Origin of the sequence: Actinosynnema sp. ALI-1.44 (assembly GCF_001984155.1) — a bacterium.
GTDB lineage: Bacteria > Actinomycetota > Actinomycetes > Mycobacteriales > Pseudonocardiaceae > Kibdelosporangium.
Genome location: NZ_MTQO01000018.1, coordinates 1 through 46,069 on the forward strand (window position 1 = coordinate 1; position 46,069 = coordinate 46,069).

Annotated in this window: 33 protein-coding genes; 20 read left to right on the plus strand and 13 right to left on the minus strand. The window is 68.4% G+C overall.

What is annotated here, in order from left to right; genetic code table 11:
- Positions 1–135 precede the first annotated feature (135 nt).
- Complete coding sequence (locus ALI144C_RS00555) at positions 136–360, minus strand: hypothetical protein (RefSeq protein ID WP_076984992.1); 225 nt, start codon at positions 358–360, stop codon at positions 136–138.
- 215 nt (positions 361–575) lie between these two features.
- On the opposite strand from ALI144C_RS00555, the gene ALI144C_RS00560 reads away from it, so the two are divergent.
- Positions 576–2,762: a tetratricopeptide repeat protein gene (locus ALI144C_RS00560; RefSeq protein ID WP_143230302.1), complete on the plus strand. Its 2,187-nt coding sequence runs from the start codon at positions 576–578 to the stop codon at positions 2,760–2,762.
- Here the strand turns inward: ALI144C_RS00560 and ALI144C_RS00565 are convergent.
- Positions 2,752–4,755: an MMPL family transporter gene (locus tag ALI144C_RS00565; RefSeq protein ID WP_076985015.1), complete on the minus strand. Its 2,004-nt coding sequence runs from the start codon at positions 4,753–4,755 to the stop codon at positions 2,752–2,754. The two genes, ALI144C_RS00560 and ALI144C_RS00565, sit on opposite strands and share 11 nt — an antisense overlap.
- A 69-nt stretch (positions 4,756–4,824) precedes the next feature.
- Between ALI144C_RS00565 and ALI144C_RS00570 the strand changes: the two genes are divergently transcribed.
- Positions 4,825–5,331: a MarR family winged helix-turn-helix transcriptional regulator gene (locus tag ALI144C_RS00570; RefSeq protein WP_076984994.1), complete on the plus strand. Its 507-nt coding sequence runs from the start codon at positions 4,825–4,827 to the stop codon at positions 5,329–5,331.
- Here the strand turns inward: ALI144C_RS00570 and ALI144C_RS00575 are convergent.
- The 3 genes from ALI144C_RS00575 to ALI144C_RS00585 are packed head-to-tail and all read right to left on the minus strand — an operon-like array spanning position 5,295 to position 8,663.
- On the minus strand, positions 5,295–6,197 hold the full coding sequence (locus tag ALI144C_RS00575; RefSeq protein ID WP_076984995.1) for a TolB family protein: 903 nt from the start codon (positions 6,195–6,197) through the stop codon (positions 5,295–5,297). The genes ALI144C_RS00570 and ALI144C_RS00575 overlap by 37 nt on opposite strands.
- Positions 6,194–7,390, minus strand: coding sequence for an MFS transporter (locus ALI144C_RS00580; protein ID WP_076984996.1), 1,197 nt, complete (start codon positions 7,388–7,390; stop codon positions 6,194–6,196). Before ALI144C_RS00580 ends, ALI144C_RS00575 begins: the two co-directional genes overlap by 4 nt.
- A gap of 55 nt (positions 7,391–7,445) precedes the next feature.
- Positions 7,446–8,663, minus strand: coding sequence for a metallophosphoesterase family protein (locus tag ALI144C_RS00585; protein ID WP_083752581.1), 1,218 nt, complete (start codon positions 8,661–8,663; stop codon positions 7,446–7,448).
- A 205-nt stretch (positions 8,664–8,868) separates the two neighbouring features.
- Between ALI144C_RS00585 and ALI144C_RS00590 the strand changes: the two genes are divergently transcribed.
- From ALI144C_RS00590 to ALI144C_RS00600, 3 genes are all read left to right on the plus strand, one after another.
- Positions 8,869–9,786, plus strand: coding sequence for a helix-turn-helix transcriptional regulator (locus tag ALI144C_RS00590; RefSeq protein ID WP_076984997.1), 918 nt, complete (start codon positions 8,869–8,871; stop codon positions 9,784–9,786).
- Positions 9,787–9,853: 67 nt separating this feature from the next.
- Entirely contained in the window at positions 9,854–10,420 is a 567-nt protein-coding gene (locus ALI144C_RS00595) for a TetR/AcrR family transcriptional regulator (RefSeq protein WP_076984998.1), read from the plus strand.
- A 339-nt stretch (positions 10,421–10,759) separates the two neighbouring features.
- Positions 10,760–14,374 carry a S8 family peptidase gene (locus ALI144C_RS00600; protein WP_076984999.1) on the plus strand — a complete coding sequence of 1,205 codons (3,615 nt, stop codon included), beginning with the start codon at positions 10,760–10,762 and terminating at the stop codon, positions 14,372–14,374.
- Here ALI144C_RS00600 and ALI144C_RS00605 read toward each other — a convergent pair.
- Complete coding sequence (locus tag ALI144C_RS00605; RefSeq protein WP_076985000.1) at positions 14,371–15,396, minus strand: helix-turn-helix transcriptional regulator; 1,026 nt, start codon at positions 15,394–15,396, stop codon at positions 14,371–14,373. The two genes, ALI144C_RS00600 and ALI144C_RS00605, sit on opposite strands and share 4 nt — an antisense overlap.
- Before the next feature lie 151 nt (positions 15,397–15,547).
- Between ALI144C_RS00605 and ALI144C_RS00610 the strand changes: the two genes are divergently transcribed.
- The 4 genes from ALI144C_RS00610 (at position 15,548) to ALI144C_RS00620 (ending at position 22,310) form a co-directional block, all read left to right on the plus strand.
- Positions 15,548–18,685 carry a S8 family peptidase gene (locus ALI144C_RS00610; protein ID WP_076985001.1) on the plus strand — a complete coding sequence of 1,046 codons (3,138 nt, stop codon included), beginning with the start codon at positions 15,548–15,550 and terminating at the stop codon, positions 18,683–18,685.
- 171 nt (positions 18,686–18,856) lie between these two features.
- Entirely contained in the window at positions 18,857–19,525 is a 669-nt protein-coding gene (locus tag ALI144C_RS57105) for an AfsR/SARP family transcriptional regulator (RefSeq protein ID WP_237773880.1), read from the plus strand.
- Positions 19,507–21,603 (plus strand): ATP-binding protein, encoded by a 2,097-nt coding sequence (locus tag ALI144C_RS00615; RefSeq protein ID WP_237773881.1) that lies wholly within the window; start codon positions 19,507–19,509, stop codon positions 21,601–21,603. The genes ALI144C_RS57105 and ALI144C_RS00615 overlap by 19 nt, the downstream gene beginning before the upstream one ends.
- Positions 21,604–21,803: 200 nt before the next feature.
- A complete protein-coding gene (locus tag ALI144C_RS00620) occupies positions 21,804–22,310 on the plus strand; it encodes a hypothetical protein (RefSeq protein WP_076985002.1) in 507 nt (168 codons plus the stop codon).
- Positions 22,311–22,322: 12 nt separating this feature from the next.
- Here the strand turns inward: ALI144C_RS00620 and ALI144C_RS00625 are convergent, their stop codons facing one another.
- Positions 22,323–23,804, minus strand: coding sequence for an aromatic amino acid ammonia-lyase (locus ALI144C_RS00625; RefSeq protein WP_076985003.1), 1,482 nt, complete (start codon positions 23,802–23,804; stop codon positions 22,323–22,325).
- 112 nt (positions 23,805–23,916) lie between these two features.
- Between ALI144C_RS00625 and ALI144C_RS00630 the strand changes: the two genes are divergently transcribed.
- The 4 genes from ALI144C_RS00630 to ALI144C_RS00645 all read left to right on the plus strand — a co-directional run bounded on the left by ALI144C_RS00630 (position 23,917) and on the right by ALI144C_RS00645 (position 27,882).
- A complete protein-coding gene (locus tag ALI144C_RS00630) occupies positions 23,917–25,362 on the plus strand; it encodes a class I adenylate-forming enzyme family protein (protein WP_076985004.1) in 1,446 nt (481 codons plus the stop codon).
- Between the two features lie 37 nt (positions 25,363–25,399).
- Positions 25,400–25,843 carry a VOC family protein gene (locus ALI144C_RS00635; protein WP_076985005.1) on the plus strand — a complete coding sequence of 148 codons (444 nt, stop codon included), beginning with the start codon at positions 25,400–25,402 and terminating at the stop codon, positions 25,841–25,843.
- A gap of 858 nt (positions 25,844–26,701) precedes the next feature.
- Positions 26,702–27,454 (plus strand): DddA-like double-stranded DNA deaminase toxin, encoded by a 753-nt coding sequence (locus tag ALI144C_RS52910; protein ID WP_168211132.1) that lies wholly within the window; start codon positions 26,702–26,704, stop codon positions 27,452–27,454.
- The gene (locus tag ALI144C_RS00645) at positions 27,451–27,882 is read left to right on the plus strand and encodes an Imm1 family immunity protein (RefSeq protein ID WP_168211133.1); all 432 of its coding nucleotides are present in this window, start codon (positions 27,451–27,453) and stop codon (positions 27,880–27,882) included. Before ALI144C_RS52910 ends, ALI144C_RS00645 begins: the two co-directional genes overlap by 4 nt.
- A 239-nt stretch (positions 27,883–28,121) precedes the next feature.
- On the opposite strand, the gene ALI144C_RS00650 is transcribed toward ALI144C_RS00645, so the two are convergent.
- Positions 28,122–29,231 carry a serine hydrolase domain-containing protein gene (locus ALI144C_RS00650; protein WP_237773882.1) on the minus strand — a complete coding sequence of 370 codons (1,110 nt, stop codon included), beginning with the start codon at positions 29,229–29,231 and terminating at the stop codon, positions 28,122–28,124.
- Positions 29,232–29,314: 83 nt separating this feature from the next.
- Positions 29,315–30,133: a hypothetical protein gene (locus ALI144C_RS00655; protein ID WP_083752584.1), complete on the minus strand. Its 819-nt coding sequence runs from the start codon at positions 30,131–30,133 to the stop codon at positions 29,315–29,317.
- A gap of 103 nt (positions 30,134–30,236) precedes the next feature.
- On the opposite strand from ALI144C_RS00655, the gene ALI144C_RS58300 reads away from it, so the two are divergent.
- Entirely contained in the window at positions 30,237–31,775 is a 1,539-nt protein-coding gene (locus ALI144C_RS58300) for a PucR family transcriptional regulator (RefSeq protein ID WP_076985008.1), read from the plus strand.
- A gap of 156 nt (positions 31,776–31,931) precedes the next feature.
- Positions 31,932–32,780 (plus strand): tetratricopeptide repeat protein, encoded by an 849-nt coding sequence (locus ALI144C_RS00665; protein WP_076985009.1) that lies wholly within the window; start codon positions 31,932–31,934, stop codon positions 32,778–32,780.
- An 80-nt stretch (positions 32,781–32,860) separates the two neighbouring features.
- On the opposite strand, the gene ALI144C_RS00670 is transcribed toward ALI144C_RS00665, so the two are convergent.
- Positions 32,861–34,087: a Fic family protein gene (locus tag ALI144C_RS00670; RefSeq protein ID WP_076985010.1), complete on the minus strand. Its 1,227-nt coding sequence runs from the start codon at positions 34,085–34,087 to the stop codon at positions 32,861–32,863.
- Between the two features lie 548 nt (positions 34,088–34,635).
- On the opposite strand from ALI144C_RS00670, the gene ALI144C_RS53930 reads away from it, so the two are divergent.
- Positions 34,636–35,001 (plus strand): winged helix-turn-helix transcriptional regulator, encoded by a 366-nt coding sequence (locus ALI144C_RS53930; protein WP_237773883.1) that lies wholly within the window; start codon positions 34,636–34,638, stop codon positions 34,999–35,001.
- On the opposite strand, the gene ALI144C_RS00680 is transcribed toward ALI144C_RS53930, so the two are convergent.
- Entirely contained in the window at positions 34,991–35,737 is a 747-nt protein-coding gene (locus ALI144C_RS00680) for a hypothetical protein (protein WP_076985011.1), read from the minus strand. The two genes, ALI144C_RS53930 and ALI144C_RS00680, sit on opposite strands and share 11 nt — an antisense overlap.
- A gap of 205 nt (positions 35,738–35,942) precedes the next feature.
- On the opposite strand from ALI144C_RS00680, the gene ALI144C_RS00685 reads away from it, so the two are divergent.
- The 3 genes from ALI144C_RS00685 to ALI144C_RS00695 all read left to right on the plus strand — a co-directional run bounded on the left by ALI144C_RS00685 (position 35,943) and on the right by ALI144C_RS00695 (position 43,790).
- Entirely contained in the window at positions 35,943–36,344 is a 402-nt protein-coding gene (locus ALI144C_RS00685; RefSeq protein ID WP_076985012.1) for a hypothetical protein, read from the plus strand.
- A gap of 344 nt (positions 36,345–36,688) precedes the next feature.
- Positions 36,689–40,255, plus strand: a complete 3,567-nt coding sequence (locus ALI144C_RS00690) for a BTAD domain-containing putative transcriptional regulator (protein ID WP_076985013.1) — start codon at positions 36,689–36,691, stop codon at positions 40,253–40,255.
- 22 nt (positions 40,256–40,277) lie between these two features.
- Positions 40,278–43,790 carry a BTAD domain-containing putative transcriptional regulator gene (locus ALI144C_RS00695; RefSeq protein WP_168211134.1) on the plus strand — a complete coding sequence of 1,171 codons (3,513 nt, stop codon included), beginning with the start codon at positions 40,278–40,280 and terminating at the stop codon, positions 43,788–43,790.
- Here the strand turns inward: ALI144C_RS00695 and ALI144C_RS55175 are convergent.
- Positions 43,747–43,914 carry a hypothetical protein gene (locus ALI144C_RS55175; protein WP_168211135.1) on the minus strand — a complete coding sequence of 56 codons (168 nt, stop codon included), beginning with the start codon at positions 43,912–43,914 and terminating at the stop codon, positions 43,747–43,749. The genes ALI144C_RS00695 and ALI144C_RS55175 overlap by 44 nt on opposite strands.
- 17 nt (positions 43,915–43,931) lie before the next feature.
- A complete protein-coding gene (locus tag ALI144C_RS00700) occupies positions 43,932–44,600 on the minus strand; it encodes a helix-turn-helix transcriptional regulator (RefSeq protein WP_237773884.1) in 669 nt (222 codons plus the stop codon).
- 180 nt (positions 44,601–44,780) lie between these two features.
- Between ALI144C_RS00700 and ALI144C_RS00705 the strand changes: the two genes are divergently transcribed.
- Positions 44,781–45,128 carry a beta/gamma crystallin domain-containing protein gene (locus ALI144C_RS00705; protein ID WP_076985014.1) on the plus strand — a complete coding sequence of 116 codons (348 nt, stop codon included), beginning with the start codon at positions 44,781–44,783 and terminating at the stop codon, positions 45,126–45,128.
- Positions 45,129–46,069: the final 941 nt, after the last annotated feature.

A 46,069-nucleotide genomic window follows, 5' to 3' on the forward strand; every position in this document is an offset into this window, starting at 1 on the left:
CCACGCCCCAACGGAACACGACCCACCATCACAACCTCCGATCACCGGTGTTGCGACGACCCTCTGAACTCAAGTGGCCTTCGTTGCCAAAAACGCAACCAATGTGGCATTCGTTGCGTCCCGCGTACCCCTCGGTCACCGGAACAGGGTGTCCATCCGGCCCGGGAAGTCGGGGCCCTCGCCGCTCTGGGGTTTGCCGAGCGCGAGGAACGCGTCGCCGATGGCGCCTTTCGGGATCTCCAGGCCGGACGCGGGCAGGGACGCGGCCGCCGAGCGTTCCCCGGCCAGCAACGGCGGCAGCACGGGCTCGAACCGGTCCAGTAGGCGGCGCGTGCTGGCGCGATCCCCGAGTGCGGCCATGCGGCCAGTCTCGGTGCGCCGGCCGGACACCGGCAACGGGTTGGCGGGTGCCCGTACGGAACTCTTACAAACGGTCTTACAAAGGACGTGCATGAACGAGGCCGAGCACATCTCAATCAACACCGAACGGGTGGTCGTGATCCGAACCGCTAACGGGTGGCACGACCCCGGCGATCCCCGGAGTGGCACGGCCAAGTCGGCCGAAGGGGTGGCGTGTGCGGCGATTCTGGACCATTGTGTTGGCGGCGGTCGGCGCGGGTATCGCGGTGATACCCGCGGTGCTGAAGCCCGCCAGTGCGGCCTCGCCGTGGCTCGCGGTCGGCGCGGTCGTCGTATGCGCTGGTCTGGGCGCTTTCATCGATCACGCCCGGCGTCGCGGTGAATCCGGGCTTGAGCAGCGGGACCAGTCGCACAAGGCAGTCCTGAACGGGTGTTTCTCGGTGGACGGGCGGCGTTTGCCGCGGGTTCGGGATGTCACTGATCCGACGCTGCTCGGCGTGCACCAGACCGCTGTCGCGATCGAGGACGGAAACGTTTCCGCATCGGTTCCTCCTTATGTGGCCAGAGACATCGACGAGGAATTCCGCCAGGCGGTTTCGCAGGGCGGCTTCGTCGTGCTGGTCGGCGACTCCACGGCAGGCAAAAGCCGGACCGCCCACGAGGCCGTGCGGGCCGTGCGCCCGGCGGACACGCTGCTGATCCCCCGGTCGCGCAACGACGTCCCGGCCGCTGTCCAGCATGTGCGGCAGTCGGGCAAGCCCTGCGTGCTGTGGTTGGACGACCTGGAGCGGTATCTCGGTGCCGTCGACGGGTTGACCGCCAACCACGTGGCCGCGCTGCGAGGCCTTGGCCGCCAGGTCCTGGTGTGCGCGACGTTGCGGGCCGAGGAACGCAGCAGGCTGCTCGACCTCGGCCGAAGCGGGGACGAGTCCAACCGGACGAGCGAGCGCGAAGTGCGTCAGGTGTTGTCGTTGGCGGTGACGCTCCGTATCGAGCGGCGATTCTCCCCTGCCGAGATCGTGAGCGCGACGGCAATAGCCGGTGAAGACCCCCGAATCGCCACAGCGGTCACCCGGGCGAGCGAATACGGCATAGCCGAATATCTCGCCGCCGGCCCACAACTGCTGTCACGGTGGCAGGACGCGCACGCACCAGGGCAGAATCCGCGTGGCGCGGCACTTGTCACGGCGGCTGTGGATTGCAGGCGAACCGGGTTGGTGCGACCGTTGAGCCGCGAACTGCTCACCCGGTTGCATGAGCACTATCTGGCGGCTCATGGCGGAAGCAAACTGGCCCCGGAATCGCTGGACGACGCGTTTGAGTGGGCAACCGAGAAACAACAAGCAACGACCGCGCTCCTGCACGGCGACGACGCGAACGGCTACACCGTGTTCGACTATCTCGTCGACAGCGTGCAGCGCAGGACGACTCCGGCCGACCGGGTACCGGAGGAATGCCTGCGGGTGATGCTCGAATACGCCGACCGCACGGACTTGTTCGCCATCACCAATCTGGCGGTCGACTACGGTTGGTACTCGCTCGCGACCGTCTCCAGTCAGGCGGCGCACAAGCTCGCCAAGGAGCTGGCCGAGGACCACCCGGACGTGCTGAAGGCGGAACACAATCTGGGGCGCGTCGCGATGTGGACCGGCGACTACCGGCGAGCGCTCGACAGCTACCGGAAAGTCCTGACCATGCGGACGACGGCGTTGGGCGCGGAACACATGGACACGCTCGCCACCCGCCATGACTACGCGTGGACGTTGTCGGCCTGTGGCGAGTACGAGCAGTCCGAGGCCGAATACCGTGACGTGATCGCGTTGCGCACGAAAACCCTTGGCGAGCTGCACCCGTTGACGCTGAGCGCACAGCACAACCATGCGTGGGCCGTCTTCCAGGGCGGCGACCCGCACCGGGCCCGCAAGGAGTACCAGGCGGTGCTGGCCATCCGTGAGAAAGTCCTGGGAGTGGGTCACTACAACACCATCACCACCCGGCACGACCTCGCGCGGATCGCGGCCTCATTGGGCGAGTACAGCCAGGCGCACAACGCGTACAAGGCCGTGCTGGCACAGCGGCTACGCACGCTCGGCGAGAAGCACCCGTACGTGTTGACTGTTCGGCACAACATCGCGGAACTGCATGAGGCGCAAGGGAATCTGGAACTCGCCGACGAGCAGTTCCGGGCTGTGCTGGCCGACCGGACCAGTGTCCTGGGCGCCGACCACCCCCACACCTTGGCGACACGGATCGAGCTCGGCAACGTCCTCGCCGCGCGCGGGCGACGGGCGGAGTCCATCGAGGTCCTCGAGTCCGCACTCGCGGCGTGCGAAGTCGTCCACGGCGGCACTCACCCGAAGACGACGCGTGCCCGTGACGCGTTGGCCACCCTCAGTGCTTAGCGAGCTTCGACGGCCACCAGATGCGTCCGCCGATGTCCATGGCCAGTGCGGGCACCAGCAGGGACCTGACGATCAGTGTGTCGAGCAGGACGCCGAACGCCACGATGAACGCGATCTGGGCGAGGAAAAGGATCGGCAGGACCGCCAGCGCCGCGAAAGTGGCCGCCAGCACCACACCCGCCGACGTGATCACACCGCCGGTGACGGTCAGGCCACGCAGCACACCGGAGCGGGTGCCGTGCTGGAGCGTTTCCTCCCGCACCCTGGTCATCAGGAAGATGTTGTAGTCGATGCCCAGTGCCACCAGGAACACGAACCCGAACAACGGCACCACCGGGTCGGCGCCGGGGAAGTCGAGCACGTGGTTGAACACGATCGCGGACACGCCGAGAGTCGCGGCGTAGGACAGCACGACCGTCCCGATCAGCAGCAGGGGCGCGAGCAGTGACCGCAGGAGGAACGCGAGCACCACGAAGATCACGGCCAGGACGATCGGGATGATCACGTTGCGGTCCCTGACCGAGATCTCCTGCGTGTCGAGCAGGGTCGCGGTCCGGCCGCCGACCCGCGCGTCGGCGCCGGGGACGGCGTGGACGGCCCCGCGCAGGCGTTTCACCGTCTCCAGTGCGGGTTTCGCGTCCGCCGGTGCGGACAGCGTGGCCTGGGCCTCGGCCAGGGCACCTGACCTGGCGGTGATCCGGACGTCGGCCACGCCGTCGACCCTGGCGGCCGCCGCGACCTCGTCGATCCTGTCCGACTTGGCGATGATCACCGTGGGACTGCCTGCTCCCGCGACGAAGTGCCGGGTCAGGATCTCCTGTCCGGTGACCGAGTCGGCGCGGTTGAGGAAGACGTCGGTCTGCGCGGTTCCCGATGCGCGCAACTGGGGCAGGAACGCCACGCCCGCCAGCAGAACCAGGCTGGTCACGACCCAGGTCAGCCGCGGCCGGGCGGCGATGATCCGGCCGACCTTCGCCCACGCACCGGCTTTGGCCCGGGCGTCGACCCCGGCTTTGGGCCGGTAGGGCCAGAACGCCGAACGGCCGAGGACGGCGAGCACCGCGGGCAGGAACGTCAGCGACACGATCAACGCGGCGCCGATCCCGATCGCGGCCACCGGGCCGAGGCCCTGGTTGGACCGGAGATCGCTGAACAACAGGCACAGCACGCCGAGTATCACCGTGCCCGCGGACGCCACGATCGGCTCGACGGTGGCGCGCCACGCCTTCCCGACGGCTTCCAGGCGGTCCGGGGTGGTGGCCAGTTCCTCGCGGTAGCGCGAGACGAGCAGCAACGCGTAGTCGGTCGCCGCGCCGAACACGAGGATGAACAGGATGCCCTGGCTCTGTCCATTCAGGTCGATGACGCCGTTGGTGGTCAGCGCGTACACCGTCAGACTGGCCAGTCCCAAGGCGAACACACTGGACAGCAGCACCACGAACGGCAGCAGCGGACTGCGGTACACCAGGATCAGGATCACCGCGACGACCGCACCCGCAACGAGCAGCAGCAGGCCGTCGATCCCGGAGAACGCCTCACCGAGGTCCGCGCCCAGCGCCGCCGGGCCGGTGACCAGCACGGTCAGGCCCGCGGGGGTGTTCTTGGCCAGGAGCTCGCGGGCCCGTGAGACGGCGTCTGCCGGGTCCACGCCGCCGTCGAAGGGCACGACCACCTGCAGGGCCTCGCCGTCGTCGGAGCGGCGTGGCGGCGCGACGGTCGCGATCTGACTGGTCCGCTCGGCGAGGAACCGTTGGTCGGCGTCGGTCACCCCGCCGGGGCGTTCGGCGACGACGATGGCCGGGACGACCTGCCGTTCGGCGAGCTGCCGCTGGAGCTCGGCGACCTTGGTCGACTCGGCGGACTCGGGCAGGAACGCGGCGCTGTCGTTCTCCGCGACCTTGGCCAACTTGCCCGTGAACGGTCCGCTGAACCCACCGAGCGCCAGCCAGCCGACGATCAGCAGGGACGGCAACAGCCAGCGCCTGCGCGACACGGACCCTCCCAGCACTTCGAATTTCCGATAGTTCGGTTTTCGAATTTCTGGGGACGATACAGTGCGACCGTGCGGAGCGCGAACGAACCCGAGGCGGACGACGCCACCCTCGTCCGGCTGCTGCGGCGGTTCACTGTGGAGAGTGACCAGTTCACGCGGCTGTTCGGGGACGCGCACGGGCTGCACCGCACCGACATGAACGCGCTGGTGATCGTGATGGAGGCCACCCGCCGCGGCGAACCGATCACCCCGACCGAACTCGCCCGCGCCCTGCACCTGAGCGGGTCGGCGACCACGACGGTGCTGGACCGCCTGGTGGCCGCCGGGCACGTCCGGCGAGATCGCGACCAGACCGACCGGCGCCGGATCGAACTGGCGACCTCGCCGACGGCCATGAAGGCCGGAGAGCGGTTCTTCCGGCCGTTGGGTGTTGAGCTGTCCCGCGCGTGGCGCGACTTCTCCGACGACGAACGGGCAGTGATAGCCCGGTTCCTCACGGCCAGCATCGACGCGACAGCGCAGACCCGCGCCCGGTTGAGTCAGCCGCGAGCCACGGCAGGCGACGAGGCGCCCTGACGAACCATCTCCGGTGCCCCGGCACCGGACGCGGGCACCTTGTACACCGCCTGTCCTCGTGCGTACGCCACCGTGTCGTCGTCGAGCCACTGTGGCTGGTCGTCGACGTGCTCGGGCTCCGCGAGGGCGGTGTCACCGCCGGACGCGAGGTCGAGCACGTGCAACCGCCACCGATCGCCGATACGGAACTTGTAGGCGATACGCGTGCCGTCAGGAGACAGTGACGGACACTCCACGTTCTCCCGCCACGACGTCAACGTGCGTGTGTCGAGCGAACCGCGCACCAGCCAGGTCTTGCCTTCCGATGCCGCGGTGGCGTAGAACGTGCGGTCGTCACGCGAGAACGTGACGCCCCAGTAGTTCACGTCATCCGCGGTGTGCGGGCGACCGTCCACCAGCAGCGCGAAGTCCTCGAGCGAGCCGTAGTGCTTGCCGTGCACCAGGTCGTAGATCCCGGCCGTGGTGGAGAACGTCCCGACGCCCCCGATGTACGAATCCCCGGCCCGGAACACCGTCCAGGCCACCAGTCGCCCGGTCGGCGCGACACGAGCCCGGCTCGGTGTGCCCCATTCGGTCAGACGAAGCCGTTCCCCGCGCGCGTCGAGCACCAGCAGCTCGGACTGCATCGGCACAGCCGTGACGCGCAGACACACCAGCGTGCCCGCGGCCACGTCGACCCGTTGGCAACTCGGCCCGCCGCGCTCAGCCTCACGCACACGGCCGGTCGAATCCACGTACACAAGCGCGCCACTGCCGAGGTCCAGCTGCTCTTCCCGTTGCGCGCCAACGGACCGCAGGCCAACGAAAGCCGCGCAAGCGAGCACGACAACAGAAACAAGCACGACACCCAGCCATGTCCGGTTCATCGCCGTGCTCCGATCAGGATCGCGCCAGCCAGCACCAAGGCGTACACACCGAACGCCGGAGCCAGGTTGAGTCCAGTCGCGACAACGCCGAACAACACCGCGCCTGCCGCACGCGCCAACGCCTGTGCCGTTTGCACCAACGCAAGTCCAGTGGCACGTACGGACTCCGGTACCAACGGCCCGACGAACGCCATCAGCACGCCGTCGGTACACGCGTAGAACACGCCATGGGCGACGGTCACCAAGGCCGCGATCACCCACCCATGCCATGAAGCCGCGACAACCAAGTACGCGATGACCAACACGGCGTGCCCAGCCAGGAACACCCGCCACCGCCCCACTTTGTCAGCGAGCCGCCCGACCGGTGCGGCGGCCACCATGAACGTCAGCGCGGTCGCCAACGGCAGCAGCGGCAGCACACCCGCTGGCAGGCCCGCTGTGCGTTGCAGCCCGACGAACAGGAACATGTCGCCGACCGTGCACACTCCGAGCAGCGCGGCGATCAGGCATACGCGTCGCACAGCGCGGTCTCGCACGAGTCCCCAGCTCAGCGCGGGCCGTGCGGCGACTGTACCGCGTGGTGCGCGAACGAACAGGGCCAGCACCACCACCGCGATCACGCCGAGGCAGAAACTCACCGCGAACACCGCGGTGTAATCCATGAGCAGCAGGCTGAGCAGGGCGAACGCCACCAAGGGGCCGAGCAGCGCCCCGGCCGTGTCCAGCGCCCGGTGCACGCCGAACGCCCGGCCGAGCGCGTCCGGCGGCGTGGCCAGCGTGATCATCGCGTCGCGCGGGCCGGTCCGGATGCCTTTCCCGGCCCGGTCGACGCCGATCACCAGGCCGATGCCCGGCAGGGACGGCCCGGCCAGCGGAAACCCGAGCTTGGCCACCGCTGACAGGCCGTAGCCGACCAGCGCGACAGCCTTCGGGCGGCGCAGCCGGTCGGCCAGATGCCCACCGAACAGGCGCAACAGTGCCGTCGCACCGGTGTACAGGCCGTCGATCGCACCGAGTTGCAGGTAGCCGACGCCCAGTCCGTAGACCAGGTAGAGCGGCAGCACGGCGGTGACCATCTCGGCGGACATGTCGGTGATCAGGCTCACCACGCCAAGCCCGATGACTGTGGAGGACACCGCGTGGGTCGACCGGCCCGCAGGCAGGTCGGATGAGCGGATGGAGGAGACGTACATCGCGGAACCTTTCCGGGATGCGGCGCACCGCCGAAGCGGTACGCCGTCCCCACACTCACCCAGTTGCCTTGTGGCACTTTCCGGACACGGTGTCGGTGTACGTGCGTCCGGCGACCGGCACGAAGTCGTGGCGGTAGCCCGTCGCGGTGAGCGTCAGCTTGGCGACGCCGAAGGTCTTGGCGTTGCCTGCCTCCTGGACAGCCGCCGAGTTCATGTCGTAGCTGTAGAACCCACGGCCGCCGGTGCCGACCAGCAGTTGCCGCACGCCGTTGACGTCGTCACGGGCACCGTTCGGTTTGGACGGCGCGAACCGCTGGTAGTTGTGGTCGTGACCGACCACGACGAGGTCCGCCTTGGCGTTGTACAGCGCCTCGAAGAACGGCGTGATGGACGTGTTGTCGCCGTGGTCGCCGCGGCTGAAGCGCGGGTGGTGCCAGTACGCGGCGGTGCACGGCTTGGTGCTCGCGGCCAGGTCCTGCTTCAGCCACGTGACCTGCGCCGAGGACGCGGTGCGGGAGATGTTGGAGTTCAACGCGACGAAATGCCAGTCGCCCACGTCGAAGCTGTAGTAGCCCTTGCCGCGTTCGCCTGCCAGCGAGCCGAAGTAGTCGAAGTACCCGGCCGCCGATGGCGTTCTGTACTCGTGGTTGCCCGGCGTCGGGTGGACGATCGACCTGAACTGGCCGTAGTTCGGGTCGTAGCGCTGCCGGTACTCGTTCAGGCTGCCGGAGTCGTAGGCGTTGTCCCCGGCCAGGACGAGCGCCTGGGCGTTCATGTTCTTGACCACGGCCGCGGTCTGGTCGCACGACGATCCGCACAGGTCGCCGACCGCGGCGACGATCGACGTCGCCTGGGCCAGTTCGTTCGCACCGGCCTGGTAGGAGTCGATGGCGTAGCTGCTGCCGCTGTCGGCGAAGTTCGCCGTGACACGAACACAGTCGCCCTCGAACGCCCTGGTGTGGAACGCTTTGCCCGGCCAATGGACCGCGGTGAGGGTGTACACGCCGGAACGCGACCCGGCGAGCGTGACGGAGTCGTTGCCGCGCAACGACAGTTCGGTGAACCGGATCCGCATCCACTTCGCACCGGGCGCACACACGTCGCCACCGGAGAACGAGCGCGCCACCTTGCCGGTGGTCACGCCGGGCTCGGCGATCTGCTGGACTTCGGGGACCTGGGAGACAGCAGGTGGTTGCGCGGCAACAACAACGACCGCCACGGCCGCTGTGCAGATCAGGGAACGACGCCATCGTCGGCGCAGGGAAGATCTCATCGCCCATCCTCCAACAGGGTGCAGGGAAAGGACTTCCACCACGACACCGGTGGTGTTCTCGCAGGTCGGCGCGTGTTTTTGAAGTCCTCGAACGACTTTATCGCCGCTGGGCCGCGAGTCAACGAATCGGTCAAGCGGTCACTGGACAACTCTGAACGGCCCAGGCCAGGGTACTCTCGCCGCACCCTCCAGAAGGGATCCCGGGATGACCGCACCCACCACCCGCACCTGTGCCGAGTTCGGGGCCGCGTTGCGCGCGGCGATCGAGCAGAGCGGGCTGAGCCTGAACGAGATCAGCCAGCGCTTGCGTGACCGCGGCACGCCGGTGAGCGTGAGCGCGTTGAGCTACTGGCAGAACGGCGAGAACCGCCCGGAACGCGCGAGTTCTCTCGCCGCGGTCGCGGCGCTCGAGGTGATGCTTGGCCAGCGCCCGCGGACGCTGACCTCGTTGCTCGGCCCCCGCAGGCCCCGTGGCCGGATGACCGGCCGGCGCCCCGACCAGGCCGTCACCTACGACCAGATCTGGCGCAGGCCGGAGAACGTGGCCCGCGCGTTGTCCAAAATAGATGCTGTGCCCGCGGACCTGGACACCCCGCACCGGCTCTCGCAGTTCGTGTCGTGCCGCGTCAACGCACAGGGTTTCGAGGAGTCGATGCGCGTACGCAGGCTCGTGCGCGCCGACCACGACGCCACGACCAGGTTCATGTTCGTGATGCGGTGCAGTGCGCTGCCCACCGCACCCGTGGTCACGTTCACCGAGGGGTGCCAGGTGGCCAGGTTCCGCGCTGACGTCCCGAGCTCGACGTCGGTGTTCGAGTTCGCCCTCGACCGTCCGCTGGCCGCCGGGGAACTGGCCGCGGTGGAGTTCGCGCTGCGGTTCCCACCCGGCCAGACGAGCAGGCACACCCAGATCGCGATCCACCGGCCGGCGCGGGAGATGGTGCTGCACGTCGCGTTCGACCCGGCGATGCTGCCGCGCACGTGCTTCGGCTACTTCCAGCCCCGCCGCGTGCTGCCCCGGGAGAACCGGCCCGGAGCGACCTTCGACGAACGCACCACCACGTACCAGTTCATCACGCTGGACGCGGCGCCTGGCCAGTACGGAGTCGAATGGAGCTACTGACAGACAAACGGAACATCGCTCCATTATCATACGGAACCATGTTCCAGTCAGCGCGGAGGGTCGCACGGTGAGCAACGAGGGACGTTCGAAACGCGCCGACGCCCGCCGCAACGAGAAAACCCTGCTCGCCGCGGCCGCGGCGGTTTTCGTCACGTCAGGTGTGGACGCGCCGGTGCGCGACATCGCGGCCAAGGCCGGTGTCGGCATGGGGACGATCTACCGCCACTTCCCCACCCGCGCGGACCTCATCATCGCCGTCTACCGGCACCAGGTGGATGCGTGCGCCGAAGCCGGACCGGCGCTGCTGGCCGACAGCGAGTCCCCGCACACCGCGTTGCGGAAGTGGATCAACCTGTTCGTCGACTTCCTGGTCACCAAACACGGCCTCGCCGAGGTCCTGCGGTCCGACAAGGGCGGCTTCGACACCCTGCACACGTACTTCCTCGACCGCCTGGTGCCCGTCTGCGCCGAACTGCTCGACGCAGCGGCCGCCGCGGGCGAGATCCGCTCCGACCTCACAGCGCTGCAGCTCATGCGCGGCGTCGGAAACCTCTGTATCGGCGCCGACGATCCCCGCTACGACGCCCGCCAACTCGTCGACGTTCTCATCGCGGGGCTGCGCCGATCGAGGTGACAGCGCCGACCGAGGCTCGGCCGCCGGATCCGTGGCGTTCAAGAAGACCGCTGCCTGAGGGGTCGCCACACGAATGGTGCGGATCGCCTGCTCGAGAACGCGCATCCGGGTTTCCGGGGCCGTCACGCACGAGGGTTTCGGTTCGCGCAACGCGTCGACGACCACAACCGGCTCGCCGAGGCCGCGGGCGAACTCCGTGGACCACGCCTGATACGCGGCTTCGACCCCAGCCCATACCGGCTCTGCCGTTACCCGCAACGACGTCATAGTTGCGACATGTCGCATCTGTGACACCGGCCAGGTAGTGACTGATCCACCCGCTGCCCCGACGCTGGTGCGATGCACTGGAGATCACGCTTACTCGCCATCGGCTGCGCCGGTGCACTCGTCCTCGGCGCCGCGCAGGTCGCAGGCGCCGCGCCTGCCCCAGCGGCGCCTGGCGCCACCGGCAAGGCTGTCCGGCACGCCATCACCCTGGTCACCGGCGATACCGTCCACATCGAACAGCTACCGGACGGCAAGCAGGCCGCGGCCATCCAGCCCGGCCCCGGTCGCGAGCAGATCGCCTTCCACCAGCAGGAGGTCGACGGCAACCTGTTCGTGTTCCCGCAGGACGCCGTGCCGTCGCTGACCAGCAGACGGCTCGACCGCGCCCTGTTCAACATCACCGAACTCGTCCGGCAGGGCTACACCGACGAGCAGACGCAGCAGTTGCCGCTGATCGTCCGGTATGGACCGCAGCGCGCGACGCTGGCCGCGGCCGAGGCCGGGGTGACGCTGGCGAGCGTGCGCAGCCAGGCTGTCCGGGCCGACAAGCGCCGGGCTGGTGAGTTCTGGCAGTCCGCGAGCGGCGTCGAGCGGATCTCCCTCGACCGCAAGGTGCGGGCGTCACTGGACCACAGCGTCCCGCAGATCGGCGCGCCGGAGGCGTGGGCCGCCGGGTACGACGGCACCGGCACGACCGTCGCCGTGCTGGACACCGGCGCCGACGCCGGTCACCCCGATCTGAAGGGCAAGATCGCCGGTTCGGCCAACTTCACCACCACGGCGGACACCGTCGACCACGTCGGCCACGGCACGCACGTCGCGGCCACCGTGGCGGGCAACGGCATCCGCAAGGGCGTGGCTCCCGGGGCGAAGCTGCTGGTCGGCAAGGTGCTGGACGACGAGGGCTCCGGCTACGAGTCGTGGATCCTCGCCGGGATGGAGTGGGCGGCCAACTCCGGCGCCAAGATCGTCAACCTGAGCCTCGGCGGCGCCCCGACCGACGGCAGCGACCCGATGAGCCAGGGCCTCAACGAGATCAGCGAACGCACCGGCACGCTGTTCGTCGTCGCCGCGGGCAACGACGGCGCGAGTGGCCCGTACAGCGTCGGCACCCCGGGTTCCGCTGACGCGGCGCTGACTGTCGGCGCGGTCGACCGGGCCGAGAAGCTCGCGGACTTCTCCAGCCGCGGGCCACGCGTGACCGACATGGCCGTGAAGCCGGACATCACCGCGCCGGGTGTGGACATCGTGGCCGCCCGAGCGGCGGGCACCTCGATGGGCAACCCGGTCGACGACAAGTACACCGCCGCGTCCGGCACGTCGATGGCCACGCCGCACGTCGCGGGTGCCGCGGCGATCCTGGCCCAGCGCAACCCGACCTGGACGGGCAAGCAGCTCAAGGACGCGTTGGCCAGCACGTCGAAACCCGCCGACATGACCGTGTTCGAGCAGGGCGGCGGCCGGGTCGACGTCCCGCGCGCGGTCAAGCAGGGCGTGTACGCCACCGGGACGCTCAGCATCGGCGCTGTCACAGACACCGTCGTACGCAAGGAGACCACGTACACCAACGCCACCCCCGCACCGGTCACCCTGACCCTGGCGCTCGACCTCAAGTCGTTCAGCGGGACCCCCGCCGGTGACGCCGTCCGCCTGGACAAGTCCACTGTGGAGATCCAGCCGGGTGGCACCGCGACCGTCGGGATCACCGCGGACGGCCCGAAACTGAAGCACGGCACGTACGGCGGACGCCTGACGGCCACGGCCAACGGCGTGCTCGTGCACACCGCGGTCGGCCTGAACAAGGAGGCACCACAGCACAAGGTGATCGTCGTTCCCCTGGACACCAAGGGCAAGCCGGGGTTCTTGCCGCTGTTGTCGATCTGGGGAGAAGACTCCCGGTTCGACAACCGCTGGACCCCGAAGCCCGACGGTACGTGGGAAACGGTGGTGGCCGAGGGCAACTACTACCTCTCCGCCATGGTCACCGAGAACGAGAAAAGCGCGTACATGGTGGTCAAGCCGACAGTCCGGGTCACCAAGGACACCACGGTGACGGTGGACGCCCGCGAGGCCACACAGGTCGTCGTCGAGACACCGCAGCCGTCGCGGCAGAAGGGGATCTTCAGCTTCTACGCGCACCGCGAGTTCGGCAACCGCAACATCACCAACTACGTGATGAAGTTCGAGGGCACCCGCAAGCTGTACGTCTCGCCGACCGAGAAGGTGCGGGACGGGGCTTTCGAGTTCGGCAGCCGCTGGTCGCTGGTCGCGCCGGTGCTCACCGCCACCCCGCTGGCACCGAACACCAAGCTGGAACCGGAGTACATCGCCGGCTCCCCGAAGATCAAGGGAATCCGGCTGTGGCAGACGGTACCGGTCGGCGCCGGGCAACCCGGGGACTACCGGGGCAAGGACGTCCGCGGCAAGATCGCCCTGGTCAGGCCGACACCTGAGCAGTACGACGACGTCGTACTCGCGGGCAACGCCGCCAAGGCGGGCGCGGCGATGGTGCTGATCGCGGACCCCGAGGAATGGAGCGCGCAGGCCAGGACCAGCCGTGACCTGCCGATCCCGACGGCCAGTGTGACCTTCGAGGAGGGCAAGCGGCTGATCGAAGCGGGCAGGCACTTCCCGGTGTTCGTGTTCCTGCACGGCGTCCCGGAAAGTCCGTACCTGTACGACGTGATGCACGTCGAACAGGGTCAGGTCCCCAACCGCGTGGTGTACCGGGTCAACGAGCGCAACTCGGCCGTTGTGCGGACCGCATACCACGAGTCCGGTGGCGACAATCAGCTCAAGGAGCAGCGGTTCGGCTGGCGGCCGTGGCAGAAGACGGCTGTCAACCAGTACCAGCGGATCGTGGCCAGCCCGTCGGTCCGCGAGGAATGGGTGACCGCGGGCGACACGACCTGGCAGCACCGGGTCAAGCACCAGCTCAGCTGGGAGAGCATGAACCCGCTGCTCGGTGGCATGCTGGAGGCGCCGCGCAAGTACCGCGCGGGGGAACGCGTCGAGGACGAGTGGTACTCACCGATCACCCGTCCCGCCATCCCCAGGGGCGTCCCCGACATGCAGTCCACGCGCAACGGCGACACGCTGCGGCTGCGGATCCCGGAGTTCAGCGACGGCGCGAACACGCACTACGCGTTCACCAACGACGACTTCGGCGAGTTGCCGGACAAGCAGTCCGCACGGCTGTTCAAGGACGGCAAGCTGCTGACGTCGGCGCCGGACGCGTGGCGTGACTTCCAGGTCTCCCCCGAACCGGCTACCTACCGGCTGGAGATGACCGTCGAGCGCACGGGGGAGAACTGGCAGTTCGCCACCCGCACGGACAGCGCGTGGACGTTCAAGTCGCAGAAGGGCGACGGTCAGCTCCCGTTGCTCCAAGTGGACTACTCAGTACCGGCCGATCTGACCAACAAACTCCCGGCTGACCGCCGGGTGACCGTCGGCTTGCACGCCCGTCACCAGAACGGCCCCACATCGGCGAAGTTCAAGGCGTGGGTGTCCTATGACGACGGGAAGGGCTGGCGGGAGGTCCAGGTCGACCGCCAGGGACGTGCCGTGATCGACCACCCCAGGTTCGACCGGACGAACGGTTTCGTCGCGTTGCGTGTGCAGGGCGTTGACGCGGCGGGCAACGCCGTCGACCAGACGGTGTTGCGGGCGTACGGCCTTCGCTAACCAGAGGCCACGGCGCCAGTGGGCCCCGGTCTCCACCCCTCGTGGAGACCGGGGTCTGCCGTTTCCAGCCATCCGCGCCTGCTGACCTCCCACGCCAGCTGCATGCGCGTCTGGGCGTTGACCCGTCGCATCACGTCGGAGATCTTGCGTTGCACGGTGCGCTGGCTGACCTGCAACTGGGTCGCGATCGCCTTGTCGGTGACCCCGCTGACCAGCAACGACAGCAGGAACCGCTCGTCGGCGTCGACCCGGTCGGACTGGTCGACCAGCAGCGGCGACCCGCGTTCCCAGTAGCTTTCGAACAACGCGATCAACGCGGTGAGCAGGTTGCTTTCCCTGACCAGTGCCGCGGTGGGCTCGGTGACGCCGTCGGCGTGCGGGACCAGCGGGCACAGCGCGATCGAGTCGTCGGCGATGCCGAGCCGGACCGGCAGCGTTGCCACGGACCTGGCGACCTCGCCGTGCCGGACACCCGCGGCCACACTCTCGATCATGCCGGGTTCCTCCAGCAGCTCCCGTTCGTAGAGGACCCGGTACCGCACTCCCCTGGCCTGTGCCTCGAACTGCTCGGTGTTCTCCGACGCGGGCATGACCACGTGACCGGCCCGGCAGAACCACCGCGTCTCGTACTTGGCGTTGAGCTGCAGCTGCACCACCTGCTGGCGGATCGCGGCCTTCCCGGTGACCACTTCCACCAGCTGGGACGGGTCCCGCCTGCGCGCACTGCCCCGGTACTCCTCGACCAGCTCGGCGACGGCGTTGCGCGCCCATTCCAGCGACTCCTGCCCGCGCAGCAGCAGCGGGCCGAACGCGACGTCCGGCGGCGCGGGCACGTACCGCTGCTCGTTCGGCGCGACCTTGGTGATCAGGCCCTTGGTGTGCAGCGACTGCAGGATCTCCAGCACCTCGTCCACCCCGAACCCGAGCCGGTCGGCGATGTCCGCGGGCTCCGCCCGGAACGCCCCCACGACCTGCCGGTACACGCGTTCCTCGTCCGGCGTCATCCCAATGGCTTCCAGCACGTCATGCAGCGTAAAGCGCGTGTATACCGATCACCGAGCACAAGTGACCAAGCCGGAAGATCCAGGTCAGGCCCGGTGGCGAATTCAAGACACCTCGCCAGGCCAACTGCGGCCCGGTGCCGGGAGTAGGCACGGTGTGATTCGCAAACACATGGCCATCGGCCTTCTGCTCACGATGGGGCTGCTCGTCCCACCGGGTGCCGCGAACGCCGCACCCCCACCCGGCGAGTCCCCGGCGCCGGACACCGTCACCCTGATCACCGGGGACAAGGTGACCCTCAACGGCAAGAACGCGGCACGCGTGACACCGGCGAAGGGTCGCGAAGGCACCACATTCACCCAACGAGTCGACGAGTTCGGGGACGTGCACGTCGTCCCCGTTGACGTCAACGGGATGCTGCGGACCCACCGGATGGATCCGCGCCTGTTCAACGTGACCAAGCTGGTCCGGTACGGCTACGGCGACGCGGCACGCCCGGACATCCCCCTGATCGTCAGCGGCCCGGCAGCGGGCGCCGCCAAGGTCATGGACCTGCCGGGCATCCAGGGCGCCGCCGTCAGGGTGGACAAGGCGACGGGGTTGCGCGCCTTCAGTTCGGCGCAGCGGATCTGGCTGGACGGTCCGGTTGTGGCGATGCTGGACAAGAGCGTCCCGCAGATCGGCGCGCCCGAGGCGTGGAAGGCCGGGTACAAGGGCAAGAACACGACGGTCGCGGTGCTGGACACCGGGATCGACGCCACGCACCCCGACCTCGCGGGCGCGGTCGTCGACGCCAAGAACTTCACCCGCAGCGAGCACGGCGCGGACGACTACCAGGGCCACGGCACGCACGTGGCATCGATCATCACGGGGCAGAACGCGAAGTACGAGGGCGTCGCACCGGACACCTCCCTGCTCAACGGCAAGGTCCTCGACGATCACGGCGTCGGTTCGGAGTCGTCGATCATCGCGGGCATGCAGTGGGCAGCCGACAAGGGTGCGAACGTGGTGAACATGAGCCTCGGCAGCCCTATGCCGAGTGACGGCACGGATCCGCTGTCGACCGCGCTCAACGCGATCACGGCCAAGACCGGAACGCTGTTCGTGGTCGCGGCGGGCAACGAAGCCGCCCAGCCCGGCCATCCGGGCGCCGCGGACGCGGCCCTGACCGTCGGAGCCGTCGACCACGACGACCAACTCGCACCGTTCTCCAACCGAGGGCCGCGGTTGGGAGACAACGCGATCAAGCCGGACATCACCGCGCCGGGCGTGAACATCGCGGCGGCCAAGGCGGCGCACGGCACCATCGGCACGCCGGTCGACGACACGCATGTGCGGTTGTCGGGCACGTCCATGGCCACGCCGCACGTGGCGGGCGCGGCGGCGATCCTGGCTGGTGAGCACCCGGGCTGGAAGGCCGACCAGCTCAAGAGCGCCTTGATGAGCAGCGCGAAGCCGACCGCCGGGCTGTCGGTGTTCGAGCAGGGCGCCGGGCGGGTGGACGTGGCGAAGGCCGTCACGCAGAACGTGTACGCCTCTCCGGGGAGCCTCAGTGCAGGCGTCGCGCAGTGGCCGCACAACGACGACACCCCGATCACCAAGACCGTGACGTACCACAACTCGGGCACTGCGCCTGTCACCCTCAACCTGACCGCTGACGTGCGTGACCCGGCTGGGAAACCCGCGCCCGCGGGCATGTTCACCGTCGCCCCGGCGACGCTGACCGTCCCGGCCGGTGGTCAGGCCGACGCCACGGTCACCACGGACACCAGGATCAACGGCCCGGACGGCATCTACAGCGGCGTCGTACTGGCGGGTGCCCTGCGTACCCCGGTCACCGTGACACGTGAGGTGGAGAGCTACGAGGTCACCGTGAACGTCGTCGGCTTCGACGGCGCCCCCAGCAACGACCACTACGTGGAGTTCACTGACATCGACCGCGCGCGGACGGTCATCAAGTCCGACCCGTCCGGCACGTTCGTGCTGCGACTGCCCAAGGGCCGGTTCCACCTGAACTCGTGGATCAGCCGGGACAAGCACGCCACAGCCGTCATCGACGAACCGGAGTACCTGGTCACCGCGAACAGCACACTGACGCTCGACGCCAGGGACGGCAAACCGGTGTCGTTCGAGGTCGACCGGCCGGACGCCAGGACGGGCCAAGTCACGCTCACCTTCGAACGCAAAACCAGCACACCCGACGGCTCCCGCGCCTACTACCACAACGCCAACGTGACCACCTTCTACGTCCGACCGTCTAAGACCACCGCGCCCGCCGACCAGTTCCGCTACACCGCCGAGGGTCTCCTGGCCCAGCAGGACGCGAACGGCAGCTTCGACGCGAGCCCGTACCTCTACCACGTACACACCGAGACACACGGGAAAGTCCCGGACAACCTGGTCACCAAGGCCACGACCAGCCAACTGGCCAAGGTCCGTTCCGAGCACGCGACCACCACGGCGGCGACACGCTACGGCGTACGCGACTCGATGATCAGCAAACCGTTGCCGTACTCGTTGGACGAGTACTACACCCCGGACGTGCCGTGGACAGGGACATTCATGCAGTCCGAGAACCCCGACGGGTACCCGGCCGAGTCCGAGCAGTACGAGTACGTGCCGCGCACGTTCGAACTCGGCCAGCCTGCGACGGTCCGCTGGAACTACGGCGTGTTCGGCCCCGGCTTCGCGGTGCCGTACGACCGGTCGGCGCATCGGTTGGGCAACGAGGTCTCCCTCTTGCTCGGTCTGTTCACCGACCAGGGAACCGGCCGGGTGGGCTGGGCCCCCGGGACAGGGACGACCGAACTCTCCCGGGACGGCACGCGGATCGGTGTCATCGAGGGCCCGGCGGTCGGCCGGTTGACCGTCCCCGCCGGACCGGCAACGTACCGGTTGCACACCGAGTTCGCCCCGGCCCATTCGATGTCCACAAAGGTCACAGCGGACTGGACGTTCGCGTCCGACACCGTGCCGGGCAACAAGCCCAAGGCGTTGCCGTTGATGGCGGTGAAGTTCGCCCCATCCGGTCTGGACGGCCACAACCGGGCCGCCCGAGCGCTGCCGACCATCGTCCCGGTGAGCGTCGACCACAACTCAGGCGGCACGGCGAAAGCACCGGCGGTCCAGGTCTCCCACGACCGGGGCAAGACGTGGAAGGCAGTGCCCCTGCGCACGTTCGGCGGCAAGTGGTACGTCGTGCTCTCCCACCCGGCCGACGCGAAGTCGGTGTCTCTCAAGGCGACCGCGAAGGACGCTGAGGGCAACGGTGTCGAGCAGACCGTGGTCGACGCCTTCCTGCTGAAGTAGCCGCCCGCTTCCGGCCCTCGAACCGCACCCACTCGGATTCGAGGGCCGGAGGTCGCGCGAAGCCGTCGACGCGGTCGCGAGGTGACGCGCTTGTGATGTTCTGCATTCCGCTGGTCACGGCGGTGTCGCTGACTCTGGAAAGGCTGATGTCCCCAGGGGAAGAATGGGGCCATGGCTGTCGAGATCGACCTGCTGGGCGAGGTGGCCGTGCGCGTCGACGGGCGTGCGGTGGAGTTGGGGCCGCCGAAACAGAAGTGCCTGCTGGCGGCGTTGGCGGTCGACGCGGGCCAAGTGGTGCCTGCGCAGCAGTTGATCGAACGGATCTGGGGCGTCGGCATCCCGCGCCGGGAGCGGGCCGCGCTGCAGAGCTATGTGTCTCGGCTGCGCCAGATCCTGAGCGACGCGGACACTGTGGACATCGTCCATCGCTCCGGCGGCTACGCGCTGATGGTGAACCAGCCGGATCAAGCGGTGGACCTCCATCGTTTCAGCGACCTGTGCACACGTGCACGAGAGTGCAGCGATGACGCACGGGTCGTGCGGTTGCTGACCCAGGCGCTGGAGATGTGGCGCGGGGAGGCGTTGACCGGCTTGACCGGCGACTGGGTCACCGCCGAACGTGACCGCCTGCGGCAGGAGCGGCTGGAGGTCGAGCACGACCTGGTGGACGCGCGACTGCGTACCGGCCAGGGTGAGCAGATGGTGGCGGACCTGTCCGCGCGGATTGCCCAGTACCCGCTGGACGAGCGGGTGGCCGGTCAGTACATGCTGGCGCTGCACCGGGCAGGCCGGTCGGCCGACGCACTCGAGCAGTACGCCAGGTGCGGGAGCGATTGGTGACGCACCTGGGCATCGATCCCAGCGCCTCCTTGAAGGACCTGCACCAGCGGATCCTGACAGCCGACCAGAGCTTGGCCAGTACAGTGACCAAGCCGGTCGTCATACCGAGGCAACTGCCCGCCGCTCCTGGCCCGTTCGTCGGCCGCCACGACGAACTCACCCGTTTGGACACCGCGGTCTCCGCCACCAGCGGCGCGGGCGGCATCGGCAAGACCTGGCTGGCGCTGCACTGGGCGCACCAGCACCTTGAGCGTTTCCCTGACGGGCAACTGTTCGTGGACCTGCACGGGTTCAGCCCGGACAGCCCACCGACCGATCCGGCGGTGGTCCTGCGTGGATTTCTGGAGGCCCTCGGCATCGACGCCGACCGCGTCCCGGCGGACCCGCACGTACGGACCGCGTTGTTCCGCAGTCTGGTGGCAGGCAAGCGATTGCTGCTGGTGTTGGACAACGCCGCCGACACCGGCCAGGTCACGCCGCTGTTGCCCGGGGGCGCGACCTGCACTGTGCTGGTGACCAGCCGCAACCGGCTCCCTGGACTGATCACCGGCCACGCCGCCCATCCCGTGTCCCTGGATGTGTTGTCAGATGTCGACGCTCGCGTGCTGCTGACCGACCGGCTCGGTCCGGCACGGCTTGCCGACGAGTCCGCGGTGGTCGATGAGCTGATCAGGCTGTGTGGCGGGTTCCCGCTCGCGTTGAGCATCGTCGCCGGTCGCGCCCAAACCCACCCGCGCATCCCGTTGGTGAACTTCGTCAGCGAACTGCGCGACTTGGGCCTGCACGCACTCGGCGGCGACGACCCCACCGCGAGCCTGCCCACGGTCCTGTCGTGGTCGACCCGCTCGTTGACTTCGAACCAGCACGCCGCTTTCGGGTTGCTCGGCCTCGCTCCCGGGCCCGACATCACGCTGTCCGCGGCGGCGACCCTCATCAACGCGTCACCAGCCCAAACCGGGCGCGTGCTCCGCGAGTTGGAGGTGCAGTCGCTGCTCACCCGCGACGACCGTGGCCGGTACCGGATGCACGACCTGATCCGTGACCACGCCGTCATCACAGCGCACCAGCACCTGACCGAGGAGACGCGGGAGGTGGCGCTGCGGCGCGTGGTCGACTTCTACCTCCAGACCGCGCACCAAGGCCACCACCAGCTGTACCCGGACCGGGAACCGATCCCGATCAGCGAGCCGGTCGCGGGATGCCGCCCCCTTCCCCTCGACGACCAGCCGTCGGCGTTGGCCTGGTTCGAGGCCGAGCGGGCGAACCTGCTGGCCGCCCAGCAATGCGCGACGACCCACGGTTTCGACGAAGCGGTGTGGAGTATCGCGGACGCCACGAACGTGTTCCTCACCTGGCGCGGCCACCACGACGACCGGGCCGCCATGTGGCGAACCGCCCGTGCGGCGTCCGCCAGGAACTCCAACACCGTCGGTGAGGCGCTGGCGTGTCTCCAACTCGGCCGGACCCACACCCGGCAACACCGGTACACCGAGGCGATCGACTACCTCCAGCAAGCCCTGCGCCTGGCCGAAGCAGCGGACCACGCCTACGCCCAAGCCATGGTCCACGACGCGTTCGCCAACCTCTGGGACAGGCGGGAAGACCACCGGCGTTCACTCAGCCACGCGGTCCAGGCGCTGCCCTTCTTCCGATCACTGCGGAGCGCGGCGCTGGAAGGCAGGGCGCTGCTGTCGATCGGTGCGTCCCACGCCGAACTGGGCCAGTACGACCAGGCGCGCCACTACTGCGAGCAGGCCCTCGCCCACTTCCGCACCGGCCGCAGCCGAGACGGCCAGGCCAACGCGTTCGACACCCTCGGCTACATCGCCGCCCGGACCGGCGACCACGACCAGGCCATCCGCCACTACCGCGAGGCACTCGCCCTGTTCCACAGTGTCGGTGACGTGGGCAACGAACCCAAGACCTGGCACCACCTCGGCGACATCCACGCCCAACTCGGTGAGCTGGAGCAAGCACGTACCTCCTGGCTGCAAGCGCACGCGCTTTACCAGCAGCAGGGCCTTGACGACTATGCGGCCCGCGTCCAGCGGCAACTGGACACCCTCGGTTCAGCCTAGGACCGCGGTGATCACTACGCCCGTGAACACGACTGGCTCAGAAAAAAAGTTCCAATACCCGTTCCAGCCGCAGCTAAACATCCACAATGGACATCTTAGTCAGCGGCGTGACCAGCGGTTCGTTATTGTCGCTTGGTAAAGCGCAACCCATCTGATCACCACGCGTCTGACCATGCGCGAAGGAAATCAGGGAGGACAGCATGACCAAGCGGTTTCTTTTCACGTCTGTCGCGGCGGGCGCATTGCTGCTGGCGGCATGTGGCCAACAGCAGCCGGGAAACACCGCCGCGCCGCCGTCGGCGAACTCGGCCCCCACGAGCACACCCGCGGAAACGTCGCCAAGCAGGCAGGACGTGACATCCGGCAAGCCGAGCGCGACCAAGACCCCGGCGAGCAACACAGGTGGGGAACAGGTGGACCCGGTGAACTGCGGACCGGTGAAACTCCCCTCGGGCGCCACGCACAACCTGATCGCAGACTCCACCACGGACGGCCGGGTCGGGTGTACCGAGGCGTTCAACGTCTTCGACGAATTCGTCAAGCTCCCGGCGGACAAGCGCGCCAAGGCGTCACTGGGCAATGTGGAGTTGTCCAACGGCTGGTCGTGCACCATGGACGACGGCGAAACCACGTCTGTGGGCTGCGTCAAGGGAATGACCCAGGCAAAGCCCGGCCTCGCCCTGCACACCAAACCCGACAACAGCTGAAGTTCGGCGAGTTCACGCCATCGCGGTGACGAGATCCGCGGCGGTGCGGACGTCCACGTCGAGTGGACGGTCGGGGTCGATCGGTGGAATGCGCTCGGCCAGAGCGTCGAAAACCGCCGCACAGCCAGGAGACGTCGGACGGCGGGCGCCGACGTGTACCGCCTGCCGCAGACCCACCGCGAGCGAGCCGCACAGCAGACGCAGCAAGGCGGCCATGTCGTACGCGCGCAACGCGGCCTGCGTGCCGAAGGGCACGACGTCCTGGTTGTGCAGGTTGGTGGGCAGGCTCTGCATCGAAGCCGGTACGGCCGCCCGCCGGATCTCCGCCACGAGTGCCGTCGTCGCCAGCTGGACGCCTTGCATTCCGTGCTGTTGCCCGGGTCCGGCGGCGAGCATCGGTGGCAGGCCGCCGTTTCGCACCGGGTCGACCAGCAGGTCGAGTTGACGCTCGGCGAGGTTGCCGAGCTGGCCGGTCACCGTGGCGAGCATGTCGGCGGCGAAAGCGGCCGGTTGGCCGAAGAAGTTGCCGCCGTGCACGACTGAACCGGTGTCGGGGAAGAACACCGGGTTGTCGCTGACACTGCCCAGGTCGGCCTCGACGACACCGTCCACGTAACGCAACGCGTCCTCCGCTGCGCCAAGCAACTGGGGGGAGCACCGGATGCTGTACGGCTCCTGCAAAGCACGTGTACCGCTGGGTACGCTGCCGGAGAGTGTCTTCCGCATGCCGTCCGCGACCCGCACCGCACCGGGATGTCCGTAGGCGTTCAGCAATCGCGGATCCAGGAACCCGGAGTCGCAGCCGAGCACGTCGACCAGCAGGCACGTGAGCCGCTGCGACGCACGGTGGGATGCCCTGACGCTGTCCAGGGCCAGCGATGTCGCCGCAGTGGTCAGGGAGGTGCCGTTCACGAACGCCAGTGCGTCACGGCCATCGAGCGTCAGCGGAGTCAACCCGGCGAGTTCGAGTGCTTGGGAGGCTTGCGTTCGCACGCCGTCGACGTACGCGTGTCCACGCCCGCGCAGAGCTTGGACCGCGTAGGCGAGCGGAATGAGGTCGCCGCTCGCACCGACCGAACCGTAGCGGGGAACAGCGGGGACGAACGTCGTCGCGAACATCGCGGCCAACCCGTCGACAACGTTCGCCGACACACCGGACGCTCCTTGCGCGAGCGACCACGCCCGTACCAGCAGAGCGGCGCGGCTCACCTCAGGTGGGAGGTCCGGTCCCTGCCCGGCTCCCAGGTGCGCGAGCGTGTTGTCGCACTGGTCGGCCTCGTCGGCACGACCCGCGAACCCGACCAGCGCGCCGAAACCGGTCTTGAGGCCGTAGACCTGACGTGCATCGTCGGCCAGGAGCGCGCGGATGAACTCACGCCCGCGATCGACGCGGGCACGGACGTCCGCGCCGATCTCGACGGTCACCGGTCTGGCGGCGCGCCGCAGGTCAGCTGGGCGGATCGGCGAACCCAGCTTGATCAGGTCAGTGTGCATTTTTCCTAGCGTAGCAACGAGATCGACACTTTTTCGAGCCTCGGTTGAACCTGAACCGGCGCGCGGGCGTAGTGCGGATCGGCGAATTGTCGATCTCCCCCGGAGGGGTGCCATGTACCCACAGCCCGTGCTGGACCTTCTCGCTTCGGCAGGCAGTCGGCCGGTGTTCGAGCACGGCGCCAGGCTCGTCAGCGGCGCGGAGATGCTCGACATGGTGTGGCGGCTGGCGAACGGGCTGCGCGCCAAGGGCATCGGCCCCGGGGACGATGTCGCCATGGTGCTGGGTGTCAACCCGGAGGCGTTCGCCGCGATCATCGCTGGTCACACGGTCGGGGCCCGGGTCGTGGGCGTGCGACCCGGGCTGCCGGACGACCAGTTGCGGCATGTGTTGAGCCAGGACGTCACCGCTGTTCTGACGGACAAGGACACCAGCGCGCCCGGGAGGTTGACCGTGGCCGAACTCCTGACCGCGCCCGCTGATCCGTCGGACGTGTCCGGGCGCCCGGACGATGTCGCTCGGCTGATCTACACCAGTGGCAGTACAGGTACCCCGAAAGCCTGCGCGCAGACGTACGCCGCGATGAGCGCGGCGTGGACCGCCCGGCCTGAGGCATGGCCACCAGCCGTGCGCGAACTGGCGAAGCGGCTGTCGCGGTACCTGGTGTTCGGGTCGCTCAACAGCCAGGTGATGATGGAGTACGGCATCCTCGCGCTCGCCGCGGGCGGCATGATGGTCTCCGCCGATCCGCCGGTGTTCCCGGACGTTTTGGTCCGGCTGCGCGCGTCCGCCAGCGTGATGCCCGTGCCGCGCCTGAACAAACTCGTAGCGGCACAACGCGATTCACCGGTTGACCTGTCCAGTCTTCGGGCTGTGCTGGTGTCGGGGTCGCCGTTGGAGGCGACGCGTCTGCGTGAGGCGCTCGACGTGCTCGGCCCGGTCGTGTTCCACGGGTACGGGCAGACCGAGACCGGCGCGATCTCCATCGCCACCCCGTTCGACGTGCCCGGCTCGGTCGGATTTCCCCCGGACGCGGTCGACGTGGAAGCCCGCGGCGAGGACGGCGAACCAGTTCCGTCCGGTGTGGACGGTGAGCTGTACGTCCGCACCCCCGCCCAGGCAAGCGGGTACTGGGCCGACCCGGCGGAAACCGCGACGGTGTTCGTCGACGGCTGGGTGCGCACGAGGGACATCGGCCACTTCGACGCGGACGGGCGGCTGTACCTGACCGGCCGGGCACGGGACGTCATCATCGTCAACGCGAACCTGTACTACGCGGGCCCGATCGAACGAGTCCTGGCCGCACACCCAGATATCGCGGAGGCGTACGTGGTGGGCGTCCCGAGCGAGGACACCGGCGAGGCGATCCACGCGTACGTGGTGCCCGCAACCGGCCGGACGCCCGACTTCACGTCGCTACGCGCCTCGGTGGCCAGCCAGCTCGGCATGGCGTGTGTCCCGGCGACCATAACCGTCATCGACGAGCCGCCACTCGCTGCCAGCGGCAAGCCCGACAAACGACGATTCCCGCCGAAGCACACCACCGGCGAACTGCCATGATGGCGCACAACGTTGCCTGGCCGGAAAGGAACCCCGCATGTCCGTCCGCTACCAGTTGGTGATCGACTGCGCCGATCCCGGCCGCCAGGCCCACTTCTGGGCCGCCGCGCTCGGCTACGAACTCGCGCCGCCGCCAACCGGTTTCGCCACATGGGACGACTACTACCGTGACCTGGGCCTACCGGAGGAGGCACTGACCGGAGGCGTGGACCGGATCAGCGACCCGCAGGGCGGTGGACCCGCCATCTGGTTCCAGGTGGTGCAGGACACCAAGTCGGTGAAGAACCGGCTGCACATCGACATCCACGCGAGCGGCGACCGGGCGGACCCGATCCAGACGCGCAAGAAGCGGGTGGACACCGAAGCCGACCGCCTGGTGGACCTGGGCGCCACCATCACCCACGTCATGTACCAGGACGGCGTCGACCACTACGCGATCGGGATGAAGGATCCCGAGGGCAACGAGTTCGACATCAACTGACCAGGTGTACGCCGAAAGCAGGGTCGGCCTGTGCATCGGGCACAGAGGGATCGACGGCTGCGTGCAGCAGGCACAGGAGGTTCGGCGGCTTGTGTGCGAACACAGACTGGTGCTTCGGGGTTTCTTCCTTCCGTATGGCCTGGGCGAAGCCCAACCACACGTGTCCAGAGGTCCGCCTGCCCAACCAGCCCCGGCGACAGCGCAACGGACCTCTTGACGCGTGTGGTTGCCTCTGGCAGTCCGTACGGAAGGAAGAAACCGCGCCCCTGACCCCCGGGACACCGCACCTCGACCTGGCACTGAAGCCGACCTGACCCTTTCCCTTTCGGTGGCCTGCCTCCCGGCGAGGGAATCTCTTCACCCCCGCGACCCCGGTGGTTCGGACATCTATGCCCCGGGCACGGTGACGGTCATGCCGCGGTGTCCCGGGTGGAAAGAAGCCCTCGCCGGGGAGCAGACCTCGGGGCAGGAGGTTCTTCGCGCCGTGTTCTTCCCGGCGCATGCTTTTATGACCCGGGGTTTCAGGGCGCGGGCGTCCCCTGCCCGTCGACCTGCCCCACGGAACCACGGACTATCAAGAGGATCGGTACCGCTGTCACTGGCGCTGGTTATCGTGGGCCGACCTCTGGACAGTCTGCGGTTGTCAATTGTAACCATTCTGTAGTGCACGGATAGTGATACCACCAGGTCAGCAACAGTCAGGCCCTGTCAGCAGTGATCACTAGCGGGTGTCGGTGCTCCCCGTGGGAGCACGCCCATGGTCAGTGCTGACAGTTCATGATCACGTGCGATCCAACAGGCGCCCTGGTCTTCCGTGAACGTCCGCGCACGCGCCGTCACTGGTGGCACCATGACCATGTGTCGGTCGACGAGTTGCGCGCTCAGGTACAGGATGTGATCACGCGACTTGCGAACGCACGCAACACCATTGGTAGAGCCGCTGAACGCGTTGACGAGGCTTGCAGTGTTGGGCAAGCCGCTTTTCAGGGTTCCACCCAGCCGGAAGCCGTACAGTACGCGGACCTACACGCCCAAGCGCTCAGCTCGCTATCAAGCGCGGCGGACCTGCTCAATCGTATTGCGCAGGATCTAGCGCAGTACATAACGAACCTGGGAGCGAGCGACGCCCCCAGTTCCGCTACGCCACGTTCCACGCCTGCACCCGCGACATCGCCTGACAGCGGCCCGGGTGTTGTGTCCAAGCAAACCGTTGAGCGAATTCGTGCGGAGTTGCCACCACCGGTTGTGACGGGTTCAGGCGCCAAGACACACGGTCGCCTAATCGTGAACGGCAAGGCGGTTCCGGTCGTTAGTGGTGAGGATCAGATGGCGGCCAAGGTGCGAAGCGAGCTCACATCGATGGGCCTACCTGTCGAACCGACCCGCGCGACTGACGTAGATATGAAGACGGCCGCATGGCAACGGACGAGCGGCACCAAGCACGCGACTGTAGTGATCAACCATGTCCCCTGTAAGGGCAAACTTGGGTGTGATCAACTGGTTCCGATCTTGCTACCGGAAGGCTATACCCTGACTGTGCACGGGGAGACAGCGAACGGCGTGAAGTACAAGAAACGATTTTCGGGAGGCGCGGCACCATGGTGGTCGTGACGTTGGACGGGCTAGACGAACAAGGCGATAAATCGGTGATCGCGACAACCCCCGCCGAGTTGGACGGAGCACTTAACCGGCTCCGTCTGCTTTCCCGTGGCAGGCCCGTGCTTGCCGAAGCGTCAGTAGAGAACCCCATGGCCGTTCTCAGTATCGGCGTGCACGGTGATCGAGGCGTGCTGTACTACTCTGGCGCGGATCACGTCGAAGGGGCGTTCAGCACTGGCGACAGCGGTTCAGATGTTCCGGAGATTCTCTATTACTACATGGGCAGTGACACGTCGTTCCCGCCGAATTCGGAAATTCCGATAGAAGCTGTGCGCCAGGCTGCCCACGAGTTCATGACAACGGGACAACGCCCAACGGGGGTCCAATGGCAACCGCGACCGGCGCAGACCGGCCCTGTTGAGTCGGAGTGGCCGCTGTAACCCAGTAGGCGCGCTGAGCGTCAGCCGGTTGCCGATGATGTCCACGCTGCAGGTCACTCGGATGGCACCACGGGTCATTCGGCAAGCCGTCGCACAGCGGCCATGAGCCACTCGGCTATCTGTTGCGCCTGAACGGTTTGGATCTGTGCTGGCGCCCGAGCCGCCTTGGCTGGGTCTGCGCTGGCGCGCGGGTTACTTCGGCTGCGTTGTGTTCTCGACTGGTGCCCGTGCACTCGCGCTCAGCGCAGATCGCGCATGAGTTGGCCCATGGCCGCGTCGACCTTGCCGGAGTCGAACGTGTCGGTGCCGAGCAGGAGGGTTACGGACCGTTGGCCGTCCTCGGTGAAGGCGTTGCGGAACACGTGACCGCTGGACATGCTTCCGCTGTGGCCCCAGTTGGTGACGTCCGGTGTGAAGCGGTACCGCTCGATTCCCAGGCCGTAGCCGTCGCTGAGGCCGTCGGGGACGGTTCGCTTCATCTCGGCGAGTTGGGCGGGCGCCAGGAGTTTCCCGGTCAGCAGGGCCGTCCAGAACGTCGTCGCATCGGCTCCCGTGGAGATCAGTGCGCCCGACGCGTCGGCCTCGCTGGTGTTCCATTCCGTGCGGTCGACCAGTTTCCCGTTCCGCTCGACGTAGCTGCGCAACTCCGGCCTGGGGATCGTGGGGCGGTCGCCCGGCCAGGAGGTGTCGCGCAGACCGAGGCGTTTGATGATCCGTTGCTCGATCTCGGTGGCGATGGGGCGGCCGGTGACCTTGGTGACGATCAGTCCGGCCAGGTTGTAGTTGGTGTTGGAGTAGGCGAACCCCGCCGGGTTTCGATCGGGCGGCGGGAGCGTCAGCGCCTGCTTCACTGTCCACAGTGGTTCGATGTGGTCCCAGCGGTGTGCGTCCTCGTCCTGCCAGAAGTCCGCTTCGAGGTAGTCGGGCAGGCCGCTGGTGTGCTGCAGGAGCTGGCGGATCGTGATCTCGCGACCGTCGTAGCGCTGGGTGCGGATCAGGCCGGGCAGGTAGTGGTCGACCGTGTCGCTGAGCTTGATCCTGCCCTCGCCGACGAGTTGGAGTACGACCACGGCCGTCCAGGTCTTGGTGTCACTGCCGATCCGGCTGTGCTCGTCGCCCGCGACCGCCCGGCCTGTCCTGCGGTCCGCGACGCCGACACCGCCTTGCCACACGCCACAGCGTGGGCTCTTCACGGTCACGGCGATCCCGGTCGCGCCGACACGCTTCAACGCCTTGAGCGCTGTCTGGATGGGCGCGGTGTCACAGCGCGGTGTCGCCGACGCGGACGGCGCCACCAGCAGAGACGCTGTGACCGCCAACGCCAGGGCAGCACTCGTCTTCAGTCGCATGAGGGTCACCTTTCGTACAGTCTCTCCGTTGAGACGGTGAATCGGCTCAGTGCCAACCGCGATCAGGTCGACGCGTTCGATCTTCACGAGCCGTCCTCCGCGCGAGTCAGGTGGTACCAGCCGGACCTGCTGAACCCGGTCGCGACGAAGCCCCCGTCGAACACCGGGAGCATGACGCCGCGCACCGCCGTCCGCCATGTCGCGGCGCGCGGCTGGTCCTGGCGGCGGGTGGCGACGATGTCGCGCGGCACCCGGCACCAGTACCCGCTGTCGTCCCGTGCGAAGAACGGTTTCCCGTCCGGCGCGAGCCGCGGGTCGATGTCGACCTCCCGCAGGTCAGGCACCTCGACGTGGTGTGGGCGTGGCTCGACCAGCGGCCACACGGCGGTGAGCCGGTCGGTGTCGTCGTGCCCGTTGACGCCGTCGTCGATCGGGCCGAAGAAGTCTTCCGAGTACTCCGTGGCGACCGCGCCGAGCTTGGCGAGGTTGAAGTGCGCGTTGCGGCTCACCAGCGGGTCGAACGTCCAGATCATGGTGGTCGCGCCGCGTTCGAGCGCCCACACCCGTTGTGCCTGTTTGAGCACGAAACCGTAGCCGCGGTCGCTGGTCCGTGCGGCCGCGATCATCGAGTAGACGGCGTGGGACTCCAGCGGACCGAACACCAGGACGGACGCGGCGACGACGCCGTCCCCACTCGCGTAGTGCACCGCGCCGCCGGAGTGCACGACGGCCCGCAACGCGTCGGGGCCGAACGGCGGCTGCGACGCTGGGGTCTGCCACACACCGGCGAGGAACCGCGACACCTCGTCGAGCGTGCGGTGATCCTCGGCCAGGTGGATGCGGATGCCTGCGTTGACCGGCTCCGCCGGGGCCGTATGCGGCACGCGAGTGGAAATGCGCATGCCGATAGCGTCGCGTCCACACTGGCCATACACATGTGGCGGCCGTCCAGACATTCCGCGAATGTTTTGTGCGTCCGGCCAAAGAGCCAAAGAGGAAGTGGCGATGCCCGATACGGCGGTGCCCGATCTCGGGCAGGTTCTCGAGGCGTTGAGCTCGTCGCTGCTGCGGCCGTTGACTGCCTTGCCGGAGCAGCCGGTGCCGGTGTCGGGCGTGCTCGTCTTCGAGCGGCGCGCACCGCTTCCGCCGGTCAAGGACGCGATCCTGCTCGCGGTCGGCGCCGGTGTGGACGAGGCGCGGGAACTGGTCGACTCGGCGGCGAAGGCCGGGTACGCCTGTGTGGTGGTCAAGAGCTTCGGCGAGCCGGTCGCCGAACTGGTCGAGGCCGCGCGGCAGTCCGGTGTCGTCCTGCTCGGCGCCGACGAGGCAGTGGCGTGGCACCACCTGGACGCCATGATCACCTCGGTTCTCACCCAGGCATCGGGCGGTGACCTGTTCGCGCTGGCCAACGCGATCGCGGGAATGGTCGGCGGGGCCACCGTGATCGAGGACCCGCACCGGCGCATCCTGGCGTACTCGACGCTGCCGGAGCAGGCCACCGACACGGGACGCCGCCAGGGCATCCTGGGCCTGCAGGTGCCGGCGGGACCGGACTACGACGAGCAGTACCGCCAACTCGCCCAGGCGGGCCGCACCTGCCGGTTCCCCGCCATCGCCGGTGGTCTGCCCCGGCTCGGGGTGGTGGTCCGCGCGGGCGACGAGGAACTCGGCTCGATCTGGGTGGTCGACGACTGCCTGGACGCCGCGGCCGAACAGGCGTTGACCGACGTGACGGACATCGTCTCCCGGCACCTGCTGGCGGCTCGGACCGCGGTCGACGCCGTCCGGCGCAGACGTGCCGACCTGCTCCGACGGCTGCTCGCGGACCCGAGCAGCGTCACCGCGGTCGCCCCGCAGCTCGGCCTGGACCCCCACCAGCCCGTCGCGGTGGCGGCGTTCACCGTCGCGTCGAGCGATGCCCTCGCGGCACAAGCGGCCACCCGCCTGGCCGACCTGGTGAGCCTGCACTGCGAGGCCCACTTCGGCAGGCACGGTTGCGCGTTGATCGACGGCACGGTCTACGCGCTGTTGCCGTCGTCTTCGAACGGGCACAGGGAACTCGTCACCGACATCGCCCGGCGAGCGCACGGTGCGCTGCGCGTGCCCGTGCACGCGGGGCTCGGCTCGCTCGTCCAGGAGTTGCGCCTGATCGCGAGTTCCCGCGCGGACGCGGACCTGGTCCTGCGGGCGCTCGCCGAACGGCCGGGCAACCCGGTCGCCACGATCGACGAGGTGTGGGCAGGGGCGACGCTGTCCGAACTGGCCCGGATCCTGGCCACGCACGAGGCACTGCCCCGCAGGCTCGGCCCGGCCGTCCGCGCCCACGACCTCGAACACGGAACGACGTACGCGAGCACGCTGCTGGCGTACCTGGACGCCAACGGCGACACGACGACCGCGTCCCAGCGGCTGTCCGTGCACCCGAACACGATCCGGTACCGGCTCGCGAGAGCAGGCGAGATCTTCGGCTTCGACCTCGCCGACCCGGACGAGCGCCTGGTGCTGTGGCTGCGGCTGCGCCTCGGCGACCAACTCGGCTGGTGACGGTAATACCACTCGACCGAGGGGGTGTTGTACGGGGTTGGCGGTACGGACCGTCACCCAAACGGTGGATACTTGCGCACAAGCGATGCAGTCGCACGGGAGAGGGTGCCGGTGAGCGAGGGACCTGGGCAATCGGTCTCAACACTTCTGCAGGCAATGCTCGACGCGCGGCGCGCGGATCATGTCGACGGGGCGAATTGGTTGCGCCGCAACCACAAGGAGATCCTGGCCACCGCCAGAGAAGCCGTCAGGGGCGATGATCCGCGGACAGCCGCGACCTTCCTCACCGCTGCGTGGGAACTCGTACCCGCCGACATGGACACGACCTGGTGCGACAGTTTACGGGAATGCGGCCACGATCTGAGTGCGACCGGCGCTGAGTCCCCCGAACTGGCCGCCGTGTTCCGCCGTTCCGCCGCCGTCTACTACGCGCGCGGCGACTACCGTTTCGCCGAGGCGGAGGGGCTGGCGGAACTGGCTGTGTGGCGGGAACTCGACGACCCCGACGAGCACGTGGCGGCCCTGGACTCCTTGGCACGGACCTTTCTGGCGCGAGATCGGCTGCACCGGGCCATGGACTGCGCCGACGAACGACTGGAAGTGCACATCGAACACGGCCGCCAGCACGACATCGCGGCCGACCTGCAACACCTGGGCCGGTTGATGCTCCTGGCCGACCGGCCGGACACCGCGGTGGATTACCTGACCCGCGCTCGCGACGCGTTCGACGAGTTGCCTGGCGTCACAGCCCAGCAGCATGCGCGGGTTCGGATGCTGCTGGGCTGCGCCTTGTGGCGAACTGGTGGCGAAGCCGGCGCGCGCCGGGAATTCAGCAACGCCCTGCGGGTGGTGGTCGACGTGGACGACACGACCGCTGACAAGATCCGGGAACTGCTGAGCACGTCGTCCGGTGCGGCGTTGCCCCCGTCAGTTCTTGAAGATGTTGAGGATGACGGAGGCCGCGTGGCCCACTACGGACACGACGAGCCTCGCCCAGTCGAGTAACGTGTACCGCTGCGGTCGGCGGTGGCGTGGCATGTACCTCCTGCGCTGGTCGGGGCCGGATGAGGTGTGGCGGGGATATGTCATCTCTCCGTGTCTTTGCTTTCGGTCGTGGGGGAAGCGGCCGAGGCACTCAGCGAGTCGCGTCGAACTCTCGCTGTGGTGTTCTTGTTGAGGCTCAACAGCTTGAGCACTGGTTTGCAGTAGAAGATCTTGCCGTACCTGCGGGATTCCCAGTTGCTGAGAACACCCAGCTTGCCCAGCCGTCGCGTGACGTCGGTCGCGTACTTCGCCGACACGCCATACCGCCTTTCGATCTCCAGGTGGTTGATCACGGGAAAGGCGACGACGTCGGCGACCACCTTGGCGGCTGTCCCCGACGGGGACATGCCCTTGCTCAGCTTCCCGGCAAGTGCGGCGAGTCTGTGCACCAACTCCAACTGGGCAAGCGCTTGGCCGTGGATGGCCTTGGCGAAGAAGTCGACCCAGCGGTCCAGGCGACCGGTGTCGACGACCGCCCGGATCTGACGCCGGTACTCGTCGAACTCGTCGTCGAGCCAGCAGGACAACGGCAGGATCTGATCGCGCAGCAACTCCTGGCGAACCATCTCGAGCATGCTGAAAACCCGTGCTACGTGTCCGTTCGCGGTGGGAAACGGTTGCAGTACCTCCAAGTGGTAGTGAGCGACGGCGAGGTGGGCGATCCTGGGCTGGCCGGTGTCGCCCGCCACCCAGTCCGACCACTGCTCCATCGATGACGCCAGGTGTGGCCCCATCGCGGTGACCAGGTAGGGTCCTGTCCGTCCCCCACCAAGGCATCCGTGTTCGGTCCGCAGGACATCGGCCGGGTCCCGGCCGGTCATGATCGCGCTGAGTTGCCTGATCAGCGCGGCGTCCACCCGGGCACCTTCACGGACGCGCCGCAGGCCGTGGCCGTAGGCGCGCATGTAGGGCGCGACTTTGTCCACCAGGTCGGGCCGCTTGGTGGAATCCTGCCCTGCCAGCAGATTCGCCACCAATGCCTGTCGCAGGCTGACACGGACCCCGCTGAGACCGGCGGAGCTTTGCGCGTCCCGCACCTGTGTCGACCGGATCAGACCGTCGAGGCTCGCGAGGCGCCGCGCCGCTTCGTCCAACCTGCCGAGCGCGTGTTCGGCCTGGGCAGCGAGGCGGTAGGTCGCGGGCGGCAACACGAGGTTCTGCCGCAACGGCGGCGGGATGTAGGCACCTTCATCACGAAGACCCTGGGGCAGCCCAGAACTGTCGAGGATGGGCATCCACTGCCCGAGATACGGGTCAGGTTCGACCATGGGCAGACCGTTTCACAACCGGAGTCCTGATCGCAAGAAAATGAACACGTCGATTCTCGGTGTTCACTTCTCATCCCAATGATCGACTACCGGGCGCTAGTCCGTTCGGGATTCGTTACGGGTCACCGGTCGCGACCCCAGCCGAAGATCGCGTTGCGCACCCATCGCCCGAGGTTGGACCACATTGGAAGCACGAGTGCTTGTTTTGGTGCCGGGCAACGACACCAGGGCCGGGTGTCGCCTTGCCGCACATCGACTCCGCTGTGCCGACACCGTGAGTGCGATGATGACCGCGAGAAGTTCACCCGACCGAGGTATCCTCCCCTTTTGGGTATTACCCGTAAAAGTAGCCAATCCCGAACGGAACAATGAGGTAGTCGTCCTCGCAAGGAACAGCAACGCACCACGGGTTATCGGCACTCCGATCCCTTCGCGCGTGACCTTCACTCATTCGCATGAAGTGGATCCCCCGACCAAGTCCACTGTGGAACGCCAGTCCCCGGCACTATAGAATAGTTAGTTACTGGCACTATGGTAACCTTGATCCCGTGCCGAAACCGGGGTTGGAGCCGTACGACAAAGGGGAGACCTTCCGCCCCGGCTACCACCACGCGGTCGAGATGATCGGCAAGCGGTGGAACGGGGTGATCCTGCGTGAGCTGCTGCGAGGCGCCAGCCGGTACAGCCAGCTGCGGTCGGCCATCCCCTCGCTGACCGACAAGATGCTCGCCGGACGGCTGCAGGAGCTGGAAGCGGAAGGAATGGTCACCCGCACGGTCGTGGACTCCGTGCCGGTCCGCGTCGAGTACGCGCTGACCGAGAAAGGCCGCGACCTGGAAGCTACCATCACCGTGCTCGGCGAATGGGCCGACCGCTGGTACCCGGACGGCCCGGACCGGCCCGTCAGCCCGTAGGCAATTGGTTGTAGTACTTCATCTGGACCAGCGTGGTCATCTTCAGCAGGTTCGTACCGGACGCCGCCGGCAAGCCAAACCGCTTGTCCAGCAATCGATCCAAGCCGTTGCACCCACGCGCACGGGGTACGGCGAACTGCTTGTCCGCCATGGTGAACCTGGCGACCGGCGGGTTCGTGGAGACCACATCGGGCCCGCTCGTGCGCGTCGGCCTGAGTTTGATCGGGTCCTTGTCGTCGCCGATCGTGCACGTGGACGGCAGCAGCGGGGAGATGACCCTGAGCTTCAAGTGTTGCTCGCCCATCTGGTCACCCACCGACAGGAAGTCGGCGAATCCGGCGTACTCGATACGAACGTCCAAGCGCAGCAGAGGATTGCGGTCGTCCGAGCCGGGAATGCCCAGCAGGCCACCGAGCACGCGGGTCGGTTCGGCTTGCAGCGAACCGAAGACCTGGGCGTACTTCCCGTCCGACTGCCCTTCGGCGAACACCATCCGCATGGCACCCAGCGGCTGTTCGGCCAGACCACCGAGTTCGATCGTGCCGCTGGACATCAGGACTTCACAGCGCCACTTGGCCGGGTCGGCGCCCGCGGGGATCCGGGGACAGTCGGCGAAGTCGAACACGGGAACCTCGGTCTCCGCGGATGCGTTCTGGGACAACGACGCCAGTCCCATCGCTGTCGCGCCCGCCACCGCGACGACGGCGGCGCGGCGGAACAATCTCGATCTCGTCATGCGTGCAAGGGTTCCGTGCCGGGCAGGTTCGGTGATCCGGCAAACCCCCTGACATCCACCCTGAGATGACCCTGCCCTTCCGCCCGCAACGATGGGCGTCGCCGACTGCCCATCGGGCCGGGACGACACCTGTGGTCCTGTCCGCCCAGCAGGCGTATACACGACGGGTGGGCAACAGGGAGTTCGACCGGGAATCCGCCCCAAGTTGTCGTGGCAGGAACTGCTGGGCCACGCGCACGGCGAGAAAGGCAACCGGATCACCAGCCTCGACCTCAGCGGCACGCCCACACTCAAGTACAACATCGTCGCCGCACGCGGTCGAATCCCCACGTACGCCAAGCCAGGGCAGTCGACGTTGTCGCCGTCGCCGAACAACAACAAGGGATACGACTACGACCCGGACACCTATGGTGACGCGGCGCCGTACAACACGTGGATCGCCAACGCGTTGCCCACCGGCGTCGCCAAGAGCGACCCGAACCGGCGGATCTTCCAGGAGATCCAGAAGCTGGAGGGACAGCCGCGGCGGGCGGTGCGGAGCGGGGCAAGACGATCGCCACCAGGCAGTTCGCCCAATTCCAGCCGTGACCCGACCCGGCCCGTGTGATCACCCTTACTCCAAAGATGGAGCTGTTAGTTTTTTGTAGGCAGTGCGAGATTGTGCTGGAATAGACTGGTGAGCCGTCGAAAACCTCGCGTTGACCTGCGGTTGTGCCCGCTGACAACCTCACGCCTCGCAAGTGCGTTATGCCCTTGGTACTGAGCACCGCTGGATCCGGACCGGCCGTTGGAGGACTGTTGGACACCGATGAGCGTCGAGGCGTGACGGTGGTGGGAGCGCAATAGGCGATTACAACCGATTCGGTCGGTGATCGATCGAATTACGTTGTCCACTGCCAGACGGCGGCCCTTCAGGCGCCATCGACCTCGCAGCAGAAGCAGGCAACCAGCATGACAACTCGTCGCACGCTCGTCCGAGGTGGGGACGTCGGCTCGCTGTCCCTGCGGGTTCAACTGCTCGGACCGGTCCGCGCGTGGAGCGGCGACGACGAGGTCAAACTCGGCAGCGGCGGCCGCAGCGCTGTGTTCAGCGCCCTCGCCATGCACGCGAACGAGGCCGTCTCCCGGGCCGACCTGATCGACGGGCTCTGGGGCAACAGCCCGCCCGCCAAAGCCGTCGGCATCCTGCACACCTACATCCACGACCTGCGCAGGGCGCTGGATCCGGGACGCGACAAGCGCGCCGACTCCGGTGTGCTCGCGACCGTCCAGACCAGCTACTCGTTGCGGTTGCCCGACGAGCAGTTCGACGAGCGGCGCTTCGCGATCCACCAGGAACAGGCACAACGGCACTGGGCCGCCGGTGACCTCACCGCCGCGGTCGCCGCGCTCGACACCGCACTCGCGCTGTGGCAGGGCGAGGCACTACACGGTGTGCCCGGGCCCTTCGCCGAGGTGCAGCGGGCCCGTCTCGAGGAGAGCCGGATCACCGCGGTGGAGCGCCGCAGCGCGCTGCTGCTGATCCAGGGCGGACACGACAAAGTGGCCGCGCACCTCGCCGAACTCGTCGCCACGGCACCGTTCCGGGAGACCACGCGCGGGCTGCTGATGGTGGCGCTGAACCAGGCCGGGCGACGCGCCGAGGCGATCGAGCTGTACCGGGACACCGAACAGATCCTGATCAGTGAACAGGGCATCGAGCCGAGCCCCGTACTGCAGCGGATCCAGCAGGACGTCATGACCGGGCAACCGGTCCCCGCGGAGGTCATCAGCGCGGGCGTCTGGACACCGCGTCCCGCCGACCGCGCCGCCGCGTTGCCGAAACGCTCCAGCCCCGCGCCTCCCCCGGCGCTGATCGGCCGGGACGACGAGGTCGAGTGGCTGCACGCGGCGCTGGCGGACCTGCGTTCCGGCCACGGTGACTGCGTCGGCATCGAAGGCGCACAAGGCATCGGCAAGACGGCACTGGTCGCGAGCGCGTTCGCCGAACCGGACGACACGTACACGGTCACCTGGGGCTCGCTGTCGGACACGGCCGACCAGGTCGTCTCGTACGCCGAGCGGATGTGCGCGGTGCGGCCGTTGGTGCTCGTCGTCGACGACATCCACACGGTCACCGACGAGAGCGGATTGCTGACGTGGCGGCGGCTCGCCCACCTCACCCAGCAGTTGCCGTTGCTGCTGGTCGGCGTGTTCCGGACGGTGCCGCACCCCGCCCGCCTGCGTAGCGCGGTCGGGGCGACCGGCGGCCGGGTCAGGACCATCGGACCGCTGGCGCGGGGGGACGTGGTCGAACTCGCGGAGCGGCACCTCGATGCCCGCTGTGGGCCGCACCTGCGGGACCTGCTCGACGCCGCCGCGGGCAACCCGTCGTTCGTCCACGAACTGCTGGGCACCCTGACCAGCGGTCAGACGCTGCGGACCACGGCCGGGGTCGTCGATCTCAACCCGGACCGCCAGGTGGAACCGTCCGACGTGCTGGCGTACTTCACCAGGAAACGGCTCGGCGTGCTCACGTCCGGCACCCGGAACACCCTGCGCAGCGCCGCCCTGCTCGGTACGCGGTTCGACCTCAGCGACCTGGCGGCGGTGCTGCGGATGCCCGCGACCGACCTCATCACGGCCGTCGACGAGGCCATCGTCGCGGGCATGGTGGACAACACCGGCCAGCGGCTCGCGTTCCGGGACGCCGTCCTGCCCAAGGTGCTGTTGGAGGAGCGGCCCGCCGCGGCCCGCGCCGGGTCGCACCGGGACGCGGCCGAAGCGCTCGCCACCGCCAGTGCACCGGTCGAGCGGGTCGCGGCGCAGCTGCTCGCCGCCATGTCGATCGACGCGAGCCAGGTCGACACGTGGACCGTGCGGTGGGTGCTGGACAACGTCGACGCCCTGGCTCTGCGGGACCAATCGACTGCCTTCGAGTTGCTCGACCACGCCGTCGCGGCGACGTCGGCCGACAGGCAACACCACGACGCGCTCGCGCTGTGCCGGGTGCGGCTGGCGTTCCGGCTCGGCAGGCGTCCACGGGCCGAAGCCGAGGCGGTGCTCGCCACGACGGGCGACGCCGAGCTGCGGTGGATCCTGGCGCACCTCGACTACCAGGAGGGCGCCGAGGACAAAGCCGCCGAGGACCTCCGCGCCGCCGAGCAGGACCCGGCCGTTCCGATGTACTGGCGAGCCCGGTACGAGTCGCTGCGGGCGCAGTTCGAGCCCGGCGCCGACGGCCTCGACGCGGCTGTCCAGGCCTCGAACACCGCGCTGCGGCATGCGATGGACACGTCGGATGCCAAGGCGGCGTTGCAGGCGCGCCGGGAGCTGTGGTACTTCGCGACCGTGCGACGCGACCACCAGGCCGCGCTGGCCCACGCGGAAGCGGCGCTGGACATCGTCCGGGACAACGCCGACCTCGCCCCGTGGCACCTCAACGTGCTCGACGGCCGCGCCATCTCGTTGCAGAACCTGGACCGGCTCGACGAGGCCACGCATACGCTCACCAGGATGCGCTACATCGGCAGTCGCTTGCAGCCGCCCGCCGAGCGCCTGCACGTCGTGAGCGCCGCGCACGAGTACTGGCGTGGGCGCTGGGACGAGGCGCTCGCCCAGCTCGACCTCGTCACGCAGAACGGTGACGGCCAGTTCCACTACCCGTTCGCCCAGTCGCCGCTGTTGCACCACGGTCTCGCCGCACTGATCGCCGCGCACCGCGGCGACACGGACCAGTTGCGGGCGCGGCTGCGGGTGGCGGCGACGTGGCCTGTCGTCACGAACAGGGATCGGGAGAACAGCGACTACCTCGTGGTGGCGCGCGCGGTGGACGCAGGCATACGGCTGGGCCCGATGGCAGAGCTCGACGCGCTGGCTCCTGTCCTCGACCCGGAGTACGGCAGGGCCACGCTGCGGCATCAGTGGTTGCCCCGAGTCGTCCGGCTCGCCCTGGACGTCGGCGACCAGCACCGCGTCGCCGCTGCCCTCCGGATGTGTGAGTTCGAGGCGACGCGCGAGGTGACTCCGGCGCGTGCGTACGCCGCGCTGCGCTGGTGCCAGGCGCTCGTGGACCGCGACCCTGACGTCCTGCTCGCCCTGGCCCAGCACTTCCGCACGGTCGGCAGGTCCGTCGAAATGGCAGCGGTGCTGGTGGACGCCGCCGTGGCCCTGGCCGAACGCGACCAGACCGGCCTCGCGCGGGACACGTTCGCCGAGGCGCTGTCGGCATTGGGCGAACTGGAGGCCGCGACCGACATCGACCGGGCCACGGCACGCATGCGCGAACTCGGTGTCCAGGTCGGTGCCGGTGGCGGTTTCGACGGTACGACGACCACCGGGTGGGGTTCGCTGTCGGATCTGGAACGCTTGATCGCGGAACTCGTCTCGTCCGGCCAGGCGCTTCCCGACATCGCCGCTGGGATAGCGCTCTCCCGGCGGGATGTGCAGGCGCATCTGTCCAGCGTGATGCGCAAGCTCTCGGTCGAGTCCCGTGCCGACCTCGCCGAGAGGTTCCGCGAGGTGGCAGGCAAACCGTGACCACTCGAGCGAAAGGAGCGTGGTGACCGCCACACCGCGCGATCCACTACCGGACGGCTCACCGCGGCGTGCCCCGCTGCGGGTCGAGGTCCTCGGCCCGATCCGGGCGTGGCTCGGTGACACCGAGATCCGGCTCGGTCCGACGCGGCAACGCGCCGTGTTCGCTGTGCTCGCGATGCGCCGTGACCAGGTGGTGACCAGGGAGGAACTGGTCAGGGCGGTGTGGGGCGGTGAGGCTCCCGCCACCGCGGACGGCAGCGTCCACACCTATATGTCGGGCCTGCGCCGCGTCCTGGAACCCGACCGGCCACGCGGCGCCGCCAGCACGGTCCTGCCATCGGAACCCCCCGGCTACCGGCTCGACCTACCCCAGGACGCGCTCGACGCCGCGGTGTTCGACACGCTGTCGGCACAGGCCCGCACGGCGCTCGACCGCGGCGACCCGGCGGCTGCCCTGACCACCGCCGCCCAAGCACTGAACATGTGGCACGGCGAACCGCTGGCCGGGTTGCCCGGCCCGTTCGCCGCCGACCAGCGCGTGCGGTTGGCCGACGTCCGGTTCGCCCTGCTGGAGACGCACGCCGAAGCCGGACTCGCCACCGGCAGGCACGCGGAACTCGTCGCCGAACTGACCACGCTGGTCGCGCAGCACCCGTTGCACGAAGGACTGCGCGGCCTGCTGATGATCGCGCTGTACCGCAGCGGCAGGCAGGCCGACGCCCTCGACCACTTCCGCGAGGCGCGGCAGGCGCTGGACAGCGAACTGCGCAGCCGTCCCAGCGAGCGACTCGCCGAGATCCACCAGCAGATCCTGGTCAACGACCCGGCACTGGCGTGGGCGGACGTGCCTGCCGCACCGGTCGCGAAGCGAACGCCGATGCCGCGCAGGCGGGCCAGCAAGTTCGTCAACCGGGACAAGGAGGCGGCCCGGCTGCGGGCGGCGCTGGCCCGGCTGATCGACGGGCACGGCGGTCTGGTGTGGGTCGACGGCGAGCCGGGCATCGGCAAGTCCGAGCTGCTCACGACCGGCCTCGCCGAGCTGGACACCTCGGGGGTCCAGCTCGCGTGGACGTCGGGAGACGAACTGGCGCAGCGCTTCCCGCTGCAGGTCATCCTGCATTGCCTCGGTGTCGACGCGGCGTCCGCCGACCCGCGGCGAGCCCGGGTGGCCGAGCTGGCCGGCGGAGCCGCGTCGCGTGGCGACCTGCTCGGCGGCGGTGACAACCGGCACGCCGTCGCCGACGCGACGGTGGCGCTGGTGCGTCAGCTGTGCACGGACGGGCCGCTCGCCATCGTCATCGACGACATGCAGTGGGTCGACGAGACCAGCATGCTGGTGTGGGACCGGCTGGCCAGGCAGACCGGGCATCTGCCGCTGTTGCTGGTGGCCGCGTGCCGTCCGCTGCCGCGAACACCGGCCCTGCAGGCCATGCGGGACACCGTGGCGCGGGAAGGCGGCGCGCTGCTGCGGCTGGCTCCGCTGTCCGACAGTCAGGTCAGCCAACTGCTGCAGGGACTGCTCAACGCCACCCCCGGGCCGGGTCTCGGGCAGCTGGCGGCGCACGCGGCGGGCAACCCGCTGTACGTCGAGGAGCTGGTGGACGCGCTGGTGCGCGAGCACGGCCTCCGGGTGGCGTCCGGCGTGGCCGACGCGAGCACGGCACCGACCATGTCGCTCGTCTCGGCGCTGGAGCACCGGCTCGGTTTCCTCTCGCCGGACGCGGTCGACGTGCTGCGCCGCGCCTCGCTGCTCGGCACGGAGTTCCGCGTCGACGAACTGTCCACAGTGCTCGCCAAGGCGCCGGTCGAGTTCCTCGCCGCGATCGAGGAAGCGGCGACGGCCGGTGTGCTCGTGGCAGACGGCGAACGGATGGCGTTCCGGCACCCGCTGATCCGGCAGGCACTCTACGAAGGCATGGTCCCCGCGCTGCGGGCCGCGTTGCACCGGCAGGCAGCCGAGGCGCTCGACCGCGTCGGCGCCCCGGTCGCCACCGTCGCGGGCCACCTTGTCGCCGAGTCCTCCACGATGGACAGCTGGGCGGTGGCGTGGGTGCACGAGCACGGTGAACGAGTCGCCTCCCGCGCCCCGGACGTCGGCCGTGAACTGCTGCGCCGGGCAGTCGGATCCTGTGACGTCGCCGACCCGAGGCTGGACGGGCTGACCACCAGCCTCGCCAGGGTCCGGTACCGGCTGAGCGAATCCCCCGAGGACGAAGTCCGTTCGGTCCTCGCGACCACACGGGACCCGGACCTCATCGGCGAGATGCACTGGATACTCACCACAGTGCTCTACCGGCGAGGCATGGAGGCACAGGCGGTCAGTTCGTTGCGCGCGGCCGTGGCCACCGCGGGCATGTCCGATCTCTGGCGGGCACGCTGCCTGGCCCTGTTGGCCGCGCGGGAACGGAGCCTCGGCGACGCGATCGCCACCGAAAGAACCTCGTTGTGGGCGATCAGGGAAGCGGAACGCGTCGGTGACGCGTTCGCCAAGGGCTACGCGCTGGAGAACCTGTGGCTGCTGCACTCGATCGGCCGTGACCACGTCGAAGCGTTGCGATACGTCGACGAGGCGCTGACGGTCGTGAGCGCGGCGTGCGAGACCGACTCGACGTTGGCGCACCTGTACGTGAGCTTGTTGGACAACCGCCTCTTCGCCCTGCAAAGCCTGGACCGGCTCGACGACGCGGACAAGACCCTGCGCGTTGCCGACGAGGTCATGCGGCGCCACCAGTTGCCGTCCGGCCGATGGGTGTCCGCCGCCGTGAACCACTACTGGGTCGGCCGTTGGGACAACGCCATGCGCGACCTTTCCGACGTCGCCACGACGTGGGATCTCGACATGAGGTTCCACGGGCTGCGGGAAAGCGGTCCGCTGATGCTGTTGCTGCACGGCGTCGCGAGCCTGATCGCGACCTGCCGCGGCAACGAGGCTCAGGCCAACCGGCACCTCACCGCGGCCGACGACCTGCCGATGCTCACGGCGGCGGATCGGGAGAACTGCGACTTCCTGCTGATGGCCGAAGCCCTCGCCGCGGAACGGGACGGCCGCCCGGACACCGCGCTGATCGCGTTGAAACCGATCGTCGACGAGCACTACTCGCCGATGATGCTGCGCCACCAGTGGCTTCCCGACGTCGTGCGGATCGCACTCGCCGCGGGAAACCAGACGATGGCGATGCGAGCGTTGGAGGTCTGCGCGTCGGAAGCCCGCAAGGAAACCACGCCCGCGCGCGCCGCGGCCGCGCTCAACCGCTGTCGCGGCCTGATGAACCAGGCACCGGACGAGGTCCTCATCGCGGCCCAGCACTACGAACAAGTCGGCAGACCAGTCGAGCTGGCGCAGACGCTCGAGGACGCGGCCGTACTGCTCGCCGAGGCCGGGCGTGTGGACGAATCCTTCGCCGTGCACGCGAAAGCACTCGCGCACTACGACACGCTCGGTGCCGTGTGGCTTGCGCGTCGGGCCACCGGCCGACTCAAGGCGACCGGGGTCACCCCCCGAACCCAGAGCGACGAACACCCGAAGGCCGGGTGAAGAACGAACGTTCCGGCACCTCGACCGTCGCGGCTGAGCGGTGCTCGTCGGCCAACTGCGTCTCCTGCTCGTCGATGATCCGGTCCATCAGGTCGTCGACGGCATAGACGTGCCCACTGTCCATTCGGTTCGGTTCCCTTCCTAAATGACACCGGCACGCCACGCGAAGGCGACCGCGTGTGCGCGGTTGTTGAGGCCGTGCCTGCTCATCAGGCTGTGCAGCACGTTCTTGACGGTGCGCTCGGAGTAGCCGACCCGGACAGCGACTTCCTCGGTGCTGTACCCCTCGGCGAGCAGCCGGAGCACGTCACGTTCCCGCGCGGACATCCCGGACATGGTGAGCCCGTTGGGTTCCAGCACCTCACGCCGGATCCGGTCGAGCTGGTTCAACAGGCTGCCCTGCAGCCACGGCGGCAGGTACGCGGCGCCTTGACTGACCGCGACGACGATCCGCAGTAGCTCCTCGTCGCTGGTTTGGCTACGGGGCAACACCGCGGCGGTGCCGTACTGGATCGCTGTCAGGCCGTCGATCCGAAGTCGATCGGTCACGATCACACACCGCGGCTGCGCGTCGATGCGTGACTTGGCACGAACTTCGCGCAGGAAGGCCAACGCCTTGTCGCCGACGGTCTCCTCGATGATGAGGATCACCTCCGCGACCGCCACGTCGGTGTCGGGAACCACGGTCAGCCTGTCGTCGGAGGCAAGGATGCTGGCCGCGCCGAGTGCGGTCATCGGGTCGGAGGCATGCACCGTGACGGCCACGCCCGACGGCTCCGTGGTGTTCGCGGACGGCTGCCTCTGGTTCACACCGGACAGTCTGCTCCAGTCGCCTTCACGTTCACTCCACGCTGGTTCGGGCGGCTGGAAACGAGGCAACCGCGTTGCCCACGAGGGCAAACAAGCGCCTGGGAGGGTGGTGCGGGCGAAACGGATGCCACCAGACTCACGCCCCGACTGGTCCGATGGATGAAAGGACAGCAGCGCGACATGCGTACGAGTCTGAAGAGGCTGGCCGTCACCACAGTGGTGACCGCGGGCATGATGACCGCAGTGGCGGCACCCGCCTTCGCCATCAGCGAGGTCGGTTGCGGCGGCCGGGACGACTTCCTGAGGGTGCGCTACGAAAGCGGCGGCGGCTGGGGGTCGGCCAGGTGCTTCGCCAACTCGGGCGTCCAAGGCGTGAACATCGGTGGCGCCTACCAGGTCGACTCGGGAAACAACAAGGTGACTGTCAACTACGAGGACGGCGGCCGGTACTACTCGGACACGTTGGACCCGTGGCACGGCGTCGGCTACGGCAGGAAGGTCAGGGTGTACGAGGTCCGCATCTGGTGACAACGTGCACAGGTATGTGAAGCACGACTGCGACCCGGCCCCGACTGCGACGCGTAGACGCCGCAGCGGGCCGCAGGACACAGCTTCACCGGGCACCTTTCCTTGTGGCATGCGCGAAGCCACCCTGAGCCAGCCGTAAGGAAAGGCACCCCGCACACCCGGGAACTCCCCCACGAGATTCCCGGGACCCAGCTCTTGGTGGTCTGTCCAGCCGGGAGGCATCTCCCCCTTTCGCCCCGGAAGACCGAGCAGGTGCGTCCGCCCGCCCCAGCCGGAGAACCCCGCGAGGCGAAAGAGCCAAACCAGCAGGCAGACCACCAAGAGCGAAGCGCAGACCAGTCCGATCGGTGCTCGCGCAAAGCAACCAGAACCAGCCCGCGCACCGCAGAATCCGACCACAAAGCAAGCACAAGCAACCACAGCCAGCGCGCACACAATGCAACCCGCAACGGCTTGCGCGCGAGCGCAGAGTGGTGCTTCGGGGGTGTCTCCTGCCCGTCGGCCTGGGCAAAGCCAACCACGGGCTGTCCAGAGGTCGGCCCACGACAACCAGCTCCAGCGACAGCGGTACCGATCCTCTTGATAGTCCGTGGTTCCCTGGGGCAGGTCGACGGGCAGGGGACGCCCGCGCCCTGAAACCCCGGGTCATAAAAGCATGCGCCGGGAAGAACACGGCGCGAAGAACCTCCTGCCCCGAGGTCTGCTCCCCGGCGAGGGCTTCTTTCCACCCGGGACACCGCGGCATGACCGTCACCGTGCCCGGGGCATAGATGTCCGAACCACCAGGGTCGCGGAGGGGAAAGAAGCCCTCGCCGGGAGGCAGGCCACCGAAAGGCAAAGGGTTGGGACGGGCTTCAGCGTCGGGTCGTGGTGCGGTGTCCCGGGGGTCAGGGGCGCGGTTTCTTCCTTCCGTACGGACTGCCAGAGGCAACCACACGCGT

Excerpts from the sequence above, each read along its gene's own strand:
- ALI144C_RS00555 (WP_076984992.1), bottom strand. The coding sequence starts at position 360 with ATGGCCGCACTCGGGGATCGCGCCAGCACGCGCCGCCTACTGGACCGG.
- ALI144C_RS00575 (WP_076984995.1), bottom strand. The coding sequence starts at position 6,197 with ATGAACCGGACATGGCTGGGTGTCGTGCTTGTTTCTGTTGTCGTGCTC.
- ALI144C_RS00580 (WP_076984996.1), bottom strand. The coding sequence starts at position 7,390 with ATGTACGTCTCCTCCATCCGCTCATCCGACCTGCCTGCGGGCCGGTCG.
- ALI144C_RS00585 (WP_083752581.1), bottom strand. The coding sequence starts at position 8,663 with ATGAGATCTTCCCTGCGCCGACGATGGCGTCGTTCCCTGATCTGCACA.
- ALI144C_RS00590 (WP_076984997.1), top strand. The coding sequence starts at position 8,869 with ATGACCGCACCCACCACCCGCACCTGTGCCGAGTTCGGGGCCGCGTTG.
- ALI144C_RS00600 (WP_076984999.1), top strand. The coding sequence starts at position 10,760 with ATGCACTGGAGATCACGCTTACTCGCCATCGGCTGCGCCGGTGCACTC.
- ALI144C_RS00610 (WP_076985001.1), top strand. The coding sequence starts at position 15,548 with ATGGCCATCGGCCTTCTGCTCACGATGGGGCTGCTCGTCCCACCGGGT.
- ALI144C_RS57105 (WP_237773880.1), top strand. The coding sequence starts at position 18,857 with ATGGCTGTCGAGATCGACCTGCTGGGCGAGGTGGCCGTGCGCGTCGAC.
- ALI144C_RS00620 (WP_076985002.1), top strand. The coding sequence starts at position 21,804 with ATGACCAAGCGGTTTCTTTTCACGTCTGTCGCGGCGGGCGCATTGCTG.
- ALI144C_RS00625 (WP_076985003.1), bottom strand. The coding sequence starts at position 23,804 with ATGCACACTGACCTGATCAAGCTGGGTTCGCCGATCCGCCCAGCTGAC.
- ALI144C_RS00630 (WP_076985004.1), top strand. The coding sequence starts at position 23,917 with ATGTACCCACAGCCCGTGCTGGACCTTCTCGCTTCGGCAGGCAGTCGG.
- ALI144C_RS00635 (WP_076985005.1), top strand. The coding sequence starts at position 25,400 with ATGTCCGTCCGCTACCAGTTGGTGATCGACTGCGCCGATCCCGGCCGC.
- ALI144C_RS00650 (WP_237773882.1), bottom strand. The coding sequence starts at position 29,231 with ATGCGACTGAAGACGAGTGCTGCCCTGGCGTTGGCGGTCACAGCGTCT.
- ALI144C_RS00655 (WP_083752584.1), bottom strand. The coding sequence starts at position 30,133 with ATGCGCATTTCCACTCGCGTGCCGCATACGGCCCCGGCGGAGCCGGTC.
- ALI144C_RS58300 (WP_076985008.1), top strand. The coding sequence starts at position 30,237 with ATGCCCGATACGGCGGTGCCCGATCTCGGGCAGGTTCTCGAGGCGTTG.
- ALI144C_RS00665 (WP_076985009.1), top strand. The coding sequence starts at position 31,932 with ATGCTCGACGCGCGGCGCGCGGATCATGTCGACGGGGCGAATTGGTTG.
- ALI144C_RS00670 (WP_076985010.1), bottom strand. The coding sequence starts at position 34,087 with ATGGTCGAACCTGACCCGTATCTCGGGCAGTGGATGCCCATCCTCGAC.
- ALI144C_RS00680 (WP_076985011.1), bottom strand. The coding sequence starts at position 35,737 with ATGACGAGATCGAGATTGTTCCGCCGCGCCGCCGTCGTCGCGGTGGCG.
- ALI144C_RS00690 (WP_076985013.1), top strand. The coding sequence starts at position 36,689 with ATGACAACTCGTCGCACGCTCGTCCGAGGTGGGGACGTCGGCTCGCTG.
- ALI144C_RS55175 (WP_168211135.1), bottom strand. The coding sequence starts at position 43,914 with ATGGACAGTGGGCACGTCTATGCCGTCGACGACCTGATGGACCGGATC.
- ALI144C_RS00705 (WP_076985014.1), top strand. The coding sequence starts at position 44,781 with ATGCGTACGAGTCTGAAGAGGCTGGCCGTCACCACAGTGGTGACCGCG.